Here is a 57,671-nt window from a genome sequence, read left to right on the forward strand (position 1 = left end):
CGATTAATTTTGGTATTATTTATGGTATTTCAGCTTTTGGATTAGCCAATCAATTGGGAATTTCACGCCAAGAATCAGGTCGTTATATTCAACTGTATTTTGAAAGATTTCCAGGAATTAAAGATTATATGGAGAAGACCAAAATCTTTGCACGTGAAAATGGTTATGTAGAAACAATTTTTGGACGTCGTATCCATTATCCAGAAATAAAAGCAAAGAATGTAAAAATTCGTTCTCTTAATGAGCGAGCAGCTATCAATGCTCCAATTCAAGGTTCTGCGGCCGATATTATTCGCCGCGCTATGATACATATGGAAGGTGCTTTAAAAGAAGAAAAACTATCAGCAAAAATGTTACTGCAAGTGCATGATGAACTGATTTTTGAAGTACCAGAAGAAGAAAATAAAAAAACCATGGCTGTTGTTAAAAATGTTATGGAAAATGCTACAATGCCGGTTTTATCTTTATCTGTACCGCTTGAAGTAAAAGTCATGACGGCTCAAAATTGGGATGAAGCACATTAATTTTTTATTTATTTTTAAGAATGTTGATTGCGTTGGAAAGATTAAGATAGGCTTTGATAGGTAAATGATCTGAAGCAATGCGTGCAAGCGGTGATTGATGATTTTCAATACTTGTTACCAATTGGTGGGGAAAAGAAAAAACTCTATCAAGGGCTAACAAAGGAAAGCGAGAGGGAAAGCTTGGTACAACTTCAAAAGTGCTATCAAAATAGGGAGAAAAATGATTCAAAGATGAACCTTTTCCCATCCGCCATTCATTAAAATCTCCTATGAGGAGTGTAGGCATAAGAGAGCGTTTTTGAAAAATTTCAAGGAGCATTTTTGTTTGTTGTTTACGGGAGTAACGTAATAAGCCAAAATGAGCCGCAATAATACGAATAGGGCCTGCTGCCATTTCCAACTCTACAACTACGGCCCCACGTGGTTCAATACTAGGAAGAGTGATTTGTAAAGTATCACGTACATATCCCTTTCGCAAAAAGAGAGCATTCCCATGCCAACCATGGCCATGAGGTGACATAGTATTAAGAGGTACAGGAATCAAACCGGTTTCAGCTTTTAATAGCTGAAGATTAATCAAACCGATACGTTCTCCAAAACGTTTATCTGCTTCTTGAAGAGCAAGGATATCAACTTGTAATTCAGTAATAACACGGACAATTCTTGTGGGATTAAAAATTTTATCAACACCTACACATTTATGTACATTATAGGAAGCAACGGTCAGATCGTAATTACTATTTTGATTGATGATGTTTGATTGATGATGAGAGCGGCTGTGAATTGCATTTAAAAGGGAGTTATGAAGTTTTTGTTGGATAAAACCGGTAAACCAAGGAAATTTTTGCTTATAAGGTATTTTTGTCATTTTGCGAAAAGAATAGTCTCTAAGAGGCCAAGGGTAAAAACTTACACTAAAAACAAAAGAACCTTGTCTCTTTTAGAAACAAGGTTCTTTAATTAAGTTATGATTTTTGCAATCAATCACGGTTTGAGCCAAGAAACTGTAGCAAGAAAACAAACATATTGATGAAATCAAGATAAAGATTCAACGCGCCCATAATAACTTTACGTCCTCTGGTGTCGCTTTCATCTCCTTCGTAATACATCAACTTAATACTCTGGGTATCGTAAGCTGTCAAACCAGCAAAGATAAAAACACCAATCACAGAGATAGCAAATTGCAAAGCGCTTGATCCAAGAAAAATGTTCACAATCATGGAAAGCAGCAAGCCGATCAATCCGATGAATAAGAATGAACCGATTGCTGTGAGATCACGCTTTGTTGTGTATCCATAGAGTGAAAGAGCTCCAAAAGTTGCGGCGGAAATGACAAAGGTTTGCACAACACTTTCTGTCGTATAGCGCAAAACAATTGAAGACAGTGAAAGACCAACCAGAGCAGCATAACCAAAAAAGAGACTACGAGCAGCATTTGTGCTCAATGTATTAATTCTAAAACTGAGGAATAAAACTGCTATGAGTGGTGCAAACATAACAATATAAGAAAATGGCGATGTATAAAATGTTACTCCAAATGGTGTTAGATAAACACTGCTATTGATTTGAGCTGCTGCTTGGCTCATATCTGTTGTCGTTGCTAATGATACAATTGCATAAGCGGCAGCAGCTGTAATAAGCAAACCAATGGCCATTGTATTATAGACACCCAACATATAGTCGCGTAATCCCTGATCAATTGATGCATCGGCATGAGAAGCAGGTGCCGAACGTAAATCTTTAAAATTAGCCATAATATAAAATCCTTTAGCATATGTTCCGTCAGGTATAGGGCTTTAAAAGTATCTCTGTCATTACACAGATAAACTTAGTATAAACCTTAATTGGGCAAATACAAAAACCCTCAAGAATCACTGACAGAATTCCAGCATATCTGCTCTTATTATGGAGATTTATTTAAAAATTACAAGAGATTTATATAAGCAAGGAACCTTACAAATTTTTAAGGAAATAGTTCATTTTAATAAAAAATATTTCCATTTTTCGCCATATTTTTGCAAGATAAAAAGACTATACTTAAAAATTTTCTATTATTCACGGGAATTATGTAATACAATATTTATAAAATATCCACTATCTTTACGCTTATAAGAAAAGCGGCAAGTATCATTGCACTATTTTTCAGCCTCAGATTATTGCATCTGTTTTGTATGGTTAGAAGAGCTATTGAATTAGATTTTATATAACATATTGATATATAATGATAAATTGTCTTTTTTGAATGCTAAATGATACTCCGAATACCGTAAGATTCTCTGGTTGCAAATCTGCTTATTTGAATCAATTAATATTATTGACTTTCTTGTGTCTTGCAAGAGACATGGTTTTCATGGATTAAACATGAACAGATTCCAAATAAAAGCGATTTAGGCTATTAAGGGCTTTTATTAAATATGAAAAAAGGTAATTTATATTTATAATCAATATTTTGCTTTAACAAGAGACCATTGAAAATAGTTGAAAAAATGTTTTTTATTAAACAAGATATAAAATAAAAAAGGAGAGCTTTTAAACGAAGCACTTAAGAAAGGCTCTGTAAAAAAACAATACCTGTAAAAACTAAAGAAACATGCGAAAAACAATTGTCCTAATCAAATAAACAGAACTTTAAATGCTGTGAAATATTTCCTCAAAAATTATGATGTAGGACACATGGATAAAAAATATTGATTTCTATTTGAGTTCATTTCTTTTGTACTAACTAAGTGTAGAATGTAAGGTTGAAAAGAAAGAAAGATCTTATAGTTCCATGAAGAGAAACACGTGAAATAACGAGCAACAAGAACTGATTAAGAAAAATCAATGTGTAATCATACTTGTGATGGTCAATAATCTCTGTTTTCTAAGGCAATGAGTATATCAATGAGAAGATGTACTCTTGGAATGACGTTTTGCTTTCATCCAAGTACGCAATTCTTCAATAAGGATTGCAATAACACCGAGAGTGATAAAACTATCTGCAAGGTTGAAAATAGCAAAATAAAAAATATCATCAATATGAAAAAGTATATAATCAGTGACATGATGAAAGCGAATACGATCAATGAGATTGCCGATTGCTCCTCCAATAATAAGAATAAGGCCAAAGCGCATTAAAGGCTTATTGTATTCAGTATTTTTCCATAACCATAGAAGGAAGATAATCACGATCATCGTAATGGCAATGATTCCCAAGTGAGAAAAGGAAGAAAAAAACGAAAATGCAATGCCAGAATTACGCACATGATAAAGGGAAAGAAAAGGAATAAGCGAAATTTCTGTTCCTAAGGGCACATTGTGCATAACCCAGTATTTGACAACTTGATCAAGTACTACTGTCAAAGCCAAGCCCAAGAGAAGAAAAGGGAGTGATTTACGAATCATATTTTTTCTCACATGGTTCCAGTATTAAATAGGGGCGACGGATTTCATAAAGCATAACAGCTGTTGCTACAGCTAAATTAAGCGAGTCTGCACGTCCGCTTTGTGGAATACGCGTAAGTTTATCACACCGATTTGTAAGAAGATCTGATAATCCCTGTTTTTCATTCCCCATTAAAAGGATAATAGGGCCATTTTTGAAATCAAGTGTGCGATAATCTTGAGACCCTTTGAGATGTGTTCCAACGATCATACCTTTAAAGTGAGCAGACCAGTTTAAAAAGGCGCTTTCATCAAGACGATAAAGTGGTACAGAGAAAATAGACCCCATGGTTGCACGGACCGTTTCAGGCGAGAAAGGGTCTGTTGTTTCGCCAATTAAAATAACACCTTTAGCACCTACAGCATCAGCGGTTCGAATAATGGTACCAAGATTTCCAGGATCACGTACACGATCAAGCGCGATGTAAACATCTTTGATCTGTCCTTTTATCATTTCAAAAGAGTGCCATTTTTGCTTGAAAATACCAATAACTGTTTGTGGATTATCGCGTCGGGTAAGTGATTCCATAACCTTTTGTGAGGCTTTAATAACAAAACCACCGTTGGCTACAGCACGTGCAGCAGTATTTTCGATAGCAGCATTACCAATTTTACTTTTAGAAAAAATAAGCGTCTGTATTGTCCAGCCGAGATCGAGAGCATCAATGACCAATTTCAATCCCTCTGCCATGAAAAGACCTTCTCTATTACGATTTTTCTTTTGGCTAAGTGCTTTAAGATCTTTTATGATGGGGTTGCTAAGAGAGGTAATTTCTTTCACTCTGCCAGTTTTGGGTCTACACATATTCAAGCAATCCAACGGCTAAAAAGAGAAGTAGAAAGAGCACGTCCTGCAACTTCTTCACGCAAAATGAGTTCTCCTGATTCGACTGTACCACCAAGATTTACAAATGCATCACGCATTAAAGCATGAAGTGCAAAGAAGGAAGCACGAATAGAATAAGCTGTAAGGACAACAGAGAGCGGTTTATCAGAGAGAAGTTTACGACAATTTGTGATCATAGCGGGTAAATGATCAAACAGTTGCCAAATTTCACCATGGGGTCCACGCCCATAAGCGGGGGGATCAAGAAGAATCATATCATAGCTTTTCTTACGACGCAGTTCACGCTCGACAAATTTCATAGCATCATCGCAAATCCAGCGAATAGAATGATCTGGTAATTCTGCTTTTTCTTGATTAGCTTTTGCCCACGCGATGGCTTTTTTAGAAGCATCAACATGGGTAACATTCGCACCCGCTCGTGCCCCAATCAAAGAGGCGATACCTGTATAGCCAAAAAGATTCAACAATTTTATAGGACGTTCGGCTTTAACAATTTGTTCTTCCATAGAGCGCCAATGGGCATCTTGTTCAGGAAAAACCCCCACATGCCGAAAGGAAGTAAAACGGCCTAGAAAAGACAATCCATTCCAAGCAAGAGTCCATGTTTCATCAAGTGGCTTTTTAGGAAAATGCCAACGACCAACCCCTTCTTCATCACGGTTTCCTGTGAAAATAGCATCAACATCAGCCCATTGTTTTCGTGATAAAGCGGGTTTCCATAGTGCTTGACCTTCTGGTCGAATAATGCGGTAAGCTCCATAACGTTCTAATTTTTGTCCATGACCAGAATCAATGAGAGAATAGTTTTCACTTATACCTGTTTCTAAAATAAGGGGCAACTTTTCCTGCGGATATCTATTGTTATGGGAGGATTGAAAGCATTGTGCAAGCATGTTTTGTATCACGGTATATGAGGTATGAAGATGTATTATAAAGCTCTTAAGTGTTTCGTAAAAGTGCAAAAAAGCTAAAGTCAATTAAAATATGTATAAAAAAAGAAAAAGAGCACTTTTAACTCTGTACTGAATATAAAATACAGAGAGAAAAGATTTCATTAAAATACCATTACACCAGATTTGTGATAGATGTTTTCAATTTCTCGATCTCGGCATTACTTTTTTTGAGAGCTTTTTTGTATTTGTGATAGGAAAACCAACTGATCAGATTTCCTAATAAAATACCAAAACCAAAGAAAATAAAGAGCCATACAAAGAGGGGAGCATGATAAGTAAAACTTTCAGAATCTGCTCGAAAAGGATCAAGGGTTAACGGAACCATTTGACGATTAGCCACGATAAAAACAATCAAAAACGCTGCGAGAATCACACCGATACTTGTTAGAAGAATACGTTTAATTATCATAAGTTTCTCACTGATTAAGACGGTCGCGTAAATCCTTGCCAGTTTTAAAAAAAGGAATCCACTTTTCTTCAACAGAAACGGCTTCACCTGTTCGTGGATTACGTCCATTACGGGCTGAACGGCTTTTTACAGAAAAAGCTCCAAATCCACGAAGTTCAACGCGATTTCCGTTTGCAAGTGCTGTTGAAATTTCCTCAAAAATAGCGTTTACAATATTCTCCACATCCCGTTGAAAAAGATGCGGGTTATGACGAGCAATAATTTGCACAAGCTCTGATTTTACCACAATAGCCTCACTTTCACACAAAAAATTTTTGTAATTGTGCATACCATGCATATTACAATATATAAACGGATAAAAGCAAAATAAAACCAAGAAAAAGCAAATTGCAAGAAACAAAATTTGAAAATACCTTCTATAAAGGTTATACAGATTAAAAATGCGGAGTATTTAAGAGATTAGGAGAGTATGTCCGTACATAATCATTATAAAGCCTTTTCAACGCAATCATCTTTTGGAGATGTTTTAAAAAAAGCATCCCGTCATTCGCGTCGCATTAGCGTATTAAAAATTTTTTTACCTCTCTTAGCGTTGATTTCAGCGCTGGTTTTTTGCTGGTTTACGTTTTTCTTGGTTCCTGTTACTTCTGATTCTATGCCTTTGAATAATGGAGAAAGTGGCGTGATGAATTTGACGATGCTCAATCCAAAATTAGAAGGGTATACGCGTGCTCATGAACCTTATTGGCTTAAAGCAGAAAAGGCATTTCAAGACCATACACACGCTGGAATGATTGGATTGCAAAACATTACAGCTAAAGCATCTATGGGCCAACAAAGACAGGTTTTTCTCGCAGCACAAGGAGGGGTTTACGATAACATTAATGGTTTTTTACAGTTGGACAAGCCATTCACCATTACGACGAATGATGGGATGATGGCACAATTTATGTCAGCGAGTATTAACTTATCCGAGGGACAATTAAAAACAGATCAACGTGTTAATATTCAGCAAGCCGGTTTGCATCTTGCCGCAAACGCCTTACAAATTCGAGAAAAAGGAAAAAACATGTATTTCCATGGTGGTGTGCATCTAGTGTTTCAAAAGCAATGACGCGCATCAATACGAAATCTTTAAAGGATATTTATAAAGAGAAGTACGTGTATATACAAACAGAAGAATTGAAATAATGAAATCATACAAAAGATGGATAGGTGTGATATTGGCTTTTAGCATGGGAATGTTAGGAGGAGGAGCAGTTCTAGGATATGCTGAAGTGGCCCATTTTGGAATAAGTCTATCAAGCGACAAAGAACCGGTAGAACTGCATGCAGATTCTTTGGAAATACGTGATAAAGAAGGGATAGCGCTTTTTAAGGGTGATGTTTCAGTGGTGCAAGGTGAACGTCTTTTAAGAACGGCGAAATTAGTTGTTTACTACGATAAAGCATATAAAGAAATTGATAAAAACAAGGAAGATACAAAGGCATCATCTGTTTCTTTATTTGGTTCGTCGGGTATACAAAAAATGGAAGCTTTAGGAAAAGTTTATATAAAAATTGCTACGCAAATTGCTACGGGTGATAAAGGCGTTTTTGATGGAAAGTCAAAAATGATGAGTTTGACAGGGAATCATGTTGTGTTAACTGATGGTGACAATGTGGCAACGGGATGCAAACTAACGGCAAATATGGAAAGCGGAAAGGCTTTTTTAGAAGGTTGTGAGACGCCTAAGAAAAAAGGTCGTGTTTCTATTATTTTAAAACAAAATCAAAAGAATGGCCATTAAGATTTCATGTTTGGAATCAAAAGAAAAAAACAGACCGATAGGTATAATCTTGAAAGTGAAGCTTCAAAAAATCCTTTAAAGGGGACCTTGATTGCCAGTAATTTGATTAAAGTTTATCGAGGAAGACGAACTGTTAATGGTGTTTCTTTTGGCATTCGTACGGGAGAAGCAGTTGGCGTTTTAGGGCCCAATGGGGCAGGTAAAACAACTTGTTTTTATATGGTTACGGGGCTCATAAAATCTGATGGAGGATCTATTAAAATTGATGGATTCGATATTACGCATCTTCCGATGTATCGACGTGCGCGTTTAGGTATTGGATATCTTCCACAGGAGGCTTCTATTTTTCGTGGTCTTTCAGTAGAAAATAACATTAAAGCTGTTTTAGAGGTTGTTGAAAAAGATCGCCTTAAACAGCGTGAAGAGTTAGATAGCCTTTTACATGAATTTAAAATTGATCATTTACGTAAAATGTCTGCACTTTCGTTATCTGGAGGTGAACGTCGGCGACTTGAAATTGCGCGCGCTTTAGCTTCTCGTCCACATTTTATGTTACTTGATGAACCATTTGCGGGAATTGATCCTATCGCTATTTTCGATATTCAACAGCTTATTCGTCATCTAACTAGGCGTGGCATTGGTGTTTTAATAACGGATCATAATGTACGCGAGACATTAGGGCTTGTCGATCGCGCTTATATTATTAATACAGGGCAGGTGTTAGTTCACGGCTGTCCTAATGATATTATCAACAACGTTGATGTACGCAGGATTTATTTGGGAAATCAGTTTTCCCTTTGATTTTACAGCTTTCAGGATTTTCCATTTAAGTTTAACCAAACATTATTACTGAAAATCTCCTTATTTATGCCAAAACTTCTTTTATGACTATAACCTTAGAATGTTTTTATTGAGTGGTGAAAAAGGATTCATCATTAAAGGGTTAGTTTTTTGTTTTATAAGTTTAGCTTACTCATGATTGTATCATAGAAAAGATATCACTAGATTAACTTGATAATGAGTGATAAACGAAGCTCGCAATAAATGCGTGTATTATTGAAAGGTAAGAGATGTTTATCATATTTTTCTCTGTCGAATCAAATAATATATCGATGATGCTGTTTTAGGTATTTTGATGGGAGCACCGGTTATTCAATGTGAGTTGTCGTATTTTATTGTTTTATATGGCCTATTTAAAAATAGGAGCTCAGCTACAGATATCAGGCTAAATTTACAAATTTTTAAAGTAATCATTAAATCTCTAAAAACCTTTATATTCTTGTTATAAGGCGATATTCAAGCTATACAGTAATTTTCAAAGTAAAGGTCCATTTTGCGCAGTACGCTTTTCATCTTAATTTAAGGGATCATTTTTAAAGAAAGAAAAACTCTGATGGCGAATTATACATCAACCCTTATGACAAGTTTAATAAATTTATGAATAATGACCTTTTCTAGAGTCGTAAGGAAATTAACTTTATGAACAACTTCATTTCTTCGTTTTCTCATGCCGTTAATGAGGAGCTAAATACTATTTATTATTCTGTTAAAAGTGATATGACATGTATTGAGTTATCACCTGCTATGAATTGAAAAATAAAACACATGCGATGTTGCGAAAAGTGAAAAACATTAAATGTCTATACCGTTTATAGGTTTATTTATGAGCATTTGAGCGTGTAAGAGGAAAATTAAAGTATGAATTTGAGTGAGTTAATAGCACCGGAAGCGATCATTCCGGCTCTTAAGGCTAATTCGAAAAAACAAGTTCTACAAATTTTAGCAGAAAAGGCTTCTAAGCTGACAGGTCTTAGTGAGCATGTAATTTTTGATGTTGTTTTGCAACGCGAGAAGCTTGGTTCAACGGGTTTGGGTGGTGGTATTGCGATTCCTCATGGGAAATTACCTAATATTAATCGGATTATTGGTATATTTGCACGTCTTGAAAGTCCTGTTGATTTTGAAGCTCTCGATGACGAACCTATAGATCTTGTTTTTCTCCTTTTGGCACCTGAAAATGCTGGTGCAGATCACTTAAAAGCTTTATCACAGATTGCACGTGTTTTGCGTCATGCTGATGTTGTGCAAAAGTTGCGCAATACGCATAATGCCAATGCGCTTTATGCTTTATTGATTCAAACTTCAGAATCAAATGCAGCTTAAAAGGTATTATTGAGTGTATAAATTGCGAGGTATGCACCATAGAACGTGGGAAATAATATAATTTGCATCTTAAGACTAATGATAAAAGATTATGTCATGAGATTTAAAAAATAATTTCTAAGTGAACTTTCTTGTTAAAGAATAAGCAACAAAAACGAAGGACTTGTCCTTTCTTGTTCTCGTATATTAAAGCATCTAATTATTATGTTTGTGGATTCTTTTATCCTGTTATACTGTAAAAAGCTATCATTTGAGGTGTGGTGAGATAAATCCTGTAAGTCTTCTTAGTATATTTAAGTGCTTTTAGAGTACGTAGTAAATATTCTTGAGTAGGACTTGTCTATAGATCCTTTAGTTAAGTGAATCACATGAGTGGGAAGGCAAGAGGAACCGGCTCAACAAGAATCCAAACTTTTTATACACCAAGTTGGATTAAGAGTCTTCGCTCTTTGAGGTTGGAGAAGAAATCAATAGGAAAGTTTATTTGTGCATTGAATTTTTTTATAATTTAAATTTGAATATTTAGGGATAATATTATTAAGGTACAAGTAGACAATAGGGGATATTGTATCCTGTATGTATCAGTGTATTGATTTTAAATATAAATCACTATTTTTCATGTTGGATGAGAGATCTGAATATTGTAAGCTTCTCTCATTCCAAATTTGTTTATATTGAATCAATAAAAATCATTTTCTTGCACGTTATAAACGGAATTAGCGTGTGGATAAAACTGTATAAGACAAGGAGTAAAAATGCCTCTTATGAACCGTCTCAAGAGCCAAGGGCTGTAGCAATATTAGAAGCTGGAAATAGTGTGATGGTGCCGGTTTGCTTCTTCAAAATGGGAGATATCAATTATTTTAATAGGTATGATTTAGATGTCAGCTGTTGTATAGAGCTCATACTAAAAAACAATTTTGTACAGTAAGAATGAAAATTATATCTTTAGATTGGGTGAAAGAGTTTTTGTGCACAGGAAGATTTATTCAAGTGCCTTTAATTGATTAAAATGTTGTTTAGAAAACAGTAAAGTTAGAACTTCTATAGAAGAAAGTTTTATATTTTTGTTTATAAATTACTAAGAAACAAGAGAAGGAAACTTTCCAAAAGAATTTTTAAGAAGCTTTTTATAATAGAAAGAAAAATATTGTCTAATACATTAAAATAATATGATTAAGATATTATAAGCTACTGAAATCAGTTTAGAAATTAACAATTTGAGATGAAATATATAGGGAAATAAGATCAAAAGAAACAAAATTGTATGTGATTATTGAGATAGAATCTGAATTCTTTATGTTTTATTATTAATATCTTGATAATATTATATTATTTTTGAAAGATATTTTGAAGATTGAGAAAAAGTGTTATCGGGACGATATTGAATACGAAGTATGAATGCACTATAATGGATGAAAGGTGGAATATTTTGCAAACATAAATGTATTGAATGCATAAGGTCGAGAAGTGATATTCACAAGGCGATGAAGCTTTTTTTGGGGGGGGAGTACGGGGTGTATTTTCAAAATTTTGCATCAGATTGCTTGTGATATAAAGAGTATGGTTTATTTCTTAACAGAGTGATGATATATTTTCATTTCGTTTGAAGTTCTATAGCTTAGAAAATCGTTTTTTATACAAAAATGAAATGAGTAGCGTGAAATGAAGATGTTATTTTTTAATGTGATTATTGAATAAGAAGTTTATATTTTGGTAACGATTAAAAGGTCACAATGAAACGTAGAAGTCTATTCTCATTAGTGTGAAAATATTTCGATTATTGAAGGAATTAGGACAATAACACATAAATATTGAGGGTTTTTTGTTGAATTTTTCCAATGAAGAGAATCTTGTTAGAGACTAAAGAAGTGAGCTAAATGAAGATGTTTGAAAAGACTGTTATTGCTGCATCTGTAATGGTTCTTGTTACAGCGGGAGCGGCATGTGCGCAAACGCCGAGTCGTTTAAATCAATTTGAAGCGTGGGGAGCTTATTCTTATAAATCGCCCAAAAATACGATTTGCTATGTGTTATCGGTACCTTTGAAGGCTCTTCCAACGACAGTTAATCATGGTGATAATTTTTTCTTGGTTACCAAGCGTTCTCATTCACCTATTTCGTTTGAACCGCAGTTTATGGCTGGTTATACCCTTCAAGAAGGGTCGAGAGTGACAGTGACCATTGGAGGTAAGGATTTTGATTTTTTCACGAAAGATTCCTCAGCTTGGTTGGCGTCGTCAGAGCTAGAAAAGCAGCTTGTTTCTGCTATGCGTACTGGAAGCAATATGACAGTGAAAGCGATATCAAAACGAGGAACGCATACCACTTATACTTATTCCTTAAAAGGGGTCACTGCTGCATTAAATGCAGCTCAAAAGTGCCATTAAGGTTTCGATAATTTCTAAAATAGTGATGTGAATTGGAAAGCAATGGCCATTTCCTATGACCTTAGACCAGTTGGTTCATGTTTTGCGCGAGAAACAGATAATGTGTTCGTGAAGGAGAGTTCTAAGCTCTCTTTAATTGGTTTGTCGCAAGATGAGATGGTGCAAGCTTTAAAGACAGTTGGTGTACCAGAGTATCAAACGCGTATGCGTGTGCGTCAGCTTTGGCATTGGCTTTATGTGCGTGGTGTTTCAAATTTTGATGAGATGCTGAATATTTCTAAAGCAATGCAAGAGATACTTAAGTGTCATTTCTCCATTGCGCGCCCAGAAATTGTTGGAGAACAAATATCAAAAGATGGTACGCGTAAATGGCTCTTACGTTTTCCTGCACGTGGAGCTGGAAAGCCTGTTGAAATTGAAACGGTTTATATCCCTGAAGAAGGACGTGGTACTTTATGTCTTTCATCGCAAGTAGGGTGTACATTAACTTGCTCTTTTTGCCATACGGGAACGCAGATGCTTGTTCGCAATCTGACTGCGGAAGAAATTTTGGCACAATTATTGGTTGCACGTGATTGTTTGGGTGATTTTCCTGATAAAAATACCCCTGATGGGGCAATAGTTCCCATTGAAGGTCGCAAAATTACCAATATTGTTATGATGGGGATGGGAGAACCTCTTTATAATTTTGAAGCTGTTAAAAAAGCTTTATTGATTGCTTCTGATGGTGATGGGCTTTCTTTATCAAAACGTCGGATTACGCTTTCAACCAGTGGGGTTGTTCCTGGAATTATCCGAACCGGAGAAGAAGTTGGTGTTATGTTGGCGATTTCACTCCACGCAGTACACGATACATTAAGGGATATGCTTGTTCCCATTAATAAAAAATATCCGCTTGCTTTACTTATGGAGGCTTGCCGTAATTATCCTGGTCTTTCCAATGCAAAACGAATCACTTTTGAATATGTTATGCTGAAAGATATCAATGATAGTTTAGATGATGCTAAGAGATTGATTCAGTTATTGAAAGGGATTCCTGCTAAGATCAATTTAATCCCTTTTAATCCGTGGCCAGGGAGCAATTATCAGTGTTCTGATTGGGAGCAAATCGAGCGTTTTGCTGATGTTGTTAATCAAGCGGGCTATGCTTCTCCTATTCGGATACCGCGTGGACGCGATATTTTAGCGGCATGTGGACAACTTAAATCAGCTTCAGAGCGTTTACGGAAATCTGAACGTTTGCGACTTGAAAATGCCGTTGGTCATTAGTTAATGCAACTTTCTGCGATATTAAAGCCTATGCTTTTTTCAGTAAATCAGCATATAATAGCATGTGTGAGACAGAAATTAAGATGGATAAGTGCGAGACGAACAGTTTCAGCTTTTATATGCTAAATGGAGTAAGATATTGCCTATAATCTGTTTGCATAATCTCTGAAATAAGAAGGAAGCCTAATTTAAAGGGAATATGAAGTTTAAGGATTGTAATTAATTTACACCTTATTATCATACCCTTTAATTCGGTTTTATGACTTTTAAAAGCATTCACGGTAATATCCTTTAAAAAGTGGAGATTGGCCTTGCCTCACTTTTTTGTTTGTTACGTTCTTTAACAAGATTACACCTCACACACAAAACGGAGTTTCTAAAATATAAATACCATTGTGTTGTCTATTGACATGTTTTTAAAAAAGTATTCTCTAATGCACTCCCCATTTCATGATAAGGCTTGTGAAGAGTATAAAACAAAGGAATCTATGGAATTATGATATTACCTCACCTTTACATTTAATAAAGGTTTAAATTGGTACTACCATTCTATTTTTCAGCTCCTAATGTTGTAACAGCTTTTGGCACTTGAGATAGTTCATAAGAGGTATTTTTATTTTTTTCTTAGATAGTTTTATTCATACGAAAACTTCAGCTTCGCTTGTGATGTATAAAGGAAAGGTATTGTTTTATTCAACATAAACAGGTTTGAAATGAAAAAATCTTATAATATTCGTTTTTTTATTTAAATTAAAAGCGATACACTACACTTATAAATCAATGTTTTGTAACGATAAGAAGATGAAGGGCAAAGCTGGTAAAAGTACCAGCAATAAGCCAGTCGAGAAAGCGAATATAAAGAGGATTTTTCTTGAGAATTTTGGTAAGTTTATGCGCTGTAAAAACGACAGAAATTGTAATAGGAAAAGAAATAGGAATATAAGAGAGTCCTAAAAAGAGTAGCTTTTGTGTTGCCATAGGATCATCCGCGTTGATAAATTGTGGTAAGAATGTTGCGTTAAAGAGTATAACTTTAGGATTTAGAAGATTGATTCCAATACCAGCAAGATAGTTACGTTTAGCGCTTTGAGATTTAGAAGATGTCTGTTCAAAGGAAGATGTCGGATTTCTCCGTAACGCTTGAAAGGAAAACCATAAAAGATAAAAGGCGCCGGCAATTTTTAAAAGAATAAAAGTGTGTGGCGCAGCAAAAATAAGTGCTGATAAGCCAAGTGCTACAGCGGTAACCTGAATAGCAAACCCTGTTGCACTTCCCAAGGCGCACATAATTCCAGCTTTTTTGCTTTGTGTAATGGTTCGTCCTACAGAAAGCATCATATCTGGTCCTGGAATAAGTGCTAAAATCAATGATGCTAAAGCAAATTGTACAACAATAGACCACTCCGGTAGAAATGACACGTAAATCTCCTTTTATTTTTAAGCAGTATTCATTATTTACACTCTAAAGCGTTTTTATTTACGCTTTTTGCGTCTTTTTGATGTTGCTTAAAGAGAATTTATTTTTATATTTCTTGTATTGTTTTGATTTCTGGATAGAAATATAAAAAGCAGCTCATATAGAACGTTAAAATGAAAAAGTGGCAAAATATTAGAAAAGTTGTTTTGGCTTATTCAGGGGGATTGGATACGTCAATTATTCTCAAATGGTTGCAAAGTACGCTAGGCGTTGAAGTTGTAACTTTTACAGCGGATTTGGGGCAGGGGGAAGAGCTAGAATTTGCTCGTCGTAAAGCTGAAATGCTAGGTGTTAAAGAAATCTACATTGAGGATTTGCGCGAAGAATTTGTGCGTGATTTTGTGTTTCCGATGTTTCGAGCCAATACCGTTTATGAGGCGACTTATCTTTTAGGAACATCAATTGCACGCCCACTTATTTCAAAACGGCTTATTGAAATTGCTAAGGAAACAGGAGCAGATGCAATTGCTCATGGGGCAACGGGCAAAGGCAATGATCAGGTACGCTTTGAGCTTTCCGCTTATGCTCTTAATCCTGATATAAAGATTATTGCTCCATGGCGTGATTGGGATTTTAAGAGTCGGACAGATCTGTTTGAATTTGCTCGTACACATCAAATTCCTGTAGAAAAGGATAAGCAAGGCGAAGCGCCTTTTTCAGTGGATGCAAATTTATTGCATTCTTCATCAGAAGGAAAGATTTTAGAAGATCCAGCACTTCCTGCTCCTGAATATGTCCATATGCGTACTCTTTCGGTGGAAGATGCTCCAGATCAAGCAACCAGAATCACTCTTGGCTTTAAAAAAGGTGATGCTGTTTCAATCAATGGAAAAAATTTATCTCCTGCAACTTTACTTGCAGAATTAAATCATTATGGGCGCGATAATGGTATTGGTCGGTTAGATTTGGTGGAAAATCGCTTTGTGGGTATGAAGTCGCGGGGTATTTATGAAACCCCAGGAGGGACCATTCTTTTAACGGCTCACAGAGCTATAGAATCTTTAACGCTAGATCGTGGTGCAGCTCATTTAAAAGATGAATTGATGCCACGTTATGCAGAACTCATTTATTATGGATTTTGGTTTTCGCCGGAACGTAAGATGTTGCAGGCAGCCATTGATTTATCTCAAGAACATGTTGAAGGTGAAGTCACGTTAAAACTCTATAAAGGAAACGTGATTGTTGAAGGACGCCAAAGTAAAAAATCACTTTATTCGAATGAGTTGGTAACTTTCGAGGATGATCAAGGCACTTATGATCAAAGAGATGCAACTGGTTTTATTAAATTAAATGCTCTACGTTTGCGTACATTAGCAATGCGTCATCAAAGTGATAAAGAAAAGAAATAGAAAATTACGGTGACAAGTGTAGAGTGGATTAATGCTTTTGTATGAAATGCCTAACTTAAGCATTTTATCTGTTGGTTTTTACCATTCTTTCATTCAATATTGGAAGCTTATCTTTTGTGCTAATAAATATAATAAGCAAAACCCATGATGATAATAGCAATGAAGGCTTCAATAATCAAAACAAGTCAATTTTGCTTTATAATGTTGAATGTTTTTGATTTTATCAGAATAAAATATGTTTATAGCGAAGGCAGTTTTTGTATTGTGACTTAAGAGTATAAAGAAATTTTCATCTTTTTTCTTGCTATTATTGACGAATAAATTCAAGAACCATACACCCTATTTTGAAAGAGTGTAATTTTTAGGATAAATAATGATGCGTGATCAGTGTGATACCCTCAGCCTTACGCCTGAATTAAAAGATGCAGCTTCTCAATCGAGAACTTGGCCATTTGAAGAAGCACGTAAGATTATCAAACGGTATGAAAAGACGGGTTATCCAGACAGTGTGATATTTGAAACAGGTTATGGACCTTCTGGTTTACCGCATATTGGAACTTTTGGGGAAGTTGCACGTACAACTATGGTACGCCATGCATTTCATATTCTTACGGAGAATAAAGTAAAAACAAAATTACTTTGTTTTTCTGATGATATGGATGGTTTGCGCAAGGTTCCTGAAAATGTGCCTGATCGCGAAAGGATGGAACATTATCTTGGTCAACCGTTGAGCCGTGTACCCGACCCTTTTGGAGATGATTATCCTTCTTTTGGGGCAGCGAATAATGTGCGGTTACGGGCTTTTCTTGATCGTTTTGGTTTTGATTATGAATTTGCAAGTGCTACGGATTATTATAGTTCCGGTCGTTTTGATGAAACGCTTTTGAAAATTCTTGCCTGTTATGACAAGGTTATGGCAATTATTTTACCAACATTAGGTGAAGAACGGCAAGCGACCTATTCACTCTTTCTACCGATTTCTCCTTTTTCTGGAAACGTATTACAGGTACCGATGATTGCGCGTAATGTTGAAAAAGGTACAGTCACTTATATTGAGCCAGAAACAGGAGAAACCATAGAAACAGAGGTTACAGGGGGCAAGGTTAAGTGTCAGTGGAAGGTAGATTGGGCAATGCGTTGGACAGCGCTTGGCATTGATTATGAAATGGCGGGAAAAGACCTTATCGATTCCACAAATCTTTCTTCTAAAATTTGTAAAGTATTAGGTGGAAATCCCCCAGAAGGATTCAACTATGAGCTCTTTTTAGATGAGAAAGGGCAGAAAATTTCCAAATCCAAAGGAAATGGCTTAACCATTGATGAATGGCTTACTTATGCCCCAACAGAGAGTTTAGGGCTTTATATGTTTTCAAAACCGAAAACAGCAAAAAGGCTTTATTTTGATGTTATTCCCAAAGCTGTGGATGAATACTATGCGCATCTTTCAGCCTATGGTCGTCAAGAATGGAAAGAGCGGTTGAATAACCCTGTATGGCATATTCATAGTGGTTGTCCGCCGCAGGTTGATTTGCCTGTATCCTTTGCGATGCTCCTAAATTTGGTAAGTGCTTCAAATGCGGAGAATGCAGAAGTTCTTTGGGGTTTTATTTCTCGTTACGCTAAAGGAGCAAATGCACAAACTTATCCAGAACTTGATCAATTGGTGAAGTTTGCCATTAAATATTTTGATGTTTTTGTTAAACCAAACAAAAAATTCCGGCTCCCTGATGATAGCGAACGAGCAACATTAGCACAAATTGATGAAAAACTAGCTAATTTACCTGAAACTATTGATGGCAACATGTTACAAAATATGCTTCTTGATGTTGCACGGTTAACGGAACGCTATCAAGATCATAGCAAAAAAAGCCCTGAAGGTGGACCTGGTGTTTCCAATGTTTTTTTTCAAATGCTGTATGAAGTCCTTCTGGGACAAGAGCGAGGTCCACGATGGGGATCATTTATAGCGCTTTATGGGATTGATGAAATGCGTGCACTAATTGCTGAAGCGCTTGCACGGCCGACGGAGGAATAATGGAAAAGAGAGTGCAAGAAGTAAAGCGACGCCGTACATTTGCAATTATCGCTCACCCAGATGCGGGAAAAACAACATTGACAGAAAAGCTTTTATTGTTTGGTGGTGCTATTCAACTTGCAGGAGAAGTAAAAGCTAAAAAAGATCGTATTCAAACCCGTTCTGATTGGATGAATATTGAGCGTGATCGTGGTATTTCCGTTGTGACTTCGGTGATGACGTTTGAATATGAAAATCATATTTTTAATCTTCTAGATACTCCAGGACATGAGGACTTTGCGGATGATACGTATCGCACTCTCACAGCTGTTGATAGTGCTGTCATGGTATTGGATGGGGCACGCGGGATTGAGCCAAGAACATTAAAATTGTTTGAAGTATGTCGGATGCGGGATATTCCTATTGTTACGTTTATCAATAAAATGGATCGTGAGGCACGTGATCCTTTAGAGCTTTTAGATGAAATTGAAGAAAAGCTTGCTCTTGATACCGCACCTATAACATGGCCAATTGGAACGGGTAAAGATTTTGTTGGTACCTATGACCTTCATCATAATCGTTTTCGTCAAAAAGATGATGAGATAACACAGCGGATGGTTTCAAATCCCAGAGAGGTTGTCCATTTACTCCCTGAATATCAACATTCAACTTTTATTGAAGGGGTAGAACTTTCTCAAAGTGTTTGCAAGAATTTTGATCTTCAAGCTTTCCGTGAAGGTCATATGACTCCGGTTTATTTTGGTTCAGCTTTGCGAAATTTTGGTGTCCGTGATTTGATCAATGCGCTTATTGATTTTGGTCAAAGTCCTCGTGATCAAAGTGCAGATCAGCGCAATGTCATAGCCATGGAACCTAAAATGACGGGATTTGTTTTTAAAATTCAAGCGAATATGGATCCTAATCATCGTGATCGTATTGCATTTTTTCGGGTATGTTCGGGAACACTTGAACGTGGTATGAAAACAAAGTTAGTTCGAACAGGAAAACCAATGACACTTTCGGCTCCACAATTTTTCTTTGCTCGTTCACGCCAAATTGCTGATCAAGCTTATGCCGGTGATATTGTAGGGATTCCTAATCATGGAACATTGCGTATTGGCGATACTTTGACTGAAGGAGAAGATATCCTCTTTAAGGGAGTACCAAATTTTGCACCAGAGATTTTGCGTCGTGTTTGTTTGGGCGATCCAATGAAAGCAAAAAAGCTCAAAGAAGCTTTGCAACAAATGGCTGAAGAAGGGGTTGTACAATTGTTTATTCCTGATGATGGGTCGCCTTCTCTCATTGGTGTTATTGGTGCCTTGCAAATTGACGTTTTAACGGAACGACTTAAGGTGGAATATTCTCTGCCGGTAAGTTTTGAATCAGCGCGCTTTAATTTATGCCGTTGGATTTCAGCACAGAGCAAAGATGAGTTGCAAAAGTTTCTCAGCAATCACCGCTCTGCTATTGCGTATGATTTAGAAGGTGATCCAGTTTTTTTAGCGGAGAACCATTTTTCATTGAATTATGAGGCAGAAAGAGCTCCTAAAATAAAATTTTCTGCTTTTAAAGATTATCAAGTACGCTCTTAAAATGAAGAAAAATATTTTCTACAATAATTTGATTTATAATGATAATTTATCGTTTTTCATATTGAAACAATCAAAATCATTTGTTTTCACGTCATAAGTAGGATTGGTATGTGCGTAAAAACACTTGAAGCAAGAAATACAAAGCCTCTTATAAACCTTCTCTATAGCCAAGAGCTTTCAAAATATTGGATGAGGGTAAAAAAGTGATGATGGTGGTGTGTGACGTATCTTATCCCATTCACGGAAGTTACATTATACTATTCATTTATATTATTTACGGGACGACATTACGAGGTAGGCTCAAGTACAATGAAAGATGTCTCTTTAAAAACAAATATATAAAATTGCAACATAATGATATTTTTGGGCATTCTATTTTTCATCAGGGATGTGATCCTAGCAAGATAGAGGCTTGCACGATAAACTTTTGCAAAACTCTCTCCATAAAAGTAATCTATTTTCGCTGTTAAAGGTGGACATATTATTTTTTTCCAAGCTTTTTATGAGCTATGAGCTTCGAAAATATTATTTATGAAACTGATTTTTTAAATTTTGCAATATCATGATATCTATTTTTCTCTGAAAATAGTTGAGTATGTAAAGGATATTTTCAGATTGCACTGTATAAAGAATACGGTAAATTTATTTATTATATCCAAATGGTTATAATGCATTGGTGCCCCTAACGCCTTTTAAAACTTGAATATTTATTTTTATATTACCTATTTGAGTTAGAGAATAAATTGTAGCCAATTCTACGTTGAAAAATATCAAAAAAATTTTACATATTTTTTCGCGATGACTTAAGACATATAATTTACTTCAATATTTTTTAAAATTAAGCTAAAAAATCTGCTGTATAAATATAGCTTTTCAGTTTTTCATTGTATAAATATTGTATACAGTCAAGATTATACAAATAATCAATAAGCTGAAATTTGTTATCCCAAATATGAGATCATATGACCTATAAACCGCGTGTCTTTTCTATTTCTCCGGGAACTGCTTTTTTGCCTCACTTTGTTGATGCACTACTTTCTGGTAGCCTTATTGATAATTTCGCTTCCAGTGGAGATATTCAAACTGCCCTTGCCGATAGCCTTATTTATGTTCCAACACGTCGTGCTGCTCGCGCTTTGCGTTTAGCCTTTGTTGAAAGAAGTGATACACAATCAACATTTTTGCCAACCATTCGTGCTCTAGGAGATGTAGATGAAGACAGTTTCCTTTTTGTTGAAAATCATACCAGCACTCTCGATCCACCTCTTGGAGAAAGCGAACGTCTTTTACTTTTAGCGCGCCTTATCCGTCCATGGCGTGAAAATTTGCCTGCGCATCTGCGTGCCATGTTTGGCACAGAAGATGTACTTATTCCGGCTCATAGTGCTGATGCGATTTGGCTTGCGCAAGATTTAGCACACTTGATGGACGAAATTGAAACAGAAGGAGCAGACTGGTCAAAACTTAAAAATATTGCACCTGATATGATCGCTGAATGGTGGCAAATAACGCTCGATTTCTTGACTATTGTTACGCAAAATTGGCCAAAAATCTTGACAGAAAGACAACGAAGTAATCCCGCGGAATGGCGTAATCAAGCACTCACAATGCATGCAGAGACTTTACGACGCATGCTGCCTGATAAACTGGTCATTGCAGCTGGTGTGTCAGGTTCTATGCCTGCAGTTTCTCATCTTTTAAAAGTTATCGCTTCTTTGCCAAAAGGGGCTGTTGTTTTTCCTGGTCTTGATCTTCATATGGATGAAGATCAATGGAATGCACTTAGCACAAGCAATGAAGAAAAAACAGTTTGTGATTTTTTTGATCATGCAGAAAATGTTTTTAGCCATCCTCAATATCATTTAAAAAAACTTCTAACTCTCATGGACTGTCAACGCGATCATGTTTGCGAAATTGGCCAACAAAGTATAACAAAGAAAAGACGAATGGCGCTTTTATCAGAAGCACTCCGACCAGCTTCTACGACAGACAAATGGATACAAATTGTTCGTGATGATTATGAAAGTCTTTGTGCAGATTGGTCATTTATTGAAGCTATCAACGAACGTGAAGAGGCTCTCGCTATCGCTGTTGCTTTACGCAAAGCTATTGAAGAACCCCAAAAAACCGCAGCCCTTATTACCAATGATCGTAACTTAGCCCGCCGTGTTGCTGCGGAATTACAGCGATTTGGAATTGAAGCAAATGATTCAGGCGGAATACCACTTGCACAAACATTGCCTGTAACGCTCTTACGACTTATCTTAGAAAATGTGTTACAACCTAATGATCCCATTGCTTTTCTTTCTCTTCTTAAGCATCCACTGACAACACTCCAACAAAACCGTCATCGTTTACGGGAAATGGCAGAAAATTTTGAACTTTTTATTCTTCGAGGGAATACAGGGCGCATCAATCTTTGCGAATGTGATCAATTTCTTGAAAAATGGATTGAAACGCACTTTCATAATAGTTCTGAAATCAACGCTCTTGATCAGCAGAAATGTGAAGAAGCACGTCTCCTGTGTCATCTTTTGAAGAAAGCTGTTGAACCTTTAGCCTCTCTCATGAAACAAGAGAAAGAATGCACCATCAACGAAGCTGCGATAGCAACGGTTGAGGTTTTTGAAAATTTTGGGCGCAATGAGGATAATTCTCTTGCTCATCTTTATCAACACGAAGCAGGACAAGCCCTATCAAAATTTTTACGTGAATTGGTCAGTGATCAATCCGGATTAACATTTCATCTTTGTGAATGGCCCGCTATGTTTTCTGCCATAATAGCAACCCGTTCCGTCACACCCTCGCCTGGAGGACATCCACGTTTATTCATCTGGGGTACTTTGGAATCACGTTTGCAAACGGTTGATACAGTGGTTATCGGCGGTCTTAATGAAGGGTCATGGCCGATATCAACCCGAAATGATGCTTTTTTATCGCGACCGATGAAAATGATGTTAACTCTGGAACCACCAGAGCAGCGTATTGGCCTTTCCGCGCATGACTTTCAATGGGCGATGGGAATGGATAAAGTAGTGATGAGTCGCGCACTGCGCGTTAATCATACGCCTTCCATTCCTTCACGTTGGCTACAACGCATGGAAACAGTTGTAGGAAAACAGGTTTGGGAACAAATCCGTGAACGAGGTGAAATACTACGCCATTGGGCAAAGATGCTTGATCATACAAGCATAACTTCTGAGGTGGAACGTCCTTGTCCTGCTCCACCTCTTGATATACGTCCGCGTCATTTTTCGGTCACTGAAATAAAAACATTGCGGTATGATCCTTATGCTATTTATGCTAAAAAAATTTTACGGCTCAAACCACTTAAAGAACTTATTCATGATCCTAGCGCTTCAGAACGTGGAACACTTTATCATGCTATTCTTGCGGCTTTTTGTACACAAATAAAAAATCCAAATGCTGCAAATGCACTCAATGTACTGCTTGCTATTGGACGCAAAGAGTTTGATAAATTCAATTTTCCACCCGATATTGAAGTAATTTGGTGGAATAGTTTTGAAAATCTTGCTCCGCGCCTTATTCAATGGGAACAAAGTTTAGGACTGCGAGAGCGATATTCGGAAGTGGTATCACAAAAAGTCCCTATAGGAACAACAGGGGTAACCCTTTCAGGACGTGCTGATCGTCTTGATGTTTTGCCAGATAAAACGGTTGAAATTCTAGATTTCAAAACCGGTACCCCTCCTTCATCAAAACAAGTTCGTGAATTATTATTTCCGCAATTGGCTTTAGAAACAGCTTTACTCATGCAAGGGGGATTCCCAGATTTTCAAGATTTTACTCCCTCAAATTTATTTTACATTCCTCTTAACAAAAAAGGTGAAATTAAATCCCAATCAATTCTTTTAAAGAAAAAAGACGGCAAAACTTACCTAACTGCTGTTAATCTTGGTGAAAATGCATGGGAAAATCTTATCGCACTCATAACTTATTATCAAAATCCACAACAAGGCTATCTCTCACATGCTGTTCCTATGTCAAAACGATATGAAGGTGACTACGACCATTTGGCTCGGTTGTGGGAATGGTCAAGTGGTTTTCATAAAGAAGAGTAATCATGACGTTTTTTTCTATTCCTGAAGCCGCTCTTGATGCACAAGCAACGGCAACACATCCCCAAAAAAACGTGTGGGTTTCTGCAAATGCTGGATCTGGAAAAACTCACGTTTTAAGTGAACGTGTTATCCGTTTGTTATTAAACGGTACGCCTCCAGCACGTATTTTATGCCTTACTTATACCAGAGCTGCTGCTGCTGTTATGCAATCACGAATTTTTCGCACGCTTTCTAGTTGGAATGAACTCGATGATGCACAGCTGCGAGAAACCTTAACACGGTTTGAAAAAAAAACTGTTAATGCGCAAAAACTAACTTATGCACGACAACTCTTTGCGCGTGCTCTCGAAACGCCTGGTGGCTTAAAAATCCAAACGATTCACGCTTTTTGTGAATCTCTCTTGCATCAATTTATGTTAGAAGCCAATATTGCGGGGCATTTTGAACTTCCCGATGATATCAGTCGAAAAAAATTACAACAAGAATCCCGCCGCCAACTTTTAGCCTGTCGTGATGTACAGCCTGCTTTGCAACAGTTATTTACAGTTATTAGCGAACATACTTTTAACCAATTGCTCTATGAAGCAACGGAAAAGCAACATAAATTATCTGATTTTTTATCTTCTCTTCTATCTGAAAATGGAGAAGAAAAATTGCGTGCGCTTTTTAACTTAGCGCCTGATGAAACAAACCAATGTTTATTGGAACAAATTAAACAGACAGCGCGCCTTCCTCTTTATGCCTTTAACCATTGTGAAATCAATGGCAGTCAAAGCTGCAAGGATATGGTGGAAAAACTTTCCCAATTAGAAAAGGTGCATGATGAGACAAATATTCTCAATATTATTTCTGATATTTATTTTAAAACAAAAGGTGAGCCGCGTAATTTTTCACATTTATCTCGTAAAAAATCAGATGAAATTTGGCCTTTTATTCAACAAATGCTTGAAGATAAACAAAACAAGCTTTCTATTCTTTTAGAGAAATATCAATGCGCAAAAGTTGCTACTCTCAATATGGCTGCTTTTCAGTTATGTGCTGTTTATCTCAAAATCTATACGAATCTAAAAAAGGCCAATGGCTTCTTAGACTTTGATGATCTTATTGAGCGTACACTTCATTTGTTACAGCGTAAAGGTGCAAGCCAATGGGTGCATTATAAACTTGATCGTGGGCTTGATCACATTCTACTTGATGAAGCACAAGATACTAATCCTGAGCAATGGCAAATTATTCAACTGTTGGCACAAGAGTTTTTCTCAGGTTATAGCCAACGAACAAATATACGGACTCTTTTTGCTGTTGGAGATGAAAAGCAATCTATTTATTCTTTTCAAGGAGCAGCTCCAGAAAATTTTGCTGAAAATGGACGAATCATTCAAAAAAAAGTGCAGCAAACCAATCAGCAATTTGAAAAAATACAACTGCATTACTCTTTTCGCTCTACAGCGGATGTTCTTAAAAGCGTTGATATTGTTTTTGAAACACCAGAAAACTATAAAGGACTTTCGGTAGAAAATACAAAAACGGTGCATGAAGCTATTCGTGTTCATAGCCCCGGTGAAGTTGTTATATGGGATGCAATTTCTAGAGAGACGAGTGAATTTCCTCATGATTGGCATTTAAGCGTTGATCATTTAGATACCCCAGAAGTTCGTTTAGCAGAAAAAATTGCTGAAACTATTGCTAACTGGTTACAAAAAGGTGAAATGCTTCCAGCAAAAGGACGCTTAATACGGGCAAGTGATATTATGATCTTGGTTCGTAAACGTGATCAATTTGTCTCAGCTCTTTCCCGTGCTTTTAAACACCGCAATATTCCCGTAGCAGGGGCTGATCGTTTACAGCTTACCAAACATATTAGTATCCGTGATTTAATGGCGCTTGCACGTTTTGTTTTGCAGCCACAAGATGATCTTTCTCTTGCTTGTGTTTTAAAAAGCCCCCTTTTTGCTCTTAGTGAAGAGGAACTCTATCAGCTTGCCGTACACCGCACCGGCTCTCTTTGGCAAAGCTTATGTACGCACGCATCATCGCAGGCATCTTTTAAAGATGCTTTTGAAAAGCTAAACCATTATCGCGCTTTAGTGGATAAAATACCGGTTTTCGAGTTTTATAGCCATATTTTGAATAATGATAAGGGAAGACAAAAAATTCTGTCTCGTTTAGGATCTGAAGCAAATGATGTGCTCGATGCTTTTATGGATTATACGCTCACTATTCAAAAAACAGGATTACCAGGATTACAAGCTTTTTTAGAAACATTAAGTGCAAGCGAACCAGAAATTAAACGTGAATTTGAACAAAATAATGAAGAAATTCGCATCATGACTGTTCATGCTGCAAAAGGACTAGAGGCTGCTATTGTGTTTTTAGTTGATCCTGGTAGTGCGATTTGGCATCCTCAGCATGCGCCTCACTTGCTTAAAGTTCCTTTAAACAATGCACAATGGAACGGAAAACAAGCCTTTATTTGGCGCCCCAATGAAAAGTTTGATACAAAACTCTCTAAACAAGCAATTTCACATTTAAAAGAGCGTGCAGAAGAAGAATATAGGCGCCTTCTTTATGTAGGAATGACGCGCGCTGAAGATCGTTTGTTTATTTGTGGATATAAAGGCCAGAAAACGCAATCTCATACATGGTTACAACTGGTAAAAAAAGCCCTCGAACCGCATGCTCTTGCTATAAAAGATTCTGCGGAAGATATTGCAGCTTGGCGTTTTTGCATCACACCTCCTTTCTCTGCTTCCATGAATCAAGAAGCTTCCCGCGCTGAATGCCAAACCTTACCACCTTTGCCTGCTTTTTTCTCCCATAAAGTACCAGAAGAGCCAGTGCTACCAAAACCGTTAAAACCCTCAGTCGCGAGCCTTTCCATTGAAGCTGATACAGAACTACCCTCAAGTCCAAAACAGCTTACCATCTCACCTGTTTTAGGAGCAACAAACACTAACAGAGCTTTTTCCATTGAATATGGTAATCTCGTTCACCGATTGTTACAATATTTACCCAATTGCCCCCTACAAAAACGTCGAGATTATGCTCGCAACTATCTCAATATCAAAGCCTCTCATTGGCATGAGAGCCAAAGAGAAGATGCTCTTCGCCATGTTTGGAAAATATTAGATCATGTTTACCTCAAGCCCCTTTTCTCTGAGCATTCACGTGCTGAGGTCTCTTTAATGGGTATTGTGAAAATTCGTGGAAAAGAACACGCAATTTCGGGTCAAATTGACCGTCTCTACATCACGCAAAATAGCATTATCTTTGCCGATTTTAAAACAGGAACCCCGCCAGAAAATGAAGCTGCTATTGCTTCCCATCACTGGTTGCAAATGGCTCTTTACCGAAAATTGTTGCAAGCTATTCACCCCGATAAAGATATCCAAGCTCTGCTTATCTACAGTAAAAAAGCCAAAATTTTTAAACTTCCTCCAGAAAAACTCGAGGCATTTCTTGGTGAAGTTGCCTTATAAGTTACTCCTTTTCTTCAAAGAATCCTTATAATTTTTTACTTTCATAAAATCGTCTAAACAAACACAATGCACAATCTCTGGTGTAAAAAAGTTCTTTAATAATTTATCTTTGCAATAACTTGATATGAATTGTTATCATACCAATCTATAAAAAGTGAATATAAAGGATAAATCAATGACGTGTATAAAAGCTGATAAGGACAATTTCGAAAGTGAAGTTCTAACCTCTTCCATCCCTGTTGTGGTTGATTTTTGGGCAGAATGGTGTGGCCCTTGCAAAATGATTGCTCCAATTTTGGATGAAATTTCAATGGAAATGCAAAATCAAGTTAAAATTGCTAAGGTAAATATTGATGAAAATCCGGAACTGGCTACCCAATACGGAGTACGTTCTATCCCTACATTATTAATGTTTAAAAATGGAAATATTTCATCGAATATGGTTGGCGCTACCTCTAAAGGACGTCTTTCTGAGTGGATAAAAGATGGGCTTCGTTAATGCCATGCATAGGGCACGATAAAGGAGAGAAATTTTAGTCTCTCCTTTTGACTTTTTTAAAACATTCTTTTTTTGCAATATATTGTAATGAAAAGACAATAAAATAAAAATGTTAGGTAAATTTAAGAATTCGTACTTTTATGCATGATTCAATTGCCCATTTTTTATAAAAAAATTGCTCTGTATAAAGAATATAGGCAATTCCTTCCTTATATGCGCGTCAAAAATGTTGGGTGAATGATAATTTCATAACGATATTTTCTTCTTGGATAAGACTATTGAGATAAATAGTACTTTCAACACATAAAAAGGCAATATCGATCTAGCAATAAGGAGATTTTTGTTTGGAATACTTAGCAATTATAAAAGGGATTTTAAGCAAGAACTAAGCAAGAACTTTGCAAATTACCTTTCTGAAGTTTACAATTTTTAAGCAGAAAGAAGCAAACAATTCACTACAGGTTATATAATGCTCTTCTAAGGGTTACCACTTCAATTTAAAATTCCTTTACACTATTCTCTAGAATCAAAAGACTTTTTTCGAAGCCTTTAGCAAAAATATGAAAGGCAAAAAACATTCTCTAAAATAAATTGATAAATTCCTATAAATTAACGGCTGTCCTTTGCAATTTATGTCATTGTTATATAAAACAGCCAGTAGTTCGTCTCATCTTCATGGTTTATACCTCTATGAGGGACTTCTTTGTGTTATTCATCATCTCAAATTTCATAGGTACGTACTGAGGTATTATCAATTAAAGAATGATGATGTCGATGCTCATATCGATGTTTTTTTAAATGTGCGAATTGCAAAAGATTGTTGCAAACGTTCAACGGAATGTTGTGCTGATCTGAGTGTTACATGACGCCCATGTGCTTGATATTGTAAGGTAAGTGCAAAAGTGGCGAGCTCTAAAAGAGCTGTACTTCTTTCTGGCCATTCAACAAGTAAAATATTTTTCTCACGCGCTTCATGAAGTCCTAATTCATCAATTTCTTCTGCCATAGAAAGGCGATAAAGATCAGCATGAATAATTTCAAACTGTGGAAGTTGATAGCTTTGCACAAGAGTAAAAGTAGGGCTTGGAACATCCATAGTGTTATTGTTCGCAAGCGTTTGGATGATTGTACGTGCAATGGTTGACTTTCCAGTTCCAAGATCTCCTTGCAGCGTTACAAGATCTCCTGGCTTTAAAGAAAGAGCTAAATTTTGTGCAAAAAGCTTTGTTACCTCTTCATTTTCAAGAAAAAAACTAAAATTCATTAAAAGTTCCATGAAATGGATGAAAAATTTTTGTTATCATAAAGGTTAAAATTAAAAAATCTTATCTCCTTTGGAAAGTGGGAAAAAACATTTAACTGTTGTTCCTTTTCCAGAACCGGTAAGAATTTCAACATGTCCACCGTGTAGTTCAACGAAACTTTTCACAAGGGAAAGTCCAAGACCCGCTCCTGCGCGCCCACCATGGTGTGAATGAGAAGAAAAACGTTTAAAAATACGATTAAGGACATCTTCTGGAATATCAGAGCCTTCATTGTGAACGCTAAAGACAATGTTATCATCTTGTTCATCGACGCAAAATTCAATAGTGCTTGCCTCCGTTGCAAAATTAAGTGCATTACTCAGTACATTCACAAAAATTTGATGTAAGCGTTTTTCATCAGCAGAAATAGAATTTAAGGAAGGAGAAATTTGTTGTAAAAGCGTAATATGACGTCCATTAAGGCGATCTTCTACACGTGCTACTGCTTGTATCATAGCATCGGCAATGTTAACCGATTTTATGTCCAACTCCATAATGCCTGCATCAAGAGTAGCAAGATCAAGAATATCGTTAACAATATTTAAAAGAGTTCCTGCTTCTGAATGAATGTGCCCAAGATATTCTTGTTGACGTTGATTGATAGAGCCAAAAATTTGATCACGTAAAATATCCGAAAATCCGATAATATTGGTGAGAGGTGTACGCAACTCATAAGAAACATGTTGGACAAATTCATTACGCAAACGATCAGCACTTTCTAATGCTTCATTTCTTTCTTGAAGAGCACGGGCAACATGGACAGTATCCGTAACATTTACAAAAGTAAGCATCGTTTGTCCATCAGGAAGAGGGACCAGAGTATAGTCAATAATCATATCATTTTTAAGCTCTATACGACCTGAATATGTTTCACGTTTTTCAGCAAAACCGGTAATGAATTTGGTAAATTGATCCCATTCTTGTCCTAAGGTTAAGGCTGAACAATGGCTTTGTAACTGTGTAATATGGGTCCCTTCTACCAGTAAATTATAAGGAAGCGACCACAATTTCGACAAGGCAGGATTCGATAAACGAAGGCGTCCATCAGTACCAAAAACAACCACGCCTTCGGAAAGTTTATCAAGTGTTTCACCTTGTATTTTAATAAGTGTATTATAACGGCGTTCAAGATCAATTTTTTCTGTAAGGTTTTCGTAAAGCCAAGTGACACCTCCTTGTGGATGAGGGTTAGAGATAACACGCACCGTACGCCCATCTGGAAGATTCCAAATTTGTTGGTTCGATTCTGTTTGTCGATAGGCTTTAAAAAGTTCTTCTTTCCATGCGCGCCAATCGGGGTGTTCAGCAATGAGCCCTTTTTCACGTAGACGTTCAAGAAATAATGTATGGCTTGGTTCACTTTCTAAAAAGGAAGTCTCCAACGGCCATAAAATTTTAAAAGCATGATTACAGAATTTTAATTTTTGGTTTGTATCAAAAATGGCTACAGCTGTTGAAATTTGGTCAAGTGTTTCACAATGGCTTTGAAGGACATATTTTAATTCATGAGCAAGATTTTCATATGCGCTGTCATCACGCGCAAAAGCTGCCATACCTTCGTCTGTTGTAATGCGTGTGAGATGAAAACGATGTCGTTCTCCGTCAATAACTGTGTGAACATGTTCTTGAAAAATTGTTTCTGTTTCATCTGTTTTGCGTTGTGTATTTTCATTGAAAAGATCCCCCACTTCATCACTGTCTTCACGAAAGTCTGTCATTTCTCTAAAGGCGCGATTGATAAAACAAACTTTTCCTTTACAATCTTTTATCCATACAGGCTCTTGAATAAGATCAAGAAGATTACGCTGCATTCTCAGTTCAGTAAGAAGACGGGCGATATCTTTCTGTAAACGAGCATTTTCACTCTGTTGTTTTGAGATATCTTGAAAACGAGCAATAGCGACTGTTCCTGCGATGACTCCTGTAACTTGTAGCAGCACATTGTTTGTGGTGGTGATAGAAAGATCAAAAGGGTGACATTGACAACGTAGTTGAGTCAATGCATAATCAAGTTCTCGCAGAGAATTTTCTTCAACCCAGAGCTCAAAACGCTGAAAATCTTTCTGATCGATTCCTATTTTTTGCAATGCAGAAAGAGCACCAACGACACGGGGTAAGGTTGTTGGATTTTCCCAAATAAGAAGGAATTGCTCGGTTTCTTCCAGAAGCCATTCATAATATTTAAGTTTTTCAGAAAAATTTGCCTGAAGTATCTTCAAAGGCTTCTGTGCAGTTTTTTTTGCACGCATGATAACAGCCATGCACGTGAGAAGTGAAGCACAAGAAATTCCTCCACACAGCGCTAAAAGCAGCCATGGACCATTGGGCAAAGTGAAAGAAAATGGTAAATAACTTTCCAATGACTGAGCAACAGCGCGTGTTGGAGAAAAAAAGAAAAAAAGGCAAAATACATACGTATAGATTCGAATCACTCTTTGAGCTTTTTCTTTGGGGTTATAGTCACCAAAGCTGAGCACGGCATCTTTCCCTTTTTTAACCCAAGGAAACGTATTAGTAACGGTAATGGTTTGGTTTATAAGGTCCTTGTGGTGTGACTCCAATATAGGCGGCTTGTTCTTCTGATAAAACACTTAATTTTATTCCTAACCGATCAAGATGTAGACGTGCAACTTTTTCATCAAGATGTTTAGGCAAAACAGTGACTTCATTTGTATAGTGTTCTGCACGGGTAAAAAGTTCAATTTGCGCTAAAATTTGATTAGTAAATGAAGCTGACATGACAAAAGAGGGATGCCCAGTCGCATTACCGAGGTTTAACAAACGCCCTTCAGAGAGCAAAATGATGCGTTTTCCATCGGGAAAGGTGATCATATCAACTTGTGGTTTAATATTCGTCCATGGCAAATTTCTAAGAGCTGTGACTTGGATTTCGTTATCAAAATGACCAATATTTCCAAGAATACACATATCCTTTACTTGTCGCATATGGTCTAAACGAACAACATCTTTATTGCCTGTTGTCGTGATGATAATATCAGCACTGGAAGCAGCATCATCCAAATTAACAACTTCATAGCCATCCATAGCTGCTTGAAGAGCGCAAATAGGGTCAATTTCTGTTACTTTAACACGAGCTCCAGCACCAGAAAGAGATGCTGCTGAACCTTTTCCCACATCACCATAACCACAGACAATGGCAGTTTTACCAGCGATCATCACGTCTGTTCCACGTCGAATACCATCAACCAATGATTCTTTACATCCATATTTATTATCAAACTTTGATTTAGTGACGCTATCATTGACATTAATAGCAGGAAAAGGCAGAAGCCCTTCTTTTTGTAACTGATAAAGACGGTTTACACCTGTTGTGGTTTCTTCGCTTACACCTTTTATTGCTGCACGCTGTCGTGTAAAAAATCCTGGTGTTGCATCTAGGCGCTTTTGTATTTGTTTGAAAAAAATTTCTTCTTCTTCTGTTTTGGGATGCGAGAGGATATCTTTATTTTGTTCTGCACGACTTCCCATTAAAATATAGTTTGTGGCGTCAGCTCCATCATCTAAAATAAGATTAGAAGGATTACCATCTGGCCATTGGAAAATTGCATCTATATAAGTCCAATATTCTTCCAATGTTTCACCTTTAACGGCGAATACAGGAATACCAGTTGCGGCGATAGCTGCTGCTGCATGGTCTTGCGTAGAAAAAATATTGCTAGAGCTCCACCGTATATCGGCGCCAATTGCTTTTAATGTTTCAATTAAAACAGCTGTTTGAATTGTCATGTGCAATGAGCCAGAAATACGCGCTCCGCGCAAAGGTTGATTAGAGGAAAACTCCTTGCGACAAGCCATCAAACCAGGCATTTCAGTTTCAGCAATATCAAGTTCTTTACGACCATAAGCGGCAAGTGCAATATCTTTGACAACAAAATCTTGAGCTGCCATTCTTCATTCCTTTAAAATAAGTTTTTCCAAGACGGTAGGAGAAATTAAAAAAAAATGCAAGACAAGAAGAGGACTTCTTTATGTGAAAAGGCGCTTTTAAAATCTCCATAAATTTGTGCAACAAATATACATTTATAGATCTGAGTAATGATGTTACTGACAGAATAAAAGATCTTCATGATAAGTCTTATTATATAAACAAAAATCTATCCTTTTCACGTAACTTTAAAGCTTTTAAAATCTCCAGAGAGAATACCTTTTAAATAGTAAAAATGGTGCATTGCTTCACAGTTTTTATATCGATTTTTTAATGAGATAATATCGAAAGTAATATACTCGTATTCTACTCACTTATGCAGTTGTTGAAAAAGGAAGTATTACCTTACTTTAATCTCATGACTAAGCTTTTTAGCAAAATAATATAATGCAAAGCCATAGGTTATCATGTTTATGAATAGGCAATTCAGAATCGGTTCTTTAGGATTCCAATGTTGTATCTGCTCTTGGATAAAAACAGTTTATCAGAAGTGCTTTTCTCCTGTTTTCAACGATTTTTATCAAAATATTATAGACATACAATTAAAAATTTTTTGTGACACTGAATAGAACATTTAAAATGCAAAAACATTACTCTATTGAACGCTCTGATTTTAAAACCGCTAACAACGAGCTATGAATTATAAATCAAATAATTAACTCAGTTTTGGAAGAATTTATTCTAGACGAGTAAGTTTTGGGAAAATTGACCATGTGGACGAAATCGCCAGAGATAACTTGGCAAAAATGCAGCCATTGCTCTGGGGGTAATTCCCACACCTTCTAGAGTATATCCATTCTCTATAGCCTCTTTAGAAACAATGTTATCCATTTGCAAAAAACGTATCTGATTGGCTGTTACAAGTGTTGGTACAAAAGGCAATTTACCAATAGTTCCCAAAATTCCCCCAATCAATAGACCAACAGAAAGAGGCATGGATAGGATTGTTTTTTTACGGTGAATAATTTTGAGTATATTTTCAAGAGTATTTTGGAAGGTGATAATCTGGGGACCGCCAAGATCATAATTTTTTCCCCAAGCAACCTGTCCATCTAAAGCGCGCGCGATAAACTCAGCAACGTCACCAACATACACGGGTTGCAATTTGCTTTGCCCACCTCCAAAAAGAGGCATAATTGGTAAAAAACGTGACAAATCTGCTAAGGTGTTAAAGAAACAATCCTCTGGTCCAAAAATAACGGATGGACGGATAATAATTGCTTGAGGATGCTTGTTATGAATAATTTGTTCACCCATAAACTTAACACGTGCATAAAGACATGAAGCATTCTCGTTAGCCACAAGTGTTGACATATAGATGAGTGGAATAGCAGCTTCTGCTGTTAATTCAGCAACATTGTAAACACCATCAATTTGTGTGTTTTTAAAATTCGATTGACTTGCTTGTTTTAAGCTACCAGGTAAAAATACTGCCGCATCAGCTCCAAGCAACGCGCGTGCAACAGAGGCACGATGCTTGATATCTGTTTTAAGCATTTGGGTTTGTCCTACTTCTCCTATTTGGAGCATGTAATAAGCTTTTTGTGGACAACGAACAGCGATACGAACGCGATATCCCCGCTTAGTCAAAGTTTCAACGACATGTCGTCCTACAAAACCAGATCCGCCAAAAATAGTAATAAGTTTAGGATGTTGATAAAGTGCACAATCAAGTTGCATGATTAAAAAGTCTATCTTTCAAAGCTTTCAAAATAATCGATTTCTAGCATGGAGGTGTTTTATTGTCACGCAAAATATCGCCCGCAAGATAAAGGGAACCACCAATAAGGACAATAGCCTTTTTATATTCGGCTCTAATCTTATGCAAAGCATCTTGTAGATGCGCTTGTGGAGTAGAAAAGATTCCTGCTTTTTGCGCTGATTCAGCTAATTTTATTGGAGAGATACAGGCATTATTGTTAATCAGCGGTATCGTATATATTTTATCGACAAGGTTTGCTAAGGAACGAAAATAACCGACGGCATCTTTGGTATTGAGCATGCCAGCAATCATAATAATGGGATGATCTGTTTTTTTTCTCCATTGTGCAAGTTCTACCGCAATAACTTTTCCAGCGGCAGGATTGTGACCACCGTCTAACCATAAATCAATATTAGGAGACAGTTGATCAACCAAATGTCCTTGGATAAGATGTTGCATCCGTGCGGGCCAATAGATATTTTTCAAAGCATCATTTATGGTTTGTTCTGAAAGTTGAAAACCCGCTTGACAAACTGCTTCAAGAGATGCGCTAGCATTGGCAACTTGGTGGTCTCCAATAAGGTTAGGAAGGGGAAGATCCATGAGACCTTGATTGTTTTGGAAAACCATACGTCCATGTTCTTTATAACTTTGATAATCTTGATCAAATAGAGAATAAGGTGCTTTATTTTTATTAGCAAGAGGTATTAAAGTAGCAAGAGTTTCTTCATAATTTTGCTTCCCGATGACTACTGGAACGTTTGGTTTGATAATTCCTCCCTTTTGAAAAGCGATTTGAGCAATTGTATTTCCAAGAAAGATCTCATGATCATAATCAATGGGCATAATAAGTGATACAGCTGGTTTGTTAATGACATTGGTAGCATCAAAACGTCCTCCCAACCCAACTTCTAAAATGACAACATCAGCTGGATGTATACTAAACAGCATAAAGGCAGCGGCTGTAAAAATTTCAAAAATAGTAATCGGCTCTTGACGATTTACTTTTATAATTTCACTGATTGTTTCAGCCAATTGGTTTTCTGTAACAAGTTGACCACCTCCTTTTTGACCTATCCGGCAGCGTTCATTCCAATTTACGAGATGAGGTGAGCTATAGACATGAACGCAGTATCCTGCACTTTCCAAAAGAGCACGGCAAATTGCTGAGGCAGATCCTTTGCCATTTGTTCCAGCGATGTGAATAATAGGGGCAAGTTTTAAATGTGGATTACCAAGACGCTCTAAAAGGTGAACAATACGCTCTAAAGAAAGATCAAATTTTTTCGGATAATTTTTTAGTAAATCATCCACCACCCTTTGTATTTGACTTTGTTGCATAAACTTAAGCTGCTTTTGTCCTAGAAAGCGATGTTTGAGAGTCTGTTGGGGATGGATCGGAAGGGTTAAAAACAGCAGGGCGTTTCATCATCAAGCGTAAAAGACGTGCAATTGTTGTTTTCATTTCTAAACGCGATACAACCATATCAATCATACCATGTTCGAGCAGATATTCACTACTTTGAAAGCCTTCTGGTAGGGTTTCACGTATAGTTTGTTGAATCACACGTGGACCAGCAAAACCAATCATAGCGCCAGGTTCGGCAATGTGAATATCACCAAGCATGGCGTAAGAAGCAGTAACACCACCGGTGGTTGGATTAGTCAGCACAACAATATAGGGAAGTTTTGCTTCTTTCAACATTTCAATCGCTACAGTTGTACGAGGCATTTGCATCAACGAGAGGGTTCCTTCTTGCATGCGTGCGCCACCAGAAGCAGAAAAAAGAACCAGCGGACGCCTTTCGGCAATGGCAGTATCAAAAGCTTTGATAATAGCTTCTCCTGAAGCCATACCAAGTGATCCACCCATAAAGGCGAAATCTTGAACGGTTGCAATAATTGGTAAGCCTTCAATCGTACCACGTGCACTTAAAATATTGTCATCAACACCAAGTTTAGAACGATAATCTTTTAACCGGTCAATATAGCGTTTTTCGTCACGAAATTTTAAAGGATCTGTTACAACTTTTGGATTTTCAAGAGTTGTATAAACACCATCATCAAAAAAATGCATGAGACGATTTTTAGCGCTGATACGCATATGATGGCCAGAATTGGGAGCGACAAATTGATTAGCTTCCAGATCTTTATGGAAGATCATTTCACCACTGGTAGGATCTTTAATCCACAGATTTTCTGGAATTTCACGGCGCCCCAATATAGAGTTAATTTTAGGACGAACATAATTTGTAATCCAGTTCATCTTTATAACCTTCCTTTAAATATTACACATCTTTCGCATAATTTGAAAGAATACGAACCTAAGCAGTCACATTTGCTTTACCGGTGGAACAAAGGAGTCTATTTAATACTTTTATCAGTGTACGTATAGCTTGTTTTTTAATTTTTAATTTTTCCAATATCATAACAATCATATCTATGAAGAGTATACCCTATAACAAATTTGTCGTAAGTTTAAGAACTTACATGTTTTTATTTTTTACTTTGGTATTTAAATTCACTCCTTGCGATGGTTAACAAATCCTTTATTTTTTAATAAAAATGAATATCCAATTAATCATTCGTCAATAGTTTTGAAGAAAAGAAACCTTATAATATAAGGCATTAACAAGGTTAAAATAACCCATTTAAGACAAGGATATAATAACACCATATTAGCGAAACGCTAATATCAGAGCAAGATTTTTTTCAAAAGGTTTCTTTAAAGCGCGCGCTTTTCACAATTAAAATAGAATACCCTCAAAAATGCTATTATATTACTCATTCATGTGCTTTTTTTACACAGACATTTTTCAATAATCCCCAAAACTCTCTTATGATGGTGCTCAGAAGAGTATACACTCTCCATAAATGGTATAAAATACATTATGCTCTCCATTTTTACTGAAATAGAAGGTACAAATCGATACCATCATACTCTTTTCCAGTTTTTAATGTGACGAAAATGTTTGCATTGAGAGGATTCATAAAAGATATTTCACGCCTTTTTGAAAGTACTTTTATCCACACACCACCTCCGTTTGTGACATATTAACAAACGATTTCACTTGATCTAATATGAATAGGATTAAAATGAGAAAGCCTCATGATATTTAGTTTTTTCACTCATGTTGTGAAACGATAATTATTATTATAAATCAATATATTAGTTTAATAAAAGATAAAGCATAAAATTTTATATTATGCTTTATTTAGCTGGCAAGTTTTATTAACTTTAAAGTCAAGGAACATTATTTTTGTGTAATGCGTGCCATGGTCTTTTGGGAAAGCATTTTGTGTAAATATGTCATAAAGGCGGCTGCAAAAAGCGGTGTTGCTAAATTAAGAATTGGAATTGAAACAAAAAGCGCTATCAATAACCCTGCACCAAAAACCGTTGTGTAATGAGTATGTAAAAAAGCACGTGCATCTTGCTCTGTTCGAAAACGATAAGCAGCAAACAAGAAATATTCATGACCAAGCAAATAACCATTAATAACATAAAAAGCAATTAAATTAATACCTGGTATGAAGAATAAAATAAAAGCAATTCCATTACCAAGAAGGCTTAAAATAACGAATTTTAAGGAAATGATAAGAGAACGCTGAAACGATAAAGCTTGTCCAATAGGCTCGTTTGGATAATCCTCTTTTTCAATAATTTCAGCAGCAGAGTCAATGAAAAAACCACCAATCATAGCTGCGATTGGTGCAATTAAAAAAGCTAACAAAAGAGCTAAACCAAGATTAAAAATGATAAGCATGCTAAACCCAATCCATCCCGCCCAACTAGGGAGTCCAGGAAGGAATTGAGCAATCCAGGGCCAAAAGTAAGACACAAAAAGTTGGTGCGCACATAACCATAAAATGGTGAGAATGAAAAAAGTAACCCCCAATGCTTTCAGTATCATAATACGATATTGCGAAGTCAAAAGACGTTGTAAAGCACGATAAGCAGCAGTAAAAATCATAGATTAACAAACTAGGGAAAGAAGCAAAAAAAACAAGAAATATATTTAAAGAATGTAGGGTGTAATTTTTTCTTTTTTTAATTACAAGATTTCTTTTCAAGAACATTATAAAAAACGGCTAAGGCTTCTTTGTTTAAAATAAAGTTTGAATAAATAGAAATTTTGATTTTTAAAAACCAAGAAGAATTTAAAGAGCAGCTGTTTTAGAAGAAATTTTGAATATTTTTGTACAGAGTGTAGATTAGTGCATTTGTATGATATATGTGAAAAATTAAGGAATAAGAACTATTTGGGAGGAAAGTTGTTTACTTCTATTTATTCAGTAGAGTTGTCTAACTTCGTTTATCTAATTGTTTTGCACAATTCCTAATACTCTGTACTTTTCTACTATTTGACGGCATGCTTTTGCCTCTCGCTTTTATTCAAAACAATATTGAGTTCAATGGATAGGAGTAATGGAATAGATCCGTAGATATTCTGATTTTGGGCAACAGAATAATTAATATGATAGAAGTGGAAAAAATAAGCTTAAGCGATTAACCACCCATATCCCATGGAAGGATAAGTTTCTTGAGAAGAAGCAAAGAGTGGGAGACACCACTGATGATTAAAAATGATGAGATTTTAAATTTTAAAAGCTATAAGTGCAACGAAGTAAGAATTCACTGAAGCACTTTTCATACAAGTGGTGCACTGTATCAAATAATTTTTAGATAATAACACCACTAATTTATGAAGAGAATTGATCATTTTCAACTTGAATAACAAAATATAGAAATATTCTTTAATTTCAAAGCTTCTGTTCAACATCAAAAAGTTATTTACTTGAACATTATAGGCGAGATCAATGTATAGATACAAAGCTTTCGATAAAGGAATAAAAATGCTTCTCATGAAACATCACAATGTGAGGATATCATGGATCAAATACTAGTCTTTTGGGTCTTGGTATATTGGAGAGAGGACACGCACATTTAATTTTAAAGACTGATCACTGAGGAAAATAATAAAGGCTTCAGTTTCATAAACTTATAGACAGTGGTGCAATGAATTTTGTCTACACTCTTTATGAGCGATTTATAAGTTTTAGTGTGAGGTATGCTTAGAATTGCATTGAGATGTTATAATATATTGATTTATACATTATTTTTCACAGTGAATAAGAGCTCCAAATAAAGTTGTCATATTTTCTCATTAGCTGCTCTCATCATGAAACAATCAAAATCATTTATTTGCATATCATAAACAGGACCAATATGGGGATAAAAACATTGAAGAAAGAAAATGCTTTTTATAAATTTTATTCAGTGCAAGAGCTTTCTCAAAATTGATAGTAGGCAAAGTGAACGATAGCTTGTTTTTTTATAAGCAGGGGAGACAGTGGTGCAATAGATCCTACTTTTATGAAGGCTAGGTGAGATAGGATTTAAAAAAAACATTTCCCAACGCTCGTCATACTCATTTCGCAACAGCGCTTGTTAATGGTATAAGGGAAAGCTCTCGGGAATAATATAACACTTATAGGGCACCCACTATCTTGACGCTTAATAAAAGGGCACGCTGGCGCCATCATCCTCGGTGTTGCTCGACAATCCTTGGTCCTTGAGACGGTACGTTATAAGCGTTTTTTAGTTCTTTCTCAAACATTTTGTATTCATACAGCTATCCTTGTTTGCAACGTGCAAGAAAATGGTTTTCATTGTTTCATGATGAAAGAGATTGGGAATAAGAGAATCTTACGATATGCGGGATTCTAATTTAATATGAACAACACTAGATTATCATTATAAATCAAAATATTATATAATAATCGAGATAGATAGATACTATTGTCAGTTTTATTTTATGAGGTGTTTTAATCAATGCATTTGAAGAGTTATTATGTGGAATGGGGTATATTTTTCTCGTGAGGAGTAGGTGTTTGGGGAGAAAAAAATGATACAATCATGTTTGCTAATTTTTGCGCTACGTGTTGTTTACTCATATGGGGCCATTGTTCAATTTTTTCCTTACTCACGAGATAAACTTGATTTGTATCAGCACCCATGACACTTGTTCCATCTAGTTGAAGAGAAATATCATTAGCAAGAATGAAATCAGCTCCTTTTTCAACACATTTTTTTTGTGCATTGGCAATGATATCACATGTTTCAGCAGCAAAACCAATGACCAATGAGGGGCGGTTTGGAGCGTGTCCAATTGTTGCTAAAATGTCAGGATTTTCGACCATATGAAGGGATGGTGGTATTTTATGAGCATTCTTTTTAATTTTGTGTAACGACTGCGTTTGACTGCGCCAATCACAAACAGCGGCAACGAAGATGGCGCCATCAGCAGGCAATGCGGTTTGAACGGCTTGTAACATCTGTTGTGCTGTTTCAACATGAATGGTTTTTACTTCTTGTGGGTCTGCAAGATTAACAGGTCCACAAATAAGTGTTACTTTTGCACCCAAATGCGCAAGAGCGGTTGCGATGGCATGACCTTGTTTACCTGAAGACCGATTAGCAAGATAACGCACCGGATCAATTGGTTCATGGGTAGGGCCAGAGGTAACGATGAAATGGCGGTCAGAGAGAGGTTTTTCATGCACATTCAACAGAGTCTCTATGGTAGCGACAATGTTTAAAGGTTCGCTCATGCGCCCATATCCTATCTCGTCACGTTCAGCCATATTTCCGATTTCTGGTCCAATGATATGAACGCCATCTGCGCGCAGTTGTGCAACATTGCGAATAGTAGCTGGATGCGCCCACATGGACGGATTCATAGCGGGTGCAATTAAGAGTGGACAACGTGCCGCTAAAAGGATGCAATCAGCCAGATCATCTCCTATGCCATTGGCTATTTTTGCAATGCGATTGGCTGTAGCAGGGGCTAAAATAATAAGGTCAGCATTACGTGCTAATCGGATATGTCCAATATCGTGCTCTTCTTCGCGTGAAAATAAATCAGTATATACAGTACCACCGCTTAAAGCTTCAGCGGCTAAAGGCGTAATAAATTTTTGCGCTGCTTTTGTCATCACAACTTTTAAGTGTGCTCCACGTTCTTGTAAACGGCGAATTAAATCAAGTGCTTTATAGGATGCAATACTTCCTCCAATAATAAGAAGGAGTGATTTTGATTTCAATGATTGCACTTCAACAGCACGAGTATGAGAGAGTTGTGCGGTGAAAGGAGTGGGATTGCTTAAAAGGCGTCGGACTTCTTCTTCCATAGAAATACCATTTTGCGCTGCGCGTATGCGCAAAGCTTCTTTGGTTTCAGGAGACAGGTTACGAATAGTAATGCTGGCCATAAAATACCTCCAAGAAATAAAATGATTGCAATGATTTCATTGTTGATATTTTTAGCATATTAAGGAAATTAGAAAAGATGAAAAAAGTAAAAAGTGAGACAAACGCAACAAAGTGCAATGATGAAAAGGCTATAACGACCATAACGGTTTCTACGACTTTGTTCGACAGCAAGGTGTTTGAGGGTGGCAGGAGAAAGATTAAAACCTGTTTTTCTCATTTGATTGAAATCTTCTTCTATCCGTTGGAAATTTTGAACCAATTGTGGTGTTTTGCGTGCCAGCGAAAGGAGAGCTTGTGCTCCTTCACTAAAGTCTTTTGCAACGCCTACGGGCCCTAAATTTTTACTAATCCATTCTTTGACAACAGGTTCAGAAGCTTTCCACATATTAAAAGTTGGGTCTAATGTGCGGGCAACACCTTCCACGACAACCATCGTTTTTTGCAGCAATAAAAGTTCAGGTCGCGTTTGCATGTCAAATAATTCAGTGACTTCAAACAATAAAGTGAGCAATTTAGCCATGGAAATGCTTTGTGCTGATTGTCCATGTATTGGTTCGCCAATAGCGCGGTTGGCTTGAGCAAAGCTTTCAATATTATGGTGTGAAGGAACATAACCTGCTTCAAAATGGGCGCGTGCAACCCGATGATAATCGCGGGTAATAAAGCCATAAAGGATTTCAGCAAGGAAATGCTTTTCTTTTTTGCCAAGCCTTCCTGTAATGCCTAGATCAACAGCAACAATACATCCTTGCGAGTCTACAAATAAATTACCAGGATGCATATCGGCGTGAAAAAAACCATCACGCAATGTATGACGAAGAAAAGATTGAATAAGCGTAATGGCAAGCGCCTGCAAATCAAATCCTGCTTCTTTGAGTTTGGAAATTTCGGATATTCTGATACCATCAATCCATTCCATTGTAAGAACATTACGTCCTGTCCGTTCCCAGTCAATACGTGGAACTCGAAAGCCTGTATCGTGTTGAATATTTTCAGCCATTTCAGATATAGCTGCTGCTTCTAAACGTAAATCCATTTCAATGCGTGTTGTTTGTGCTAAAGTATCCACCACACTAACAGGACGAAGCCTTCGAGAGGCAGGAATATAGCGCTCTTGTAAGTGAGCAATAAGATAGAATCCTCTAAGATCTTTAGAAAAACGTGCTCTAATATTAGGACGAATAACTTTTACAGCACATTTTTTCTTATGACCAGTTTCATCATTGTATTCAGCTGGATGAACTTGAGCAATAGAAGCGGCGGCAATGGGCGGATAAAAATTTACGAATAAATCATCAATAGAGCGACCAAGAGAACTTTCAATTTGAGCAATAGCGGCAGTGCAAGAAAATGTTTGGACACGATCTTGTAGTTGTGACAAATCTTCCGCAATATCACGCCCAACAATATCAGGTCTTGTGGCAAGAAATTGACCAAGTTTTATGTACGAGGGTCCAAGCTTATTAATAGCATACGAAATATTTTCAGATCGCTGTTTTTTTTTCGTTTTTCGTCGTGCTAATGCACGCGCTATACGATGACATAGTGCTGGAAATCCTTGAAGATCATCATGAGGAAGAGCATTTAAAACACCTTCACGTGTTAAAATCCATCCTGCACGCATCAATTGAAAGTAAGGGGAAATTTGCACCATTTTTAAATTTTCCAACCTGAATGCAGCGCTGCAATCGCACCGGTGAAATTGCGGTACGATACCCGCGAAAACCCCGCATGCTTGATCACATGGGCAAAATCATCTTGCTTAGGAAATTTTCGGATAGATTCAACCAAATAACGATAAGCATTGCCATCATTTGCAATAAATTGACCCAGCTTAGGGATAGCATGGAAAGACCAAAGATCATAAATTTTATCCAGCCAAGGTATCTCGACATTTGAAAATTCTAAACATAAGAAACGTCCACCGGGCTTTAAAACACGAAAAGCTTCTCTAAGAGCTTGATCAATATGAGGAACATTGCGAATTCCAAAAGCAATAGTGTAAGCGTCAAAGCTTTGATCTTCAAAGGGGAGATTTTCTGCATTGGCTTCAACAAAATCAATCAGAGGGGCAAGACCATTTTTTTGTGCGCGTTTTTTTCCAACGCTGAGCATTGAGCCATTAATATCAAGCACTGTAGCATGGGCTTTTTGGCGTGAAGCATTAAGAATACGAAAAGCAATATCACCTGTACCGCCAGCGACATCAAGAACTTTCCAATGAGAAAGTGCTGGTGGGGAAAGCCAAGCAATCATGGAATTTTTCCACATACGGTGTAGCCCTAAGGATAAGATATCATTCATCTTGTCGTAATTTTCAGCAACAGAATGAAACACACCATCTACCATGGATTGTTTTTGTGTTTCATCTACTCTTGTAAAACCAAAAGAGTGCTCCATGCCACCCTTGGTTCCTACACGTTCTGTTTCAACTGCCATGTGTATGATCTTCCTTATTTTTCTTTTATCGTAAATGAAATAGAGAGGAAATGCTCAAATACGAAAAAACAACGTATAAAACTGCGACATTTACACAGCTAAAAACAGAAGAGTACCTTTAGATATCAAGATTGGCAACGCTTAAGGCATTGTCTTGAATAAAAATACGTCTAGGTTCAACTTCATCACCCATGAGACGAGAAAAGAGTGAATCTGCATCGGTTGCATCATTAATTTTTACTTGTAAAAGAGAACGTGCATTAGGATCAAGAGTTGTTTCCCAAAGCTGTTCAGCATTCATTTCCCCAAGACCTTTATAACGTTGAAGAGTAAGACCTTTTTTACCGTTTGTAAAAATGCTCTCTAAAAGGCTAACGGGCCCAAAAATACGCTCTGTTTTATCTTTGCGACGTAAAAGAACAGGAGGGTGGTATATGTCGATAAAATTTTGGGAAATGCGATCAATTTGGCGTGCGTCAGTTGAATTTATAAGTCCCACATCAAGCGTGATAACATCTTTAACGCCACGCAAAATACGCTCAAAACATAAACTTCCATCTTCTATATATTGTCCACTCCAACCCTGTTCCATATCATCAGAAATCAGGTTAAGGCGGTGTGCGACAGCCTCTGCTATTTTTTGCGCTTTTTCTTGTGTTGTAAAGGCTTCATGGTTAAAAGCACCAACAATGGCTGCTTGCTCAACAATATTGTGGTCATAACGGGTATGAAGACCATTTAAAAGCTGACGTAATATACGAGCATCTTTAGCGAGTTGATACAAATCAGCCCCTGCACGAACTTCTCCTGTTGAAAGCTCAAGCGTTGTTTCTTCTAATCCAGTATCGATCAAGAATTCTTCAAACGCTGCTTCATTTTTAATATATTGGGAAGATTTTCCACGCGATACTTTATAAAGAGGAGGCTGAGCAATATAAAGATGTCCACGTTCAATCAACTCGGGCATCTGTCTAAAAAAGAAAGTGAGCAGCAGAGTACGAATATGGGCTCCATCGACGTCCGCATCCGTCATGATAATAATCTTATGATAACGTAATTTATCCGGTGAAAATTCATCTTTACCGATAGACGTTCCAAGAGCTGTAATAAGTGTTCCAATCATATCAGATGAGAGCATGCGGTCGAAACGTGCTCGTTCAACATTGAGGATTTTACCACGAAGGGGTAAAATTGCTTGATTTTGACGTGAGCGCCCACCTTTTGCTGAACCACCAGCCGAATCCCCCTCGACAATAAAGATTTCTGATTTTGCAGGATCACGTTCTTGGCAATCGGCAAGCTTTCCTGGCAGAGAAGTGATATCAAGCGCTCCTTTTCGTCTTGTGAGTTCACGTGCTTTGCGTGCTGCTTCACGTGCTGTTGCAGCTTCTACCACTTTACTAATGAGAAGTTTTGCTTCATGAGGATGTTCTTCCAGCCATACTGAAAGACCTTCATTGACCAAATTTTCAACAATAGGGCGCACTTCAGAAGAGACTAGCTTATCCTTTGTTTGTGAAGAAAATTTTGGATCAGGAACTTTGACAGAAAGAATAGCTGTTAATCCTTCACGGCAGTCATCACCGGTTAAGTTTACTTTTTCTTTTTTAGCAATACCTGAAGATTCAGCATAGCCATTAATTTGGCGTGTAAGGGCACTTCTAAAACCTATCAAATGAGTTCCACCGTCACGCTGAGGAATATTATTGGTAAAACACAAGACCTTCTCATGATAGGAATCGTTCCACCATAGGGCAACATCAACGCTCATACCATCCTTTTCACTTGCAATGTAAATAGGGTTATCAAGCAGAGCTTTTTTTGATTGGTCAATATATTTGACAAACTCCGTTAATCCACCTTCATAATGCAATTCAACTGATTTAACATCAGCATGACGTTCGTCAACAAGAAGAATATAAACCCCAGAATTTAGAAAGGCTAATTCCCGTAAACGGCGTTCCAAAGTCTCAAAATCAAACTCAACCATAGTAAAAGTTTCAGAACTTGGTAAAAATCTGATTTCTGTTCCACTTTCTCTATCGCAATCGCCAATAACTTTTAATGGAGCATCAGCTACCCCGTGGGTAAAAGATATTTCATGAATTTTACCATTCCGTCTGATTTGCAATTTAAGCCAAACGGATAATGCATTCACAACAGAGACACCAACACCGTGTAATCCACCTGAAACTTTATAAGAGTTTTGATCAAACTTTCCGCCGGCATGAAGCTGTGTCATAATAACTTCAGCTGCAGAAATACCTTCTGTTGGATGGATATCTGTCGGAATTCCACGTCCATTATCACGAACAGAACAAGAACCATCAGCATGGAGTGTAACGTTTACAAGAGTAGCATGACCGGCTAGAGCTTCATCGATAGCATTGTCTACAACTTCATAGACCATATGGTGTAAACCCGATCCATCATCAGTATCACCAATATACATACCAGGACGTTTGCGTACAGCATCAAGACCTTTGAGAACTTTGATAGAAGCGGCATCATAGTCATTGCTTTGTTCTGGTGAGGTTATTTCATCACTCATAAGTTAGTCCATTCCTGTGTTCAATTTACAATATTTTATCCGCTTTTTTTTAAAGCTCAATGTTCTGATCAGTTATTTATGGAATAACCACATTAAATATTTATCGTATATCAGCTTTAGATTCAATATCTGTCGATATATAATGGAGAGAATGATAGTGTAGTATTATACAGAAAAATACAGTTTATTTAGGGTGGTGATATAAATATTTAAGCGCTTCCTTGATATATTGTCATCCTTTTATTCAACTTTACAACTTTGAAAACGTTCATGACAATGTTTTTAAATAATAAGGTAATGACACAGTGTTTACGTTTTTTCTCATTTCTGTAATGGAGGTTACGTCCTCATTTAAAACAAAATGCCATTGTGCTACTTATTTACGCACTTTTTAAGAAGCATCTTTCAAATGTTCTCAGACTTGTTTTCTATGACGTTTGAATAGCATAAAGTACCTTGTGAATGCTATAAAATCCATTGTCTTATCTTGATAGTAAGGTACAAACCAGTATCATCATTTTATTTTCAGCTCTTAAATGTTGATGCAACCTTAATGTTGAGAAAACCCTTGGCATTTGAGAGGCATTTTTATTCTTTTCTTTAATAGTACTTATATACTCCCTCCGGTTGTGATACACAAAGAAAGAGTTTTGATATTTTCAATATAAATAAATTAATATTACAAATCGGTATCTTAATATTTTAAGATACGCGGGATATTTTGATAAAATGGAGCGTGCCACTAAAGTATGTACAGCTTATTTCTTATATTTAAAAAATCAAATCGCCTTTCGCTAAAATTACTTTTTATATTCATTTGGGAAAATTAACATAAGAAATCTAAGTATTTTCAATGGGTTTCAAAAAAATATATGAAAACTGTTAAATTTTTTAACAGTTTTTAAAAATAGCAAGAATTTTATTTATTAAACGCCAGATATTTTGGTGAAGTGCGTTAGATAATAATTGAGAAGAGTTGCATCTTAGTTTTGAAAAATGGGGGGAGAGATTTTGAAAATAAAAAAATCTATATATGTAAAACAGCTTCAATCGCGTTTACGGTACTTTTTATTCAATAATCCATATAATATTTTTATTCGTATTTTATTTGTAGCAGGGGGGGGGCTATTTTCCTCTTACGCAGAAGCTGAAAGGTTGCCTTCTTTTTTTGATTCGCATGAACATTTGGTGCAACCTGATACAACGGATATCCTTCGTTTGCGTTTTGTAACAACTTTTGATTTTCCACCTTTTAATTTCCTTGATCAAACGGGGCATCTTGCAGGTTATAATATCGATTTATTGCGCGCTATTTGCTCAAAATTAAAACTAGAGAAGCTTTGTGAAGTAGAAGTAATTCCTTGGAAAGAGCTTGTGGAACATGTTAAAAGTGGTGGTGCAGAAGTCATTATTGCGGGTTTAAAAGAAACAAGTAAAACCCAGCAAGATCTTGTTTTTACAAAGTCATATTTGCGCTTTCCAGCGCGATTTGTTGCTTCTCGACTTTTAAATATCGATGAGCCAATAAGCGATAAATTGGTATATTTAACAAGTGGTGTTTTGTCTAAAAGTGTTCACGAAAAGCTCTTTCATCATTATTTTCCTAAAGCAAAATGGCAAGGATTTAAAAAGAGAGAAGAGCTCTATAAAGCATTACAGGAGCGTAAAATTGACCTTATTTTTGATGATGGATTTGCTTTATCGTTATGGTTCAAAAAACAAAAATCTGTTGATTGCTGTCATTTTGTTGGGGGGGCATATATGGCGCCACAGTTATTGGGACAAGGAATGCAGCTTGCTGTTGCAAAAAAGAATGAAAAATTGGTTGATATACTCAATTATGCGCTGAAATCTCTAGAAGAGGATGGTAAACTTACAGAACTTTATTTGCGGTATTTTCCAATAAGTTTTTATTGATGAATAGTTTTTTAATTAAGAGCTGTTAATCTTTCTGTGCCTAGTCGATAGGAAATAGCTTCTGCGAGATGATAGCGTGAAAGATTATCTGATTCGTCAAGATCAGCAATTGTGCGTGCAACTTTGAGAATGCGATGATAAGCGCGTGCAGAGAGGTGCATTTTTTCACTCACATCTCGTAAGAGTGTGGTCGCACTTTTATCAGGAATGGCAATCTGTTCTATAATTTTGGCAGGGCAATCGCCATTGGTGCGAATATGATCAAACCCCATTGTTGCAAAACGTTTAGCTTGAATGGTACGGCATCGTGCGACGCGTTTGGCAACATCGCAGCTTTTTTCTGATTGTTCTGGTTGCATAAGGTCCATAGCTGTCAAAGCAGGGACATCAATCCGTAAATCAATTCGGTCAAGCAGAGGACCAGAAATACGGGACTGATAATCGATTTGGCAGCGTATTCCTTTAGCGCAAACATGGTCTTTTTCGCCTGCCATACCACAACGGCAAGGATTCATTGCGGCAATGAGTTGGAAGCGAGCAGGATAGCTAATATGGTGATTAGCGCGGGCGATAACCGATTCCCCACTTTCTAAGGGTTGACGAAGAGAATCAAGAACCTGCGGAGAAAATTCAGGCAATTCATCAAGAAATAACACACCATTATGGGCAAGGGAGACCTCTCCCGGTCGTCCTTTAAGTCCCCCACCAATCATTGCGGCCATGGAAGCAGAATGATGTGGGGAACGAAAGGGGCAATGAAGTGAAATGGTATTATGAACCGCTTCTCCTGTAATAGAAGCAATCAGAGAGACATCTAAAAGCTCACGGCTATCAAGAGGTGGCAAAATGGAAGGTAAGCGTTGCGCTAACATAGATTTCCCAGCACCAGGAGGTCCTACAAACAAGAGGTTATGGCGTCCAGCAGCACAAACTTCTAAGGCACGTTTGGCTGTTTTCTGTCCTTTGATTTCGCAAAGATCTGGAAGTTCAGTTTCGATAGTATATTGGCGCGGTTGTGGACGTTTTTGAATTTGGGTTCCTTTGAAATGGTTGACTATAGTGAGCAGAGTCTCTGGGGCAAGAATATTTATTTCTGCATTTGCCCAAGCAGCTTCAGGTCCACATTGGAAAGGACAAATCAGTCCTTTATCGAGTGATAAAGCTGTCATGGCAGCTGGTAAAACACCATTAACAGCGGTAAGTGAACCATCCAGTGATAATTCTCCTAAAATGATATAGTCTTGTGCTACTTCGGGAGGGAGGATTCCCATAGCAAGCATTAAGCCTACGGCGATTGGCAAATCATAATGCGATCCCTCTTTAGGCAAATCAGCTGGTGCAAGATTAATCGTAATCCGTTTAGTAGGCATAGAAAGTCCACAAGCGTGGAGGGCTGCTTGTACACGTTCACGGCTTTCTGCAACTGCTTTATCAGCTAATCCAACAATAGCCATTCCTATTTTACCAGATGAAATCATAACCTGTACATCCACAGGGACTGCTTCTAGACCGCGAAAAGCGACAGTTGTAACACGTGCGATCATTTGTTTATTTCCCCCTTTAGACTTTGTAGAGACAATCATATCTATGCATAAAAATCAAGAAGCATCTCTATGGTTTTTTTTATAGAGAGATCTATATACGTAGGCAGTTTTTTAGCGTTCTCATGGAAAGTCATTTGTACAAATTTAACCATGATAGTATGGAACGCAATAAAACGTTTATAATAAGCTAAATAAATATGTTAAGGAAAAAGAATGAGGCTGTTCGTGTTATGCAACAGTGCAGAATTTTATGAAAATATAAGGGGAGGGTGACGTTATGTATCGCAGAATGTTATTTGATGTGATAAAACGTGTAAAATGTGCAAAGTAATTATATTTACCTTTCTCATTTTTATATTATTTAAAGTGTAGTAGATGCAAAGTGTATTATAAGGTATCTGATTTTATGGTATACCAGGCAAGAATTTTGTTAAAATCAGGGACTGTGCGCTGTGTATTTATAGGCTTGTGTTTCGCTTTTGCTTTTCCACAGCCACTTGCTGCATTTGATTTTTTCGGCATACCTTTTTTTGGTCAAAAGAAAACAAATTCTCCTTCAAATTATGCCAAAAGTACAGAGAGATTTTATAAAGTTGATGTTGTTGCTCCGCCAGGCGCGCCATTAGAAGGTATAAAAATAGTTAAATCTGTTTCTTCTCTTGTTGCTGATAAAGAGAAAGCATCCGCCAGTTCTTCTGGTTTGCTAGCCAAGGCGCGTTCAGATTATCGAGCAATTCTTTCTGCTCTTTATGCTGATGGACGCTACGGTGGTGTTATTAGTATTAAAATTAATGGCTTAGAAGTCGCTGATTTAAGTCCGGTAACTCAACTTCCAGCACAATCCAATATTGTTATTACAATTAATGCCGGTCCACAATATGTTTTTAGTATTGCAGATATTGATAAAGTAGCTCCGTTTGAAAAACGTAAAGCGCATAAAATGCCCACAATTGAAGAATTGGGCTATAAAGTTGGGGCTATTGCTAAATCTGAAACCATTTTGAAAGCAGAAAAATGGGCGATAGAAGGATGGCGTCAACAAGGTTATGCCAAAGCTAAAATTATGAAAAGTGAGGTCGTGGCTGATCATGCTGCGTTGCGTGTTGAAGGACGGATTGTTGTTGATCTTGGACAAAAGGCTCATTATGGTCCTTTAAGTGTGCGTAATATAAGTAATAAACCACGTGTAGATTCAGCTTATATCGCATGGATGACCGGATTGAAGCAAGGTCAGAAATACGATTCCGATGCCTTAGCGAAGGCAAATGAACGTCTTGCGCGCCTTGGTGTTTTTCGTGCTATCAATATACGTGAGGCTGATACCATTAATCTAGATGGCAGTTTACCGCTTTCACTTGTTGTACAAGAACGTAAACCGCGTCGTTTTGGTGTAGGCGGTAGCTATTCAACATTAGATGGTGCTGGTTTTGAAGCTTATTGGATGCATAACAATCTTTTTGGTCATGCAGAGGTTCTTAAAATTGAAACAAAAATAAGTGGTGTTGGTAGCAATAAAAAGCAATCGTATAATTTTAAAAATTTTGATTATCTTTTCGGTGGTACGTTTATAAAGCCTGGTGTACTCACGCCAGATACAGATCTCAGATCAGAATTAAAAATACAACAAGATGTTCTAGAAAATTATACGACAAAGGCCATCAAAGGAAGATTAGGGATTACACATATTTTCAATGGTAATCTATCGGGACAGGCTGCTGTAGAAGTTTCAAATGGTTATTCACGTGATATTTATTTTGGGAGCCGTAATTTTACAACAATAGGTTTCCCTAGCGGTTTGATTTACGATAGTCGTAATAATAAGCTTAATGCAACAAAAGGTTTATATGGTGAAGTTTTCATTGAGCCTTTTTATGAGATGCGTTTTAGCAACTTTGTTGCAAAAGTAACAGCAGAAGGTCGTTCTTATTGGGCGTTGGATGAAGGGAATCGTTTTGTTTTTGCTACGCGGGCAAAGCTTGGTACAATTCTTGGGAATGATACAGCACAAATCCCCGCGAATACGCTTTTTTTTGCTGGTGGTGGGGGCTCTGTTCGTGGTTATGCTTACCGTAATATTGGTATCAAAACAGAAAATGATGCGGTTGTTGGTGGACGGGCAGTTGTTGAGGGATCGGCAGAATTGCGTGTTTCTTTAAATGATAAAATAGGGTTTGTCGGTTTTCTTGATGGAGGTGCCGTAGGGGAAAAGGCGAATTTTGATTTTTCTCAAAAAATTAAATGGGGAGCCGGTATAGGAGGTCGTTATATGACGGGTCTTGGTCCTTTACGCGTTGATTTAGCCTTTCCTTTAAAGAGAGAGAAGGGTGATCCTCGCATTGGTTTTTATGTGGGTATAGGGCAAGCATTTTAATGAAAAAAGGTGTACATTTATCAGCTTTCTTCTTTGTATTTTTGTTTTTTGGGGTGGGTGGTTTTGTTTTTGCGCAAAGAGGAGATACTCTTCCCTCTAGCGAAATGAAAACAGATGATCGCTCATGGTTTGTTTCTTTAATTGAACGAAAGCTTTCAACGCCCAATCGTCAAGTTCGTTTACATAATATACAAGGGACACTGTCTTCTCAAACATCAATTGATGCTATTACTGTCAGTGATAAAAAAGGGGTTTGGCTTAAAATTACCAATGCTAAAATGGATTGGAATCGTCTAGCGTTGCTGAGAGGGCGGATGGACATTAACCAGCTTTCGGCAGAACAGGTCGCATTTTTACGCAAACCGCAAGGCAATTCTTCTTTTGTTTCTTCCCTTGGGACGGGCAAGTTCTCTTTACCAAAATTGCCGCTTGCTCTTTCTATCAATACGCTTATAGCTCAACATGTGACATTTGAACAGAATCTTTTTGGTTTTTCTGCTGATATGTCATTAAAAGGTAATCTCACTTTGGCTAGTGGTAATTTTGATGTCGATATAGCGGCGCATCGTTTAGATGCACCAGGTTCTTTTTCTGTTGTCACCAAGATATCTGATAGTAATCGTACAGCTCAAATTGATATTTCTGCTAACGAACCACAAAATGGTATTTTGGCGAATATTTTTAACATTGAACAACGTCCAGCATTAAATCTCGTCGTGAAAGGTGATGGTACTTTTGATGATTTGGTTATCAAACTTTCTTTAGAGTCCGATCATCATTCTATTTTAGATGGTAATGTTATTCTTGCAAGTGTTCCAGAAGGACACAGTTTTTCTACGAAACTAGAGGGAACACTGAGCCCTTTAATACCTTCTCAATATCGTAGTCTCTTCGAATCTGATATAACATTAAAAGCAAAGACAAGAAGAACAAAAGAAGGTGTGACACACCTTGATCAGATGGTTATTCAGAGCAAAGCAATGAATGTTATAGCCAATGCTGAAATAACCGCTGATGGATTTTTGCGGCGGCTTTTTGTTGATGGTAAAATGGCTCTTGATAACGAACAGGAGTCTATTCATTTACCTGTATCAGAAGTATCAAAACCTGCGAATACTCTTGCTTTGAACATTGACTATGGTCGCGAAGGACAACAATCTTGGAATGGGCGGTTGGTTGTAGGTCATTTAAGCAATAAAAATATTTATATTCGCGATGCAATTTTTGATATGGGAGGAGTAAGCGAAAATCTTGATAATGCAGCTTCTCGTCATGTTGGTGTTCAGGTTAAAGGAACGCTTCAAGGGGTTAAAAAAATTAAGGGAGCGTTAGTAGAAAATTTAAGCCAAGCGGTTCATGTGCATTTAGATACGGATATTGTTTCGAATAAACCAATTTTGATTCATGATCTGAGTGTTACGGCTCAGGGTTTTTCTTCTTGGTTAAAAGGGACAATGGAGGGTTTTGTTTTTAAAGGCGATCTCGGTTTAAAAGCTCAAACATTAACTCCTTTGGAAGTGTTCAGTAAACAATCACTTTCTGGTATTGCAGATATTAAAGCCAAAGGAACGATCAATTTATTGAGTGGCATTTTTGATCTCCAATTATCAGGAATGGCTGACGATATGAAAATAGGCGTGCAGTCTTTTGATCGTTTATTCAAAGGAAACATCACTCTTTCAGGTGGTGCTACTCGAAATACGAAGGGTTTCATTTTTCGTCATTTTAATTTGAAAAATCAATATACAAACATAAAGGCTAACGGTTATTTTTCAGATGAAAGCGCTAAAATGGATCTATCTGCTGAAATATCTGATTTGTCCAAATTAGATCCAAAGATAAGCGGTGCGCTTACGATTGAAAGTACGGCGAGAGGGCGCAATAGCCATATAAAACTAAATACACGTGCTCATATTGCTGAAGCATTAATCGTAGGGAAGAAACTTCAAAACACAACATTTAACATAGATGCACTTATAGATAATACAGCACCAGTTATTGCTTTAACGGGGGTGGTAAAAGGTGAAGGGATTTTTGCTAAGAAACCTTTGCATTTATCGGCCTCTTTTAAAGATTCTCATAAAATTCGAAAACTTGAAAATATCGATATTAGAGGGGGAAGTGCAAAAATAACGGGTGCTCTTTCTCAACAACTTGGGGGGTTTTTGAAAGGAGCGTTGCATATTGATGCCGATGATATTTCCGTACTTTCAGCGTTATTTTTGCAGGATGGTAGTGGAAAAGTAAAAGGAGATTTTATTTTTGATGAACAAAATGGCAGACAAAAAACCAATGTGAAGGCGCATGTTAGCCATTTGAATTTTTCCAAGAATAAAATAAAAAAATTGGCAATAGATGCTGACATATTCGATCCTTTTGGCATGACACAGTTTGAAGGAGTTATCAATGCAGAACATATTCAAACACCTTTGATAATGGTCAATCGTTTAAATGCTCACGCCGATAGAAATAATGGACAAACGGTTTTTACTGTCCAAGCGATGTTGCATGATACTCTCAATGCACAGCTTTCTGGTCGTTTAATGGTTGAGGAACTTCCAGACAGTATAAAACGAGAAGTGCAAATTGAAACTGTGGATCTAAAACAACACATTTTTCATGCAACATTGCTGAAACCATCCATAATTGCTTTTGATAAAGATGGAATGACAATCAATGAATTAGGAATTGCAATAAATGGAGGCAACATCATCTTAGCAGGGAATATTCAAGATACCCTGAATTTGCAACTTACAATGAATGCGCTTCCTGCTACTTTAGTCAATCTGTGGAAAGCCGATCTTGGAGCAGCAGGGAGTGTAACAGGGCATGTTATGATTCGTGGTCATTTAAAAAAACCTGATATAACGTACGATATAAAAGGTGAGGGACTGACAACCGTTGCTTTTCAAGATAAAAAAATTATGCCTTTTTCTCTTTCTGCTACGGGAAACACTGTAGATCAAAATCTTACTTTAAATGCAAATTTAACAGGAGAAGGAGTACAAGCAGAAGCTCAGGGGCATGTATCTCTAGAGAAAAATACGCTTGATCTTCATATTAATTTGCAAAATTTATCTGCACGTTTGGCGAATGGTTTTATTGCAGGACAAGCGCTTGATGGGACACTGATAGGCAAAATTGATATTGGTGGAATAATGAAGGATCCATCTGCTCATTTTGAGCTTTCTAGTCAAAATTTAACCGCTATGACGCATAAAGGACCAATGTCAATCAATATAAATGCTCGTGGTTCTTATAAAAAATCGACATTTCATATTGAAAATATGATAGCTACTGGAGATAAAGGATTAGATCTTTCCGTCCATGGGCCTGTATCTCTTAATGGTTCAGAGGCAAAATTAAACGTTAAAGGGATAATGCCTCTTGATTTTGTTAATCTCTTATTAGCTAAGCGTGGTGCACATATAACGGGTACAGCAAGAATTGATACAGTTCTTAATGGAACGTTATCAAAGCCACAATTGATAGGAAATATTTCTATAGGCGACGGTAGCTTTTTTGATTCACAAACAAATGTAGGATTGAATAATATAACGCTTGAAGGCAAATTGAATGGTGATCATATCCTTATAGAGAAAGCTTCAGCTTCTTCGTTTGAGGGGGGGAGAATTTCTGCTTCAGGTCGTATCTCTAATGGTCTAGAGACAGATTTGATATTTCATCTTGATAATGCCAATTATAATGATGGTTCTATGATTCTGGCAACATTGTCAGGTGAGATGACAATGAAAGGTCATTTTTTAAATGATCTTGTTGTTGGTGGTGATATCATCGTTGAAAAAGCTGAAGTTTTTGTTCCTGATCATTTTAAAAGTGCTAAGTTTCTTGATATTAGAAATAAGAATTTAACTAAATCGATTCAAACAACACTTGAACGTGCTGATGTTAAGAAAACGAACAAAAGCAAAAGCCGTATAGTTACACAAGAATCTTCATCTGTCGTGTTATCAAATATGAGTATTACAGCACGCAATCAATTTTTTGTACGCGGAAAAGGCTTAGATGCTGAACTTGGAGGACGCATTAATCTAGCAGGCCCATTGAATGATGTGCATCCAGTTGGTGAATTTAGAATGATTCGTGGACGTTTTGATATTCTTTCGCAACGTCTTAATTTTGATCAAGGGCAAGCGAGTTTTAGCGGTAATCTTAATCCTACGGTTTATTTTGTAACCAACAATAACAGTGGTGATATTCGCGTCACTGTAACGGTAAGTGGGACGGTTGATAATCTTGATATTAATTTTTCTTCACAACCAAATTTGCCTCAGGATGAGATTTTAGCGCGTTTGATTTTTAATCGCTCTCTTAATGAATTATCACCATTTCAGATT

At 36.9% G+C, this 57,671-nt stretch carries 36 protein-coding genes (2 of these 36 cut by a window edge); 16 read left to right on the plus strand and 20 right to left on the minus strand.

Annotation, left to right across the window (positions count from 1 at the left end; translation table 11 throughout):
• Positions 1 to 524 carry the 3' end of a DNA polymerase I gene (polA, locus tag PVV60_RS00250; RefSeq protein WP_273722370.1) on the plus strand. It extends 2,386 nt beyond the left edge of the window, so the window shows 524 of its 2,910 coding nt (coding positions 2,387-2,910); its start codon lies beyond the left edge, outside the window; the stop codon is at positions 522 to 524.
• A gap of 4 nt (positions 525 to 528) precedes the next feature.
• On the opposite strand, the gene PVV60_RS00255 is transcribed toward polA, so the two are convergent.
• From PVV60_RS00255 to ihfB, 7 genes are all read right to left on the minus strand, one after another.
• Positions 529 to 1,392: an endonuclease/exonuclease/phosphatase family protein gene (locus PVV60_RS00255; protein ID WP_273722371.1), complete on the minus strand. Its 864-nt coding sequence runs from the start codon at positions 1,390 to 1,392 to the stop codon at positions 529 to 531.
• Positions 1,393 to 1,504: 112 nt separating this feature from the next.
• Positions 1,505 to 2,278, minus strand: a complete 774-nt coding sequence (locus PVV60_RS00260) for a Bax inhibitor-1/YccA family protein (protein ID WP_273722372.1) — start codon at positions 2,276 to 2,278, stop codon at positions 1,505 to 1,507.
• Between the two features lie 1,126 nt (positions 2,279 to 3,404).
• Positions 3,405 to 3,908 carry a signal peptidase II gene (gene lspA, locus PVV60_RS00265; RefSeq protein ID WP_273722373.1) on the minus strand — a complete coding sequence of 168 codons (504 nt, stop codon included), beginning with the start codon at positions 3,906 to 3,908 and terminating at the stop codon, positions 3,405 to 3,407.
• Entirely contained in the window at positions 3,898 to 4,752 is an 855-nt protein-coding gene (locus PVV60_RS00270) for an RNA methyltransferase (protein ID WP_273722374.1), read from the minus strand. The genes lspA and PVV60_RS00270 overlap by 11 nt, the downstream gene beginning before the upstream one ends.
• Before the next feature lie 2 nt (positions 4,753 to 4,754).
• The gene (locus PVV60_RS00275) at positions 4,755 to 5,687 is read right to left on the minus strand and encodes a class I SAM-dependent methyltransferase (protein WP_273722375.1); all 933 of its coding nucleotides are present in this window, start codon (positions 5,685 to 5,687) and stop codon (positions 4,755 to 4,757) included.
• Positions 5,688 to 5,859: 172 nt separating this feature from the next.
• On the minus strand, positions 5,860 to 6,156 hold the full coding sequence (locus PVV60_RS00280) for a LapA family protein (RefSeq protein WP_273722376.1): 297 nt from the start codon (positions 6,154 to 6,156) through the stop codon (positions 5,860 to 5,862).
• Between the two features lie 7 nt (positions 6,157 to 6,163).
• Entirely contained in the window at positions 6,164 to 6,442 is a 279-nt protein-coding gene (ihfB, locus tag PVV60_RS00285; RefSeq protein ID WP_012754445.1) for an integration host factor subunit beta, read from the minus strand.
• 183 nt (positions 6,443 to 6,625) lie between these two features.
• Here ihfB and lptC point away from each other — a divergent pair, with 183 nt between their 5' ends.
• The 6 genes from lptC (at position 6,626) to rlmN (ending at position 13,768) form a co-directional block, all read left to right on the plus strand.
• On the plus strand, positions 6,626 to 7,270 hold the full coding sequence (gene lptC, locus PVV60_RS00290) for an LPS export ABC transporter periplasmic protein LptC (RefSeq protein WP_273722377.1): 645 nt from the start codon (positions 6,626 to 6,628) through the stop codon (positions 7,268 to 7,270).
• A gap of 76 nt (positions 7,271 to 7,346) precedes the next feature.
• Complete coding sequence (locus PVV60_RS00295) at positions 7,347 to 7,946, plus strand: LptA/OstA family protein (RefSeq protein WP_273722378.1); 600 nt, start codon at positions 7,347 to 7,349, stop codon at positions 7,944 to 7,946.
• A gap of 6 nt (positions 7,947 to 7,952) precedes the next feature.
• Entirely contained in the window at positions 7,953 to 8,747 is a 795-nt protein-coding gene (gene lptB / locus PVV60_RS00300; protein WP_273722379.1) for an LPS export ABC transporter ATP-binding protein, read from the plus strand.
• A gap of 897 nt (positions 8,748 to 9,644) precedes the next feature.
• Positions 9,645 to 10,109: a PTS IIA-like nitrogen regulatory protein PtsN gene (gene ptsN, locus PVV60_RS00305; RefSeq protein WP_273722380.1), complete on the plus strand. Its 465-nt coding sequence runs from the start codon at positions 9,645 to 9,647 to the stop codon at positions 10,107 to 10,109.
• Between the two features lie 1,886 nt (positions 10,110 to 11,995).
• Positions 11,996 to 12,499, plus strand: coding sequence for an invasion associated locus B family protein (locus tag PVV60_RS00310; RefSeq protein ID WP_273722486.1), 504 nt, complete (start codon positions 11,996 to 11,998; stop codon positions 12,497 to 12,499).
• A gap of 42 nt (positions 12,500 to 12,541) precedes the next feature.
• Positions 12,542 to 13,768: a 23S rRNA (adenine(2503)-C(2))-methyltransferase RlmN gene (gene rlmN / locus PVV60_RS00315; RefSeq protein WP_273722381.1), complete on the plus strand. Its 1,227-nt coding sequence runs from the start codon at positions 12,542 to 12,544 to the stop codon at positions 13,766 to 13,768.
• A gap of 777 nt (positions 13,769 to 14,545) precedes the next feature.
• On the opposite strand, the gene PVV60_RS00320 is transcribed toward rlmN, so the two are convergent.
• Positions 14,546 to 15,187: a LysE family translocator gene (locus tag PVV60_RS00320; protein ID WP_273722382.1), complete on the minus strand. Its 642-nt coding sequence runs from the start codon at positions 15,185 to 15,187 to the stop codon at positions 14,546 to 14,548.
• Between the two features lie 171 nt (positions 15,188 to 15,358).
• On the opposite strand from PVV60_RS00320, the gene PVV60_RS00325 reads away from it, so the two are divergent.
• The 6 genes from PVV60_RS00325 (at position 15,359) to trxA (ending at position 28,263) form a co-directional block, all read left to right on the plus strand.
• The gene (locus tag PVV60_RS00325) at positions 15,359 to 16,594 is read left to right on the plus strand and encodes an argininosuccinate synthase (protein ID WP_273722383.1); all 1,236 of its coding nucleotides are present in this window, start codon (positions 15,359 to 15,361) and stop codon (positions 16,592 to 16,594) included.
• Positions 16,595 to 16,967: 373 nt separating this feature from the next.
• The gene (locus PVV60_RS00330; RefSeq protein WP_273722384.1) at positions 16,968 to 18,629 is read left to right on the plus strand and encodes a lysine--tRNA ligase; all 1,662 of its coding nucleotides are present in this window, start codon (positions 16,968 to 16,970) and stop codon (positions 18,627 to 18,629) included.
• Positions 18,629 to 20,203: a peptide chain release factor 3 gene (locus PVV60_RS00335; RefSeq protein WP_273722385.1), complete on the plus strand. Its 1,575-nt coding sequence runs from the start codon at positions 18,629 to 18,631 to the stop codon at positions 20,201 to 20,203. The genes PVV60_RS00330 and PVV60_RS00335 overlap by 1 nt, the downstream gene beginning before the upstream one ends.
• Positions 20,204 to 21,165: 962 nt before the next feature.
• The gene (addB, locus tag PVV60_RS00340) at positions 21,166 to 24,285 is read left to right on the plus strand and encodes a double-strand break repair protein AddB (RefSeq protein ID WP_273722386.1); all 3,120 of its coding nucleotides are present in this window, start codon (positions 21,166 to 21,168) and stop codon (positions 24,283 to 24,285) included.
• A 2-nt stretch (positions 24,286 to 24,287) separates the two neighbouring features.
• On the plus strand, positions 24,288 to 27,764 hold the full coding sequence (addA, locus tag PVV60_RS00345) for a double-strand break repair helicase AddA (protein WP_273722387.1): 3,477 nt from the start codon (positions 24,288 to 24,290) through the stop codon (positions 27,762 to 27,764).
• Positions 27,765 to 27,939: 175 nt separating this feature from the next.
• Entirely contained in the window at positions 27,940 to 28,263 is a 324-nt protein-coding gene (gene trxA, locus PVV60_RS00350; RefSeq protein ID WP_273722388.1) for a thioredoxin, read from the plus strand.
• Positions 28,264 to 29,041: 778 nt separating this feature from the next.
• On the opposite strand, the gene tsaE is transcribed toward trxA, so the two are convergent.
• The 11 genes from tsaE to gyrB all read right to left on the minus strand — a co-directional run bounded on the left by tsaE (position 29,042) and on the right by gyrB (position 47,481).
• Positions 29,042 to 29,527, minus strand: a complete 486-nt coding sequence (gene tsaE / locus PVV60_RS00355; protein WP_273722389.1) for a tRNA (adenosine(37)-N6)-threonylcarbamoyltransferase complex ATPase subunit type 1 TsaE — start codon at positions 29,525 to 29,527, stop codon at positions 29,042 to 29,044.
• A 51-nt stretch (positions 29,528 to 29,578) separates the two neighbouring features.
• Positions 29,579 to 32,044, minus strand: coding sequence for a PAS-domain containing protein (locus PVV60_RS00360; protein ID WP_273722390.1), 2,466 nt, complete (start codon positions 32,042 to 32,044; stop codon positions 29,579 to 29,581).
• A 34-nt stretch (positions 32,045 to 32,078) separates the two neighbouring features.
• The gene (gene ahcY / locus PVV60_RS00365; protein ID WP_273722391.1) at positions 32,079 to 33,476 is read right to left on the minus strand and encodes an adenosylhomocysteinase; all 1,398 of its coding nucleotides are present in this window, start codon (positions 33,474 to 33,476) and stop codon (positions 32,079 to 32,081) included.
• A gap of 718 nt (positions 33,477 to 34,194) precedes the next feature.
• Positions 34,195 to 35,193 (minus strand): complex I NDUFA9 subunit family protein, encoded by a 999-nt coding sequence (locus PVV60_RS00370; RefSeq protein WP_273722392.1) that lies wholly within the window; start codon positions 35,191 to 35,193, stop codon positions 34,195 to 34,197.
• 43 nt (positions 35,194 to 35,236) lie between these two features.
• Positions 35,237 to 36,556: a folylpolyglutamate synthase/dihydrofolate synthase family protein gene (locus tag PVV60_RS00375; protein WP_273722393.1), complete on the minus strand. Its 1,320-nt coding sequence runs from the start codon at positions 36,554 to 36,556 to the stop codon at positions 35,237 to 35,239.
• A gap of 4 nt (positions 36,557 to 36,560) precedes the next feature.
• Complete coding sequence (gene accD / locus PVV60_RS00380; RefSeq protein ID WP_273722394.1) at positions 36,561 to 37,481, minus strand: acetyl-CoA carboxylase, carboxyltransferase subunit beta; 921 nt, start codon at positions 37,479 to 37,481, stop codon at positions 36,561 to 36,563.
• A gap of 988 nt (positions 37,482 to 38,469) precedes the next feature.
• Positions 38,470 to 39,189, minus strand: a complete 720-nt coding sequence (locus PVV60_RS00385) for a sulfate transporter family protein (protein WP_273722395.1) — start codon at positions 39,187 to 39,189, stop codon at positions 38,470 to 38,472.
• A gap of 1,879 nt (positions 39,190 to 41,068) precedes the next feature.
• Entirely contained in the window at positions 41,069 to 42,490 is a 1,422-nt protein-coding gene (coaBC, locus tag PVV60_RS00390; protein WP_273722396.1) for a bifunctional phosphopantothenoylcysteine decarboxylase/phosphopantothenate--cysteine ligase CoaBC, read from the minus strand.
• A gap of 68 nt (positions 42,491 to 42,558) precedes the next feature.
• Complete coding sequence (ubiB, locus tag PVV60_RS00395; RefSeq protein ID WP_273722397.1) at positions 42,559 to 44,145, minus strand: 2-polyprenylphenol 6-hydroxylase; 1,587 nt, start codon at positions 44,143 to 44,145, stop codon at positions 42,559 to 42,561.
• 2 nt (positions 44,146 to 44,147) lie between these two features.
• A complete protein-coding gene (ubiE, locus tag PVV60_RS00400; protein ID WP_273722398.1) occupies positions 44,148 to 44,930 on the minus strand; it encodes a bifunctional demethylmenaquinone methyltransferase/2-methoxy-6-polyprenyl-1,4-benzoquinol methylase UbiE in 783 nt (260 codons plus the stop codon).
• Positions 44,931 to 45,048: 118 nt separating this feature from the next.
• The gene (gene gyrB / locus PVV60_RS00405) at positions 45,049 to 47,481 is read right to left on the minus strand and encodes a DNA topoisomerase (ATP-hydrolyzing) subunit B (RefSeq protein ID WP_273722399.1); all 2,433 of its coding nucleotides are present in this window, start codon (positions 47,479 to 47,481) and stop codon (positions 45,049 to 45,051) included.
• Between the two features lie 996 nt (positions 47,482 to 48,477).
• Here gyrB and PVV60_RS00410 point away from each other — a divergent pair.
• Positions 48,478 to 49,398, plus strand: coding sequence for a transporter substrate-binding domain-containing protein (locus tag PVV60_RS00410; protein ID WP_273722400.1), 921 nt, complete (start codon positions 48,478 to 48,480; stop codon positions 49,396 to 49,398).
• 11 nt (positions 49,399 to 49,409) lie between these two features.
• Here the strand turns inward: PVV60_RS00410 and PVV60_RS00415 are convergent, their stop codons facing one another.
• Entirely contained in the window at positions 49,410 to 50,942 is a 1,533-nt protein-coding gene (locus tag PVV60_RS00415) for a YifB family Mg chelatase-like AAA ATPase (RefSeq protein WP_273722401.1), read from the minus strand.
• Positions 50,943 to 51,348: 406 nt separating this feature from the next.
• Between PVV60_RS00415 and PVV60_RS00420 the strand changes: the two genes are divergently transcribed.
• Both PVV60_RS00420 and PVV60_RS00425 read left to right on the plus strand, forming a co-directional pair.
• On the plus strand, positions 51,349 to 53,313 hold the full coding sequence (locus PVV60_RS00420) for an autotransporter assembly complex family protein (RefSeq protein WP_273722402.1): 1,965 nt from the start codon (positions 51,349 to 51,351) through the stop codon (positions 53,311 to 53,313).
• A protein-coding gene (locus tag PVV60_RS00425) for a translocation/assembly module TamB domain-containing protein (protein ID WP_273722403.1) crosses the window boundary here: on the plus strand, positions 53,313 to 57,671 show its 5' portion. Its footprint extends 300 nt past the window's final position; 4,359 of the gene's 4,659 nt are visible here — the first part of the coding sequence; its start codon is at positions 53,313 to 53,315; the stop codon falls past the right edge of the window. Before PVV60_RS00420 ends, PVV60_RS00425 begins: the two co-directional genes overlap by 1 nt.

The sequence above is a fragment of the Bartonella sp. AU18XJBT genome, assembly GCF_028618595.1.
In the GTDB taxonomy this organism is placed as follows: Bacteria; Pseudomonadota; Alphaproteobacteria; order Rhizobiales; family Rhizobiaceae; genus Bartonella.

Bases quoted from the DNA above. Each gene is read 5' to 3' on its own strand.
- PVV60_RS00255 (WP_273722371.1), bottom strand. From the start codon at position 1,392: ATGACAAAAATACCTTATAAGCAAAAATTTCCTTGGTTTACCGGTTTT.
- PVV60_RS00260 (WP_273722372.1), bottom strand. From the start codon at position 2,278: ATGGCTAATTTTAAAGATTTACGTTCGGCACCTGCTTCTCATGCCGAT.
- lspA (WP_273722373.1), bottom strand. From the start codon at position 3,908: ATGATTCGTAAATCACTCCCTTTTCTTCTCTTGGGCTTGGCTTTGACA.
- PVV60_RS00270 (WP_273722374.1), bottom strand. From the start codon at position 4,752: ATGTGTAGACCCAAAACTGGCAGAGTGAAAGAAATTACCTCTCTTAGC.
- PVV60_RS00275 (WP_273722375.1), bottom strand. From the start codon at position 5,687: ATGCTTGCACAATGCTTTCAATCCTCCCATAACAATAGATATCCGCAG.
- PVV60_RS00280 (WP_273722376.1), bottom strand. From the start codon at position 6,156: ATGATAATTAAACGTATTCTTCTAACAAGTATCGGTGTGATTCTCGCA.
- lptC (WP_273722377.1), top strand. From the start codon at position 6,626: ATGTCCGTACATAATCATTATAAAGCCTTTTCAACGCAATCATCTTTT.
- PVV60_RS00295 (WP_273722378.1), top strand. From the start codon at position 7,347: ATGAAATCATACAAAAGATGGATAGGTGTGATATTGGCTTTTAGCATG.
- lptB (WP_273722379.1), top strand. From the start codon at position 7,953: ATGTTTGGAATCAAAAGAAAAAAACAGACCGATAGGTATAATCTTGAA.
- ptsN (WP_273722380.1), top strand. From the start codon at position 9,645: ATGAATTTGAGTGAGTTAATAGCACCGGAAGCGATCATTCCGGCTCTT.
- PVV60_RS00310 (WP_273722486.1), top strand. From the start codon at position 11,996: ATGTTTGAAAAGACTGTTATTGCTGCATCTGTAATGGTTCTTGTTACA.
- rlmN (WP_273722381.1), top strand. From the start codon at position 12,542: ATGGCCATTTCCTATGACCTTAGACCAGTTGGTTCATGTTTTGCGCGA.
- PVV60_RS00325 (WP_273722383.1), top strand. From the start codon at position 15,359: ATGAAAAAGTGGCAAAATATTAGAAAAGTTGTTTTGGCTTATTCAGGG.
- PVV60_RS00330 (WP_273722384.1), top strand. From the start codon at position 16,968: ATGATGCGTGATCAGTGTGATACCCTCAGCCTTACGCCTGAATTAAAA.
- PVV60_RS00335 (WP_273722385.1), top strand. From the start codon at position 18,629: ATGGAAAAGAGAGTGCAAGAAGTAAAGCGACGCCGTACATTTGCAATT.
- addB (WP_273722386.1), top strand. From the start codon at position 21,166: ATGACCTATAAACCGCGTGTCTTTTCTATTTCTCCGGGAACTGCTTTT.
- addA (WP_273722387.1), top strand. From the start codon at position 24,288: ATGACGTTTTTTTCTATTCCTGAAGCCGCTCTTGATGCACAAGCAACG.
- trxA (WP_273722388.1), top strand. From the start codon at position 27,940: ATGACGTGTATAAAAGCTGATAAGGACAATTTCGAAAGTGAAGTTCTA.
- tsaE (WP_273722389.1), bottom strand. From the start codon at position 29,527: ATGAATTTTAGTTTTTTTCTTGAAAATGAAGAGGTAACAAAGCTTTTT.
- ahcY (WP_273722391.1), bottom strand. From the start codon at position 33,476: ATGGCAGCTCAAGATTTTGTTGTCAAAGATATTGCACTTGCCGCTTAT.
- PVV60_RS00370 (WP_273722392.1), bottom strand. From the start codon at position 35,193: ATGCAACTTGATTGTGCACTTTATCAACATCCTAAACTTATTACTATT.
- PVV60_RS00375 (WP_273722393.1), bottom strand. From the start codon at position 36,556: ATGCAACAAAGTCAAATACAAAGGGTGGTGGATGATTTACTAAAAAAT.
- accD (WP_273722394.1), bottom strand. From the start codon at position 37,481: ATGAACTGGATTACAAATTATGTTCGTCCTAAAATTAACTCTATATTG.
- PVV60_RS00385 (WP_273722395.1), bottom strand. From the start codon at position 39,189: ATGATTTTTACTGCTGCTTATCGTGCTTTACAACGTCTTTTGACTTCG.
- coaBC (WP_273722396.1), bottom strand. From the start codon at position 42,490: ATGGCCAGCATTACTATTCGTAACCTGTCTCCTGAAACCAAAGAAGCT.
- ubiB (WP_273722397.1), bottom strand. From the start codon at position 44,145: ATGGTGCAAATTTCCCCTTACTTTCAATTGATGCGTGCAGGATGGATT.
- ubiE (WP_273722398.1), bottom strand. From the start codon at position 44,930: ATGGCAGTTGAAACAGAACGTGTAGGAACCAAGGGTGGCATGGAGCAC.
- gyrB (WP_273722399.1), bottom strand. From the start codon at position 47,481: ATGAGTGATGAAATAACCTCACCAGAACAAAGCAATGACTATGATGCC.
- PVV60_RS00410 (WP_273722400.1), top strand. From the start codon at position 48,478: ATGGGGGGAGAGATTTTGAAAATAAAAAAATCTATATATGTAAAACAG.
- PVV60_RS00415 (WP_273722401.1), bottom strand. From the start codon at position 50,942: ATGATCGCACGTGTTACAACTGTCGCTTTTCGCGGTCTAGAAGCAGTC.
- PVV60_RS00420 (WP_273722402.1), top strand. From the start codon at position 51,349: ATGGTATACCAGGCAAGAATTTTGTTAAAATCAGGGACTGTGCGCTGT.